The organism is Kitasatospora sp. SolWspMP-SS2h, assembly GCF_003259315.1.
Taxonomy (GTDB): Bacteria; Actinomycetota; Actinomycetes; order Streptomycetales; family Streptomycetaceae; genus Kitasatospora; species Kitasatospora fiedleri.
The window spans coordinates 1-57,671 of sequence record NZ_QLLT01000021.1 but is presented as its reverse complement, the minus strand read 5'-3'; the positions used below and the strand labels follow the sequence as shown (position 1 = coordinate 57,671).

Sequence of the window (57,671 nt, the reverse complement as noted above, 5' to 3'; positions counted from 1 at the left end):
CCGGTGGCCGCCCAGCCGGTGCCGCGCCCGTACACCAGCTACCCGGCGTCCGGGAAGGTCTTCACGACCGCGCCGAACGGCGGCACCGGCCAGTGCTCGGCCACCGTGGTCGCCGACCCGAACCACCCGGGGAGGAGCAACCTGGTCTGGACGGCCGCGCACTGCGTGCACGAGGGCAAGGGCGGCGACTGGTACCGGAACCTGGTGTTCGTCCCGGCGTACAACAGCTCCGGCGCGGCCGGCGACCACCGCCTGGCGGCGCTGGCCGAGGTCGCCCCGCTCGGGCAGTGGTGGGCCGACAAGGTGATCACCTCGCCGCTGTGGACCACCGAGGGCACCAAGGGCGGGGGCGCCGCCAACCAGTACGACTTCGCGGTGATCAAGGTGCGCGGCCCGGAGGGCGAGACCCGCTCGCTGGAGGAGGTCATCGGCACCGCCGTGCCGGTCTGGTTCGACGCCCCGCGCGAGCAGCTCGCGATCCAGGCCTGGGGGTACCCGGCGCTGGCCCCGTTCGACGGGCAGGAGTTGGAGCGCTGCGACTCCGGCCGCCCGGGTTCGCGCGGCTTCGACCCGGCCCGGCCCCCGATGCTGGTGATCGGCTGCACCATGACGGCCGGCGCGTCGGGCGGCGGCTGGTTCGCGGACGGCCCGGACGGCCGCCAGCGGCTGGTCAGCAACACCTCGATCGGCACCCAGGCGCACACCGCGCTCAACGGCCCCTACCTGGAGGACGTGGCCCGCCAGGCGCTCGACTACATCTCCCGGAAGTGACGACCGCCCGTCGCCTCCGCCCGATCCGACCCGACCCGACCCCGGGGGAACACCCAATGACCGACCAGCACCGCACAGCGCGCCGAGTCCGGAACGCGGCCGCGGCCGCCCTGGTGGCGGTACTCGCCGTCACCACCGCCGGCTGCAGCCAGAAGGCGCTCCCCTCGCCGCCGCCCGCCAAGTCCTCCTCCGCGTCGAAGGAGTCCGTCGACATCGGCGCCCTGCAGAACTTCCTGTCCCGGGTGCCGAACTGGAGCTCCGACGACTGGAAGGAGTGGGCCTCCAAGAACGGCTTCAAGCCGGAGGATATCGAGGCGATCAGGAGCTTCTGGGACACCAAGAAGCCCGCCGACCCGAAGAAGACCACCGTGATCACGCCGGACGAGAAGGCCCCCAGCATCCGGGACGTGGTCTTCCCGCCGACCGTACCGGCCAAGGCCCAGCCGCACCCGTACGCCGCGGACACCGCCGTGATCGGCAAGATCTTCTTCGAGACGGACGAGGGCCAGGCGGTCTGCTCGGGCACCGTGGTCTCCGACCCGAACAACCCGGGGAAGAGCAACCTGGTGTGGACGGCCGCGCACTGCGCCCACGGGGGCAAGGGCAAGGGCTACTTCACCAAGGTGATGTTCGCGCCCGGCTACAACCGCACCGGCGTCACCAGCAACGGCAAGGGCCGGGACGCCACCTGGGAGCAGGTCGCCCCGCTGGGCCGCTGGCTGGCCACCGGCATGCTGGTGATGCCGCAGTGGACCCAGGAGGGCAGCATGGTGGGCACCGCGGCCAACCAGTTCGACTTCGCGGTGATCCGGGTGGCCTCGCTGGACGGCTCGGACGTCTCGCTGGAGGAGACCGTCGGCGGGTCGGTGCCGATCCTGTTCAACGCGAAGCCGGAGGACCTCACCGCGCCCAGGGCGTACGGATACCCGGCCGGGAAGCCGTACGACGGCGAGGAGTTGGAGCACTGCGACTCCGCCGCCAAGCCGTCCCCGTTCGTCTTCGACCGCTCGCGCCCGCCGATGCTGGCCATCGGCTGCAGCATGACCGGCGGCTCCTCCGGCGGCGGCTGGCTGACCAGGCAGGGCGGCCGGACGATGCTGTTCTCCAACGTCTCGATCGGCGACAACGCCAACCACTGGCAGGCCGGGCCGACCCTCGGCCCGGACGCCAAGAAGATGTTCGACGCCTTCCTGGTGAAGTAGCCGCGACGACGGACGGGCGGGTGGCGCACCCCGGGGTGCGCCACCCGCCCGTTCCTCCGCCGCCGGGGCGGCCGGTGCCGGTGCCGGGTCGGTCAGGCTCAGGCCGTGACGACCGCGTACCGCTCCAGCTCGGCGGCCAGCGCCGTCGCCACCTTGGCGTGCAGCAGGGTGCCGTCCGCGGTGTGCTCGGTGGAGATCAGCTCGCCCTCCGCGTGCACCCGGGAGACCAGGTCGCCGCGGGTGTAGGGGACCAGGGCCCTGACCTCCACCGCGGGGCGGGGCAGTTCCTGGTCGATCAGGGCGAGCAGTTCCTCGATGCCCTGGCCGCTGCGGGCCGACACCACCAGGGCGTGCGGCTCGCGGCGCAGCAGGCGCTGGAGGACCAGCGGGTCCGCCGCGTCGGCCTTGTTGATCACCACGATCTCCGGCACATTCTGCGCGTCGACCGAGACGATCACCTCGCGGACGGCGGCGAGCTGGGTCTCCGGCTCGGGGTGCGAGCCGTCCACCACGTGCAGGATGAGGTCGGCGTCGGCGACCTCCTCCATGGTGGAGCGGAACGCCTCGACCAGGTGGTGCGGCAGGTGCCGGACGAAGCCGACGGTGTCGGCCAGGGTGTAGAGCCGGCCGCTCGGGGTCTCGGCCCGGCGGACCGTCGGGTCCAGGGTGGCGAACAGGGCGTTCTCCACCAGGACGCCGGCCCCGGTGAGCCGGTTGAGCAGCGAGGACTTGCCCGCGTTGGTGTACCCGGCGATGGCCACCGAGGGGACGTGGTTGCGCCGCCGCTCCTGCCGCTTGGTGTCGCGGCCCTTCTTCATCTCGACGATCTCCTTGCGGAGCTTCGCCATCTTCTCGCGGATCCGCCGCCGGTCGGTCTCGATCTTGGTCTCACCGGGACCGCGGGTGGCCATGCCGCCGCCCGAGGAGCCGGAGCCACCGCCACCCATCTGCCGGGACAGCGACTGGCCCCAGCCGCGCAGCCGCGGCAGCATGTACTGCATCTGGGCGAGCGAGACCTGCGCCTTGCCCTCCCGGGACTTGGCGTGCTGGGCGAAGATATCCAGGATCAGGGCGGTGCGGTCGACCACCTTGACCTTGACCACGTCCTCCAGGTGGATCAGCTGGCCGGGCGTCAGCTCACCGTCGCAGACCACGGTGTCGGCGCCGGTGGAGGCGACGATGTCGCGCAGCTCCTTGGCCTTGCCGGAGCCGATGTAGGTGGCCGCGTCGGGCTTGTCGCGGCGCTGGATCACGCCGTCCAGGACTTCGGAGCCGGCCGTCTCGGCGAGGGCGGCGAGCTCGGCCATCGAGTTCTCCGCCTCCTCCAGCGTGCCGTCCGTCCACACGCCGACGAGCACCACGCGCTCCAGGCGGAGCTGGCGGTACTCGACTTCGGTGACGTCCTGCAGTTCGGTGGAGAGGCCGGCCACGCGCCGGAGCGCGGCGCGCTCGGAGCGGTCGTACTGCTCTCCGTCGTAGTTGCCGAGGCCCTCGTCGATCGCCGCGAGGTCCTCGTCCATCAGGGCTTCCGCCTTGAGGTCGGCGAGCCGGCTGGCGGACTCGCTCGATCGGGTGCGGCTGTCGAACGTGGAGGTCATTTCATCCTTGGGTTGATCGGATCGTGCTCTCGGACAACACGGCGGAGCCGCCGTGAATTCCCCACGATGGTTGCACGTCCGCCGCGCCCGAGTCATCCCTTTTACCAGCCGCCCCGTCCGGGTCGGCACCCGCCCCCGCCGTTCCGTCCGCCGCCGTCCCGTCCGCCGCCGTCTCGGGGCCGCCGGGCCGGTAGACGTCGTACACGCCGGAGACCCGGAGCACCGCGCGCATCACGGCGGGCAGCGCGGCGGCGTCGGGCAGCTCCAGGGTGTAGCTGTGCCGGACCCGCAGCTGGCGGGGCGGCTCGACCTCGGCGGAGAAGATGGAGGCGCCCTCGCCGGAGATCGCCGCGGTCAGGTCGGCGAGCAGCCGGGGGCGGTTGAGCGCCTCGGCGTGCAGGGTGGCCCGGTAGCCCCACTGCGGGGCGCCGCCGGGCAGCCAGCGGACCTCGACCGGGCGGCGGCCGCCGTGCAGCATCCGGCTGCCGGTCGGGCAGCCCGCCCGGTGCACCGCGACGGCCCCGCCGCGCAGCACGATCCCGGTCACCTCGTCGGGCGGGACGGGCGTGCAGCAGCGGGCCAGCCGGACGGCGGCGCCGGGCAGGTCGGGCACCTCGGCCGGGGCGACGGCGGCGGGCGCCTCGGCCGGGGCGACGGCGGCGGGCGGCGGGACCGGGGCCCCGGCGGCGGGGACGGCCGGGGCCCCGCTCTGCTCGGGCACCTCGGCGGCGGGGGCGGCCGGACGGGCGGCCAGCCGGCGTTCGACGGCGAGCCGGGCACCGGGGGTGCGGACGTACTCCAGCCACTGCGGGTCCGGCCCGCTGTCCTCGCCGTCGGGGGCGAGTAGCAGGCCGAGCATGTCGCCGTCGCGCAGTTCGGTGGAGAGCGCGGCGAGCCGGCCGTTGACCCGCGCGCCGATACATCGGTGGCCGGTCTCCTCGCCGAGCAGGTAGGCGGCGTCCAGGCAGCTGGACCCGGCGGGCAGGTGCAGGGTGGCGCCGTCCTCGGTGACGGCGGTGATCTCGCGGTCGTCGCGCAGGTCGTCGGTGAGCGCGGACCAGAAGGCGTCCGGGTCGGGGGTGTCCTGCTGCCAGTCGAGCAGCCGGGCCAGCCAGCCGGGGCGGGCCGGGTCGGTGCGGTCCTCGGGGTCGTCGGCGGCGCCCTGCTGCGCGGTGCGCGGGTCGCCGAGGGCGACCACGCCGGTCTCGGCGACCTCGTGCATCCGCCGGGTGCGGACCAGCACCTCGACCACCTCGCCGCCGGGCAGCGCGACGGCGGTGTGCAGCGACTGGTACAGGTTGAACTTGGGGGCGGCGACGAAGTCCTTGAACTCGCCGGGCAGCGGCGTCCAGCAGGTGTGCAGCTCGCCGAGCACGGCGTAGCAGTCGGCGTTCTCCTCGACCACCACCAGCAGCCGCCCGAAGTCGGCGGGCCGCAGTCCGGCGCCGTCCGGCCCGGCGTCGCGCTTGATCATCACCCGGTGCAGCGAGACCAGGTGCCGGGGGCGGACGGTGACCGCGGCGGGGATGCCGGCCTCGCCGAGCTGGCGGCCGAGCTCGTCGGCGAACGGGGCGAGCACGCCGTCCGCCCAGCCCTCGGCCACCGCGCCGGTGCGCTCGTACTCCTCGGGGTGCAGGGTGGCGAAGACGATGTCCTCCAGCTCCGCCTTGACCACCTGGATGCCGAGCCGTTCGGCCAGCGGGATCAGCACGTCCCGGGTGACCTTGGCGATCCGCACCCGGCTGGCTGGCTTCATGTGCCGGATGGTGCGCATGTTGTGCAGCCGGTCGGCGAGCTTGATCACCATCACCCGGACGTCGTCGCCGGTGGCGACCAGCATCTTGCGGAAGGTCTCCGGCTCGGCGGCGGCCCCGAAGTCGACCTTCTCCAGCTTGGTGACGCCGTCGACCAGGTACGCCACCTCGGGTCCGAAGTCCTCGGCGACCTGGTCGAGCGTCACCTCGGTGTCCTCGACGGTGTCGTGCAGCAGCGAGGCGACCAGCGCGGTGGTGTCCGCGCCGAGCTGGGCGAGGATCATCGTCACCGCGAGCGGGTGGGTGATGTAGGGCTCGCCGCTCTTGCGGGTCTGCCCGCGGTGGCTCTCCTCGGCGACCCGGTACGCCCTGGTCAACAGCGGTACGTCGGCCTGCGGGTGGTGCACCCGGTGGGCCTGGACGATCGGCTCGATGGCGTCGGGGACGGGCGTCCGCCCGGTGGCGAGCAGCGCCGCCCGGCCGGCCCGGCCGAGTGCCGCGCGGCTGAACCGGCCCGCCTGCTGCTTGGACGGCGAACCCGCCAACTCGGAGCGGATGGTCATCTGCACCTCCGGCAGCAACACCGGAGCGACGGCCGACCCGGTGGTCCATGCTACCGAGCAGAGCACGTTCCGCGAGCCCCCGCTTCCCCTCTGTCACTCGGATCACTCGAACGGGCGGATTAGCCGGAGGTCCGGGTGGGAAGCGGGAGCTGACGCTCCGTCGCGCTGACCTGCGGTCAGGCCAGGACGCCCTCGGCGACGATCACCGCGGGGCCGGTCATCTCGATCCGGCCGTCCGGGAACTCCTCGATCACCAGCCGCCCGCCGGGCACGTCCACGGTGTAGCGCACCGCCTCGCCGGTGACCGCCGGGTCGGCGCCGTCCCGCCGGATCGCCGCCACCGCGACGGCGCAGGCGCCGGTGCCGCAGGAGCGGGTCTCGCCGGAGCCGCGCTCGTGCACCCGCATCGCCACGTGCCGCTCGCCGCGGTCCACCACGAACTCCACGTTCACGCCCTGCGGGTACGCGCCCGCGGGGGCGGTGGCCGGGGCGTCCAGCAGGGCGCCCGCGTGCGCCAGGTCCTCGACGAAGGCGACGGCGTGCGGGTTGCCCATGTTGACGTTCAGCGCGGGCCAGCTGCGCCCGTCCACGGTGACGGTGATGCCGTCCGGGCCGGGCAGCACGGCGCGGCCCATGTCCACGGTGACCTCGCCCGGGGTGCCGTCCGCGCCGTCCTCGGCGATCCGCACCCGCTTGACCCCGCCGCGGGTGGCCACCGCCAGCTCGCCCGGCTTGGCGTGCCCGGCGTGCACCAGGTAGCGGGCGAACACCCGCACCCCGTTGCCGCACATCTCGGCGATCGAGCCGTCCGCGTTGCGGTAATCCATGAACCACTCGGCCTGCTCGGCCGCCCCCGCCGCCGCGGGCTCGGCCGCCGAGCGGACCACCCGCAGCACGCCGTCCGCACCGATCCCGGCCCGCCGGTCGCACAGCCCGGCGACGGTGGCCGCCGACAGGTCGATCCGGCCGTCCGGGTCGGGGAGGATCACGAAGTCGTTCTGGGTGCCGTGCCCCTTGAGGAAGGCCGTTCCGCTGATACCGCTGCGCTCGCTCACACCGCCGATGGTAACGAAACCGGGCCGCTCCGACCCCGGGCGGACGGCCCGTGGGACGGGGGCGGTCCCGGCGGGCGGACGGGGCCCGGGCCCGGTCCGGCCGGTCTTGCCGGGCGGGGCCTAGCCGCGCAGGTGGACGACCCGCCAGACGGCGAGGGCCACGGCCACGGCCGCCAGCAGGGTGTACAGCACGATGGCCTTCCACCCGGCCCGCTCGGCGCTGCCGCGGCGCGGCACGCCCGGCCACTTGTACCCGGCCCGGCGGGCGGCCATCGCGCCCCAGCCGACCGAGGCGGCGGTGATCAGCAGGCCGAGCATGCCGATCATCGCGGTCGCGCCCTCGCTGCCGAAGGCCAGCGGGAAGGCGAACATCAGCGAGCCGAACATCACGGTCGCGGCGATCGGCAGGGTCTGCCACCAGCGCAGCCGGCGGCGCGGCCGGATGTCCCGCTCGTGGACCACGCCCGGCGCGGCGGCCAGGTCGTCGATCGCGGGCAGTGCCACCGCGTACGAGGTGGTGGGGACGGCGAGCTCGGGGAGGGTCTCGGACCTGTCGGAGACGTCGCCGAGCAGCTCATCGGTTTCGGGGCCGGTACCCGTTGACACGCGGCCTCCCCTGACGGCTCGACACGAGCTCCGGAGCTCGCGGGCGGTGAGGCCGGCCCGCGTGCCGGGCCTCGGTGGTACCGATGATGGCACGTACCAACACGCCCGCAGGGGGTCGCACGGCTTGATCGGGTGATCCGATGCCAGGACGTGATCCCGCCGTGACCGCCGGTACCTCCTGCACCTGCGTCTGCCGGTGCAGACGCCGCGAGCCTGGCCGAATACCTCCGCCGGGCAGCCGGAAACCGCCGGTCAGCCCACCCGGTGGGACGCTTCCGGACGGTGGATCAGTTCCAGTGCCCGGCCCAGCAGCTCGACCGGATCGGCGCCCTCCGGCCGCTCCAACCAGTGGATCCGCGGGTCCCGGCGGAACCAGGACTCCTGGCGCCGGGCGAACCGCCGGGTGGCCCGCACGGTCTCCGCCCGCGCCTCGTCCTCGGTGCACTCCCCCGCGAAGAACGCCAGCACCTGCTGGTAGCCGAGCGCCCGGCTCGCGGTCAGCCCCTCGCGCAGCCCGGCCTCCTCCAACTCCCGCACCTCGTCCAGCAGCCCGGCCTCCCACATCCGGTCCACCCGCAGCTCGATCCGCCGGTCCAGCTCCGGGCGCGGCACCCGGACGCCGATCTGCACCGCCGGGTACACCGCCCGCTGGGTCGGCAGGCTGGCCGTGAACGGCCGGCCGGTGATCTCGATGACCTCCAGCGCCCGGACGATCCGCCGCCCGTTGCCGGTCAGGATCGCCTCCGCCGCCGCCGGGTCCAGCCCGGCGAGGCGCCGGTGCAGGGCGCCGGGGCCGACCCGCTCCAGCTCCTCCTCCAGCCGGGCCCGGACCGCCGGGTCCGTCCCGGGGAACTCCATCTCGTCGATCGCCGCCCGCACGTACAGGCCCGAGCCGCCGACCAGCACCGGCACCTGCCCGGCCGCCAGCTGCCGGTCCATCTCCGCCCGCGCCAGGCCCTGGTACTCGGCCACCGAGGCGGCCTCGGTCACCTCCCACACGTCCAGCAGGTGGTGCGGGACGCCGCCGCGCTCCGCCGCGGTCAGCTTGGCGGTGCCGATGTCCATGCCCCGGTACAGCTGCATCGAGTCGGTGTTGACCACCTCCCCGCCGAGCTCGCGGGCGATCGCCACCGCCAGGTCGGACTTGCCGGCCGCCGTCGGGCCGACCACCGAGACCACCCGGGGCGGGGTGTCGGGACGCGTGGAAGGGGAAGAAGAGGAACCGCTCACCCCACCAGTCTCGCAAAAGCCGAGCACCTCCCGTGTCACTGCGTCGTTGACCGGGGAGGATCAGCTATGTCTGGTGCGGGAATGACCCGAAATGCGAGGAGCGCACGCCATGGGCCTGATGGACAACCTCAAGGGCAAGGCCGAGGAACTGAAGGACAAGGCCAGCGAGCTGGCCGGCAAGCACGGGGACAAGATCGACAACATGGTGGACAAGGCCGGTGAGACGATCGACAAGGCCACCAAGCACAAGTACTCCGACAAGATCGTGAAGGGCACCTCCGCGACCAAGCACGCCCGGGACGACTTCGCGGCCAAGCCCACGGACGACCTGCCGCCGACCGCGGGCGGCCCGACCCCGCCGACCGGCCCGACTCCGCCGGCCGCGGGCGGCCCGACCCCGCCGGTCCCGCCGGTCCCGCCCGCCAACGGCTGAACCGGGGCGTCAGCGCCAGGAGGCCACCAGGTAGCCGACGCCGTACGGGGCGTCCTCGTAGCGCAGTTCACCGCCGAGCGCGGCGCCCTCCGCGGCGCCCGCCAGCACCTGCCACGGGGCACGCCCCTCGGCCATCAGCTCCGCCGACAGCTCCGCGTCCAGCCCGGCCAGCGCCGCCGCGTCCGCCCCGGCCAGCGCGAGCGCCACCGCCCGGTCGTACCCCTCGGCCCGCCCGTCCAGGTAGCCGGGGGCCTTCACCGAGCGCCGGGCGCTGCCGTCCCCCAGCACCAACAGGCCCATCCGGTCCGCGAGTTCGGCCAGCCCCCGGCCCAGGCCCAGCAGCCGCTCCGGCGCCGTGTCCGGCCGCACCGCGACGGCGTGCGTCGGCACCCGCACGCCCGCCTCCTCCAGCAGCCACGCCCCCACCGTCAGCGCGGGCGACAGCTCCGGACCGTCCACCCCGCCCAGCGGCAGCCGCACCGCCTTCGCCACCCCGTACCGGCGCAGCGACCCCGCGCCGCCCTCCGTCCACACCCCGGCCCGCTCACCGGTCCCGACCACCACCACCAGATCGACCCCGGCCAGCTCCCCCACCGCCGCCAGGCACGCCTCCCGCAGCCCCGCCACCTCACCGGCGGCCCCCGCCGCCACCTCCGGCACGAGCAACGGCGGGCAGGGGCACACGGCGGCGGCAGCAAGCATGTCGATCACTCTACGCGCCACCGACCGGACGGAACCGGGGACGCGGAGCGGACCGCTGCGCCGGGCGCTGCGCACGGGGGCGCGGGGAACCGCGCGGCCGGCCGAGCACGCACCGCCGGACCGCGACGCGGGACCGTGCCTCGCACCGTCCCGCGACCCCGCCGACGTACGGCTCCCGCCGCGCGCCGACGTACGACTCCCGCCGCGCGGTTCCCCGCGCCCCCTGATGCGCGTCCGCTAGCAGCCGCAGCCGTCGCCGCTCGGCGCGGTCGCCGGCTGCTTGGGCGCGCCGATCGTCGGCAGCCCCAGCATCACGCCGGCCGGCTTCGCGGTCGGCGGGGCCGCCTGCCGCTTCTCCCAGGCGTCGCCCGCCCGGGTGCGGCGGACGGCGAGCGCGGGGCCCTCCGCGAGGAGGTGGTGCGGGGCGGCGTAGGTGATCTCGACGGTGACCATGTCGCCGGGCCGCACGCCGCCCTCGGGCCGCGTGCCGTGCTCTTCGTTCTCCCCTCGCAAGCTCCGGGAGAAGTGGACCAGCCGGTTGTCGGGGGCGCGGCCGGAGAGCCGGTCGGTGCGGTCGTCCTTCTTGCCCTCGCCCTCGGCGACCAGGATCTCCAGCGTGCGGCCGACCTGCTTCTTGTTCTCCTCCCAGGAGATCTCCTCCTGGAGGGCGATCAGCCGGTCGTAGCGCTCCTGCACCACGGCCTTGGGCACCTGGTCCGCCATGTCGGCGGCCGGCGTCCCCGGGCGCTTGGAGTACTGGAAGGTGAAGGCGTTGGCGAACCGGGCCTCGCGCACCACGTGCAGGGTCTGCTCGAAGTCCTCGTCGGTCTCGCCGGGGAAGCCGACGATGATGTCGGTGGAGATCGCCGCGTCCGGCATCGCGGCCCGGACCTTCTCGATGATGCCGAGGAAGCGTTCCTGCCGGTAGGAGCGCCGCATCGCCTTGAGGACGGTGTCGGAGCCGGACTGCAGCGGCATGTGCAGCTGGTGCATCACGTTGGGCGTCTCGGCCATCGCGGCGATGACGTCGTCGGTGAAGTCGCGCGGGTGCGGGGAGGTGAACCGGACCCGCTCCAGGCCCTCGACCTGCCCGCAGGCGCGCAGCAGCTTGCCGAACGCCTCCCGGTCGCCGAGGTCGGAGCCGTACGCGTTGACGTTCTGCCCGAGCAGGGTGACCTCGACGACGCCCTCGGCGACCAGCGCCTCGACCTCGGCGAGGACGTCGCCGGGCCGGCGGTCCTCCTCCTTGCCGCGCAGGGCGGGGACGATGCAGAAGGTGCAGGTGTTGTTGCAGCCGACCGAGATCGCGACCCAGGCGGCGTACGCGGACTCGCGCCGGGTCGGCAGGGTGGAGGGGAAGGTCTCCAGCGATTCGAGGATCTCGACCTGGGCCTTGCGCTCGACGGCGGCGCGCTCCAGCAGGGCGGGCAGGTGCCCGATGTTGTGGGTGCCGAAGACCACGTCGACCCAGGGGGCCTTGCGGACGATGGTCTCGCGGTCCTTCTGCGCCAGGCAGCCGCCGACGGCGATCTGCATGCCGCGGTTGGCCTGCTTGGCGGGGGCGAGCCGGCCGAGGTTGCCGTACAGCTTGTTGTCGGCGTTCTCGCGGACCGCGCAGGTGTTGAAGACCACCAGGTCGGGGTCGCCGTCGCCGGCCGCCTTGGCGTAGCCGGCCTCCTCCAGCAGCCCGGACAGGCGCTCGGAGTCGTGGACGTTCATCTGGCAGCCGTACGTGACGACCTTGTAAGTTCGCAAGCTCTCCTCCATACCCACAGAGCCAAGGGTAAGGGCAGCGGCGCGGGCCTCCCGCCGGGGTGCGGGCGGCGGGGAGGGGGCTGCCGCCGGGCGGTGGGGGCTGGCAGTATCCACGGCATGGCTGCTGCTGCGAACCCGCTCCTCCGCCCCGGCGCCGCGCTGCGGTCCGCGGCGCGTTCCGTGCTGCGCGGCCGGCTGCTGCGGGCCGCCGCGGTGCTGCTGCTGGTGGCGGGGGGCGCGGGCGGCTGGTGGGTGTCCTCGGCGCGCTCCTCGTCCGGCCCGCACGGGCGGGTGGCGTTCGCCACCGGGGTGGACGGCGGGGTGTACGACCGCTACGGGGTGCTGCTGCAGCAGTACCTGGGCGGCCACATGCCGGGGCTGAAGGTCCAGCTGGACAACTCCGAGGGCTCGCTGGACAACCTGGAGCGGCTGGTGTCGCACCAGGACGACTTCGCGGTGGCCACGGCGGACGCGGTGGCCAGCTTCGGCAGCCCGGACAAACCGGGGCTGCGGGCCATCGCCCGGCTGTACGACGACTACATGCAGCTGGTGGTGCCGGCCGACTCGCCGGTGCACTCGGTGGCGGACCTGCGCGGGCTGCGGGTCGGGGTGGGGCAGGCGAAGTCGGGCGTGAACCTGGTGACCCGGCGGCTGCTGGAGGCGGCGGGCCTGAACCCGGACCGGGACGTGCGGCCGTCGCCGGTCAGCGTCGTCCAGGCCGCGGACGAGCTACAGCGCGACCGGCTGGACGCGTTCTTCTGGTCGGGCGGCCTGCCGACCGCGGCGCTGTCCGACCTGTCGGAGCGCACCCCGATCCGGATCGTCCCGATGGGCGACCTGTCCGACCCGCTGCACCAGCTGGCGGGCCCCGGCATGGACGCGTACCGGGCGGCGACCATCCCGGCGGACGCCTACCCGGACGTGGAGCCGGAGCGGACCGCGGTGCCGACGGTCGCGGTGCCGAACCTGCTGGTGACCCGGGCGGACGTGGACCCGGCGCTGGTGGAGGCGCTGACCCGGGCGGTGATCGACAGCCGGGACGACATCGGCCGCCAGGTGCACGCCGCCCAACTGGTGGACCTGCGCACCGCGGTGTACACCGACCCGCTGCCGCTGCACGAGGGCGCCCGGCGCTACTACCAGTCCGTCAAGCCCTGAGCCGCCGCCCCGGTCCCTGCCCCGGCCGCCGCCGAGGGGCCCGGCGCGGGTCGGTCAGCGCCGCCGCCGGGGCACGCTGAGCCGCACGGTCAGGCCGTGCGGCTCGGCGGGCTCGAAGCCGAGGCCGCCGCCGCCGGCCAGCAGCAGGGTGCGGGCGATGGACAGGCCGAGGCCGGAGCCGTCGATGTTCTGGTGCCGGGAGGAGCGCCAGAACCGGTCGCCGACCCGGTCCAGCTCCTCCTCGGTGAGGCCCGGTCCGGCGTCGGTGACGGTGGCGGTGACCTCGTCCTTGCCGATCAGCAGGCCGACCCGGACGGTGCTGCCGGCCGGGGTGAACTTCAGCGCGTTGTCCAGCACGGCGTCCAGCGCGCTGCCGAAGCCGATCGGGTCGGCCCAGGCGTGCGCCATCGGCGGGCCCTCCCAGTGCAGGGCGACGCCGCGCTGCTCGGCGAGCGGGCGCCAGGCGTCGGCCCGGGTGCGGACCAGGTCGACCAGGTCGACCGGCTCGGGTTCGGGCCGGGAGCCCTCGGCGGTGGCCAGGCCGAGCAGGTCGTCCAGGACCCGGGCCAGCCGGGCGCCCTCCTCGCGGACCGCGACGAGTTCCTCCTCGTGGCCCTCGGGCAGGTCCAGGCCGATCAGCTCGACCCGCAGCAGCAGCGCGGCGAGCGGGTTGCGCAGCTGGTGGGAGGCGTCGGCGACGAAGGCCCGCTGCTGGTCGATGGCGAGCACCACGTGGTCGGCCATGTCGTTGAAGGAGCGGGCCAGCCGGCGCAGTTCGGGCGGTCCGCCGCTGGGGGCGACCCGGGCGCCGAGCCGTCCGGTGGCGATGTCGTGGGTGGCCCGGTCCAGGGTGCGGACGGGGCGCAGCACCCAGCCGGTGAGCCGGACGGCGAGCAGGATGGCGACGATCATGGCGAGCGCCTCGCCGCCGGCCAGCACCATCCAGCGGTGCAGGACGCGCGAGCGCAGCCCGTCGGTGGGCGACTCGGTGAGCACCACGGCGATCACGTCGCCGTCCCGGACCACCGGCAGGGCGACGGCCAGGGTGCGGTCGGGGGTCCAGGGCCAGACCTGCGGCGGGTTGTGGCTGCGGCGGCCGGCCAGGGCCTCCTGGTACGCCTGCCGGCCGGGCCCGGCGGCGGGGGGCCGCCAGCCGCCCGGGGAGACCGCGATGGCGCTGCCGTCGCGCTGGAAGAGGCCGATCCGGGCGCCGTACAGCTCCTGGTAGCGGTCGGCCTCGGTGGCCAGGGCGTGCAGTCGGCCGTTGTCGCCGGGGCCGGGCTGCGGGTCGCCCTTGACGGCGGTGGTGAGGCGGCCCTGGGTGGGCAGGTCCTGGGCGAAGCGGGCGGCGTCGTCGATCCGGTCGACGACCACCTTGGACTGCTCGGAGGCGGCGATCAGGTAGGCCAGGGGCACCCCGAGCGCGGCCAGCACGCAGGCCATCAGGGCGATCAGGATGCCGAGCAGGCGGTTGCGCACGTGCGGTCAGCGCCCCGCCGCGCCGTCGCGGGAGCCGGTGCCGTCCTGGGCGCCGGAGCCGGAGCCGTGCCCGGGGCCGGTGGTGTCGTGCCCGGGGCCGCTGTCGGGCTGCTCGATACGGCTGTCGGTCTGGTCGGGACCGCTGTCGGGCTGGTCGGGACCGCTGTCGGGCTGGTCGGGGATCAGCCGGTAGCCGACCCCGCGGACGGCCTCGACCAGGCCGGGCAGGCCGAGCTTGGTGCGCAGCGAGCCGATGTGCACCTCCAGGGTGCGGCCGTTGCCCTCCCAGCCCGAGCGCCAGACCTCGCTGAAGATCTGCTCGCGGCGGTAGACCACGCCGGGGCTCTGGGCGAGCAGCGCCAGCAGGTCGAACTCCTTGCGGGTGAGCGGGACGTCGCGGCCCTCGACGGAGACCCGGCGGCGCTCGCGGTCGATCTCGACGCCCCGGGAGGCCAGCGGCCCGGACGGCTCGGGGCCGTTCTCCTCGGTGCTGCGGGGGGTGCCTCGGCGGGCCACGGCGTGGATGCGGGCCAGCAGCTCGCCCATGTCGTAGGGCTTGACCACGTAGTCGTCGGCGCCGAGGTTGAGGCCGTGGATCCGGGAGCGGATGTCGGCCCGCGCGGTCACCATGATCACCGGGACTCCGCTGCCGGCCCGGATCCGGCTGCACACCTCGAAGCCGTCGCGGTCGGGCAGGCCGAGGTCGAGCAGCACCACCCGGTAGGGGTCGCTGCCGTCCGGGACGAGCGCGTCCAGTGCCTCGTGGCCGCTGCGGGCGTGCCGGACCTGGAAGCCGTGCCGGCCGAGCACCGCCACCAGGGCGGAAGCCACGCGGTCGTCGTCCTCGACCAGGAGCAGGCGCATCGGGTTTCCTTTCCGTGGGGTTCGTCCGGGCTGGTTCGGACACGTGCGGGCGTTCGGTGCCGGGGCCCGCGCCCGGGTCGGGGCGCGGGCCGCGGCGGCGCGTTGTCATGGCTGGGCCCGCGGCGGGACCGGGCCATCCTGGCATCCATGCCCATCCGGCGTCACCCGGTCAACCGGGTTGCCCGGTCCGTTACCCAGCCGGTATCCGCTATCCGTCGACTACCCGGCGTAGCCGAACCGTGATCCTCAAGTTCAGCTCAGATCGGCTGACGAGGGGTCGTGTACCTGCCTAAAGTCACCCCGTCCGGGGGCCGTGGGCTCCGCCGGCTCCGGCCCCCGGACATCAGACGGACCATCACCGGCTCTGCGGCCCTTGCGAGTTGGCCCGGGTTCGGAGGACGAGGGAGCGAGCCGCGATGACCGAGAACAGTGCCGGGCTGCCCGAGCCGGAAGGCCGCGGGGCCGCCCCGCTGGTGGCGCTGCGCGGGGTGAACAAGCACTTCGGCGCGCTGCACGTGCTGCAGGACATCGACCTGGAGATCGCCCAGGGCGAGGTCGTGGTGCTGATCGGCCCGTCCGGTTCCGGCAAGTCGACGCTGTGCCGCACCATCAACCGGCTGGAGACCATCGACTCCGGCACGATCGAGGTGGACGGCCGCCCGCTGCCCGCCGAGGGCCGCGAGCTGGCCCGGCTGCGCGCCCAGGTCGGCATGGTGTTCCAGTCCTTCAACCTGTTCGCGCACAAGACGGTGCTGCAGAACGTGGTGCTCGCCCAGGTGAAGGTCGGCCGGGTGCCGAAGGCGCAGGCCGAGCGGACCGCCCGCGAGCTGCTGGAGCGGGTCGGCGTCGGCGCGCAGGCCGACAAGTACCCCGCCCAGCTGTCCGGCGGCCAGCAGCAGCGGGTGGCGATCGCCCGCGCGCTGGCGATGGACCCGAAGGTGATGCTGTTCGACGAGCCGACCTCGGCCCTCGACCCGGAGATGGTCAACGAGGTGCTGGAGGTGATGCGTTCGCTCGCCGCCAAGGGCATGACCATGGTGGTGGTGACCCACGAGATGGGCTTCGCGCGCTCGGCCGCCAACCGCGTCCTGTTCATGGCGGACGGCCGGATCGTCGAGCAGAACACCCCCGAGGCGTTCTTCACCGCGCCGCGCAGCGACCGCGCCAAGGACTTCCTTTCGAAGATCCTGCACCACTGAGCCAGCCATTGATCCAGCGTCAGTTCGCAATTTGCCCGGAGCCAGCGATGGCCCCTACCGAGGAGAAGAACGACCGCATGAAGGCCCGTCGTACCGTAGCCGCCGCCCTGTCCGTGCTCGCCCTGACCGCGGTCGCGGCCTGCGGCAAGGACGGAACCCCGAACTCGGACGCCGGCGGCAAGGGCGGCTCGGCCGCCCCGCAGCTGCCGACCTACCAGGTGAACGCCGACGCCAAGCTGGACGGCTCGCCGGTGTGGACCAAGGCCAAGGCCGCCGGCAAGCTCCGCATCGGCGCCAAGTCGGACCAGCCGTTCCTCGGCTTCGAGGACGTGCAGACCGGCAAGCGCAACGGCTTCGACATCGAGATCGCCAAGATGATCGCCGCCGACCTCGGCTTCTCCGCGGACCAGGTCGAGTTCACCACGATCAACTCCAGCGCCCGCGAGACCTCGATCTCCGGCGACCAGATCGACTACTACGTCGGCACCTACTCGATCAACGACAACCGCAAGAAGCAGATCGACTTCGCCGGCCCGTACTACATCGCCGGCCAGTCGCTGCTGGTGAACAAGGACGACACCTCGATCACCGACGCCAAGTCGACCAGCGGCAAGGCGGTCTGCACCGTCACCGGTTCGACCTCGGTCGACAACATCAACAAGTACGGCGCCAAGGTCACCACCTTCGAGAGCTACTCGCTCTGCGTGGAGAAGCTGCTCACCAAGGAGGTCGACGCGGTCACCACCGACGACGCGATCCTCAAGGGCTACGCCGCGAAGAACCAGGGCAAGCTCAAGGTCGTCGGCGAGCCGTTCTCCACCGAGCGCTACGGCGTCGGCCTGAAGAAGGGCGACGCGGTGCTGCAGAAGGCGATCAACGACGCCCTCAAGAAGCACGAGGACAACGGCGACTGGAAGAAGGCGTACGACGCCACCCTGGGCCTGTCCGGCTCGGCCGCGCCGTCCGTCCCCGCGCTGGACCCGACCGCCTGACGCCCGACCCGACCGATACCGAGAAAGGAGGGCCGCCGGCATGGGCATACCGTTCGAGGACGGCAACTTCTCGCTGTTCGTCCGCGGGTTCCTGGGAACGCTCGAACTGAGCGCGCTCAGTGCCCTGTTCGCCCTGCTGCTGGGCTTCATGCTGGCGGCCTTCCGCGTCTCGCCGGTCCCGGTGCTGCGGGCCTTCGGCGGCACCTGGGTGACGATCTTCCGCAACACCCCGCTGACCCTGCTGTTCTTCGCGGTGACCTTCGTGCTGCCGCGGCTGGACGTGCACATCAGCAGCTTCACCGCCGCCGTGGCCGCGCTCAGCGTCTACACCGGCAGCTTCGTCTGCGAGGTGCTGCGCGCGGGCATCAACACGGTGCCGCTGGGCCAGGCCGAGGCCGCCCGCTCGCTGGGCATGGGCTTCGGCCAGACCCTCGGCCTGGTGGTGCTGCCGCAGGCGGCCCGGGCGGTGATCGCGCCGATGGGCTCGGTGTTCATCGCGCTGCCCCGCAACTCGGCCATCGCCGGCGCCTTCAACGTGTTCGAGCTGTTCAGCGTGCAGAAGACCCTGACCGAGAAGGGGTACGCCATCTTCGCCATCTTCTTCTGGGTGGCCCTGGCCTACCTGGTGATCAGCTTCGCGGTCGGCACGGTCGTCTCCGCCCTGGAGCGGCGCACGGCGGTGGCCCGATGAGCGCCCGCACCTCCTCCGTCCTGTACGACGTCCCCGGCCCGCGGGCCCGGCGGCGCTACCTGCTGCTCGGCGCGCTCGGCGCGCTCGGCATCGCCGCCCTGCTCTGGTGGGTCGTCTCCACCCTGGCCGACCAGGGCCAGTTCGACGGCTCGCTGTGGGACTCCTTCCAGTACACCGCCGTCCAGCAGCGCATCATCGACGGCGTCCTGGCCACCCTGAAGGCCTTCGGCCTGGCCGCGGCCGGCTCGCTGGTGCTCGGCTCCCTGCTCGCGGTCGGGCGGCTGTCCGACCACCGCCCGGTGCGGGCGGTGTGCACGGCGGTGGTCCAGTTCTTCCGGGCCATGCCGCTGGTGATCATGATCTTCGCGCTCTACCAGGCGGTGTTCACCGCCCAGCCGATGTGGGGCCTGGTCATCGGCCTGGTCCTCTACAACGGCGCCGTGCAGGCCGAGATCATCCGCTCCGGCATCAACGCCGTCCCGCGCGGCCAGTCCGAGGCGGCCCACGCTCTGGGCCTGCGCAAGACCCAGGTGATGAGCCTGGTGCTCGTCCCGCAGGCGGTCCGGACCATGCTGCCCGCGATCATCGGCCAGCTGGTCGTCACCCTCAAGGACACCTCGCTCGGCTACATCATCACGTACCCCGAGCTGCTGTACGTGGGCAAGCTGATCGCCTCCAACTCCGACGGCTACCCGTACATCCCGGTCGTCCTGGTGATCACCCCGATCTACATCGCCATGTGCCTCGCCCTCGGCGGCCTGGCCCGCTGGATCGAGTCCCGCGGCCGTCGCGGCGCGAAGCCCCGCGGCACGTCCGCTGCTTGACGGACACCCAGGTGATCTGTTGCATTGCTCTTCGTGACACCACCTGGGACCTCTCACCCGGCATATGACGCACCGGCGGCCGCGGCCGCCCGCCCGAAGGCCCCGGCATGGACGCGGTGATCATCGTCGGGGCCGGGCCGGTCGGTCTCGCCCTGGCCCTCGCCCTGGCCCGCAACGACGTGCCCAGCACCGTCCTGGACGAGGGTGCCGGCGTGAGCCCGGAGAGCCCCCGCACCGTCGTGCTCGGCGGTGACACCACCGCCTTCCTGGCCCGGATCGGCTACACCCGGGTGGTCTCCGACGCCGCCCGCTGGGACGCCTTCACCGTCTGGCGCCGCCGCGCCGAGGTGCTGCGCCTGCCGCTGGACGCCGAACCCGTCCTGCACCTCGCCCAGCACCGCCTCCAGCGCGGCCTGCGCGACGCCGTCGCCGCCACCCCGCTGATCCACCTGCTGCCGCGCCACCGGGTGGTCGAACTCGCCCAGGACCGCGACGGGGTGGCGGTCCGCACCGCCTCCGCCGGGGAGGACGCCTGGTGGCGCGGCAGCCACCTGGTCGGCTGCGACGGCGCCCGCTCCACCGTCCGCAAGCTGCTCAAGGTCCGCTTCCCCGGCCGGCCCGCCGTCGACCGGCACGCCGTCGCCACCGTCCGGGTCGACCTGCCCTTCCCCGGCGAGGCCCGACTGCACCGCGAACCCCCGTGGCGCGGCGACCGCGAGGCCTCCGCCCGCCCGCTGCCCGACGGCCTGTGGCGGCTCGACTGGCGGCTGCCCCCCGGCCGCCCCCAGCCCACCGAGCCGGTCGACCCGCACGCCACCTGGCCCGGCATCGTCACCGGCGACACCCTGCTCACCCGGGTCACCGCCGCGCTCACCGGCTGGTGCGGCGAACTCCCGCCCCACCAGCTGCTGGCCGCCGCCGACCACACCTACCAGCAGCGGCTGGCCGGCCGGTTCCGCACCGGCCGCTGCTTCCTCGCCGGCGACGCCGCCCACCTGCACGGCGCCCTCGGCATGCAGAACCTCGTCGACGGCCTGCGCGACGCCGACAACCTCGCCTGGCGGCTCGCCCTCGCCCGGCACCTGCCCCCCGGCACCGAGCGCGCCGACCGCGCCCTGCTGGACGGCTACGAGGCCGAGCGCCGCGGCGCGGTCGGCGCCCGGCTGCGCGCCGTCGACCAGAGCATGCCGCTGCTGCGGCCGCTGCGCGGCTGGGCCGAGACCCGGCGGGCGCTAGTCTCCGGCTCCTTCCGCAAGCACGCCCCGCTGCTCGCCGACGGCCAGCTCGGCACCGGCCGCTTCGGCGGCGCCCCCGCCTACCCGGCCGCGCCCTCCGGCGTCGCCCCCCGCGTCCCCGAGCAGCGCGGCGCCGGCCGCGGCACCGCGCTCACCGAGCAGCTCCCGGCCACCGCCCCCGGCGTCCTGGTCCCCGACCTCCCGGTGGTCACCGCCGACGGCGCCGCGGACACCCTCCGGGCCCGCCTCGGCGGCCCGTTCCTGCTGGTCCTGGTCGCCCCCGGCACCACCGTCTGGTCCGCCGAGCACTGGCTCGGCGCCGGCCTGATGCCCCGCCTGGCCGAACTCGCCGCCGCCCTCCCCGTCCCCACCGAGGTCCTGGTCACCGACGGCTACCCCGGCGCCGCCCCGCACACCGTCCTGCTGATCCGCCCCGACGGCCACCTGCTGGGCACCACCCCCGGCCTCCAGCCCGAGACCCTGCACGCCCTGGCCGCCCCGCTCACCCCCAAGCCGGGCCTGGAGCAGCAGGAAGCGAAGGGTTAGCCCCGCCCCGGGGAAGCCCGCCGGCACGGGGACGGCACCACCTGCGGGCATGCCGTGCGCCACCCGAATCAGGTGGACCGCAAGGACGTTCGAGTGGGAAGCTTGGCCGCTTTTGACGTTGTGTTCCCCTTCCCGGAGTCAATTCGTGCGTCTGCGCCAGTCCGCTGCCCTCCTCGTCGCCGCGGCGACGTCCGTCCTCGCCTTCCCGGCGGTCCAGTCCTCGGCCGCGACCACCGGGGACGTCCTCTACGTGAACCACGTGTCCGGCTGCTCGCAGACCGACGGCGGCACCGAGGCCCACCCGTTCTGCACCATCTCGGCCGCCGCAGCGGTGGTGGTACCCGGTCAGACCGTCAAGGTCGGCCCGGGGTCGGGCCCGTACGTCGAGTCGGTGAAGCTCACCCGCTCCGGGACGCCCGAGCAGCCGATCACGTTCCTGGGGCTGACGTACGAGCCCGTCACGGGCATCCGGCCCGCCGTGGCGATGCCGTCGCCGACCGAGGGCGCGTTCGTGCTGGCCGGCGTGCACGACGTGGCGATCCGGGGGTTCGGTGTCCAGGGCGGGTTCCGGGGAACCGTCCCGCTCCCGGCGGTGGTGGTCTCCGACTCCTCCCGGATCACCCTCGACCAGAACCGGTTCTCGGTGGGCGGGCTGTCCGTCCGGACCGCCGGCGACACCAGGCAGGTGACGGTGAGCCGGAACACGATCGGTTCCGGCGGGATCGACCTCGGGGCGGGCACCCACGACACCCTGATCACCGGGAACGACATCAGCTACACCAGCACCGTGGGCGTCACCGCCACCGACGCGCCGAACACGGCGGTCACCTACAACACCATCGTGGCCTCCTGCGGGGAGAGCGTCCACCTCGACGGCGCGTCGCCCGGCGCGCTGATCGAGAACAACGTGATCAGCGACGGCACCCTCCCCTCGGCCTGCCCGACCGACCCGGCCGCCCAGAGCGGGGTGGAGGTCTCCGTCTCGGCCGGTTCGGTGAGCGGTTCGAAGGTCGACTACAACCTGCTCCACCGACGGCCGAACGGCTCCGGGTACGCCTGGGGCGGCCAGACGTACCCGAGCGCAGCGGCCTTCACCGCCGCCACCGGTCAGGCCGGGCACGACGTCGCCCTGGACAGCTCGCTCGTCCCCTACATCTTCTCCTCGAAAGGCCAGCTGTCGGAGTCGGCCGCCGCGGCGATCGACTCGGCCGACCCCGACGCACCCGGCGTCGAACCCGACCTGCTCGGGGTGGGGCCCGGTGACGACCCGGACATCGCCAACACCGCGCCGAAGGGCGGGATACGGGACCGGGGCGCGTACGAAGTCAGCGGTCAGCGGGGGTTGACCCTGGACGTGACCGCCGACGTGCCGACACTGCAGGGTCCGGCCCCGTTCACCGTCAAGGCCACCGCCGCGCCGTACAACGCCTGGGGCGTCAAGCAGGCCGACTACTACTACGACTTCGGCGACGGCACGACCCAGCACGCGACCGCTCCGGCCGCCACGCACACCTACACCGCTCCCGGCACCTACTGGGTCCGCGTCATCGTGACCGACGCCCAGGGCGGGCGACTGTACTCGGAGCAGAAGTCCGTGGTGGTCAACGCCCCGGCGGAGCTGCAGGCGGGCTTCTCCTACCAGCTCGACCAGAGCACCCTCTCCATCAAGGTGACGCCCTTCGCGACGTCGCCCTACGTCGTCTCCGCGGTGTCGGTCGACTTCGGTGACGGCTCGCTGCCCGCGTCGCTGCCGCCGAACAACGGGGTGGCCCTCACCCACCAGTACAGCGCCCCGGGCCGGTACCAGGTCCGAGTGACCGCCTTCGACCAGGGCAAACGGACGGTGACCACCCAGGATTCCGGCATCCAGGTCGACAACGACGCGTACGCGAAGTCGATTGCCCCGGGCGAGCGGGTGCAACTGCTCACCCAGCGCGCCGACGGCAGCCTGATCAACGCGGGTGCCAACTACACCACGGGCCGCTGGTCGCCGTTCCTGCCCCTGCCGTCCAGCGCGGGACTGCCCGGGACGGTCGCGGCAGCCGCGTCGGTGCTGCAGGAGGACGACAACCTGCACGCCTACGCGGTGGTGGACGGCAAGGTGTACGGCAACATGCGCTTTCTCAACCAGGCATGGGGCCCCACGGCGCTGGGGACGTGGGACCAGTGGCGTGAGCAGATCGGCACGGGCCCGCTGCCGGGCATCAGCCGGCTGACCGCGACGGCGATCGGCAACGAGACCCACCTGCTGGCGGTCGCGAACGGCCGGGTGTACGAGACGTACCCCAGGAACGGGCGCTGGCAGCCGTGGGCCGACGTGACCGGGGCGCTCGGGTTCCCCGCCGACGCGACCGACGTGGCGGCCTCCTCTATCGGCAGGGTGCTGCACGTCGCGGTGCTGGGCTCGGACGGCCGGATCCGGATCGCCGACGGCGACTACAACGCGGGCCGGTGGACCGGAGGCGACCTGACGGCGGCGATCGGTTCGCCGGGCACCGTGGCGCAGGTGGCCGCGGCCACCACCCCGGGCTCCAAGTTCCACGTGGTCGCGCGGACCTCGGACGGCCGGGTCTTCGAAGCGACCGGTGACTACGCCGCCGGCCGGTGGAGCCGCTGGGGCGACGTCTCGGCGGTGAGCGGGCTGCCCGGCGTCCGGCAAGTGGCCGTCGCCTCCACCGGCAACAGCCTGCGGGTGTTCGGCGTGACGAGCCAGAACTCCGTCCTGACCGTCAACGGCGACTACACCGCCGGCCGGTGGAGCGCCGCCGCCCGGATCGACACCGCCGACGCCGCCGGACCGCTCTCCCCGTTCGTCACGAACGTGGGCATCGGTCCGCTCGTCGTGGCCGGCCGCTGACCGCGCGCCACGGCATCGCTCCTCCGGCGCTGTCCAGGACGGGGAGCAGCCCTCCCCACGTGCCGGTGCCGGCCCGCCGCGCGCTCCTCGCGCGGCGGGCCGGTCGGTCGACCACGGGGCGGCGGGCCGGCCCCAGCCTTCGACCGCGGGACGCACAGGCGGTGGCGCAGCACCGCCGGGCGCGCCCAGGCACACGGGGAACCACACGCCCGACCGGGCCCCTCCCGCGCCGACAGGATCGCGGCCCCGGAGCCGGTAGCGCGCCCTCCCACCGGGTGCGCTACCGGGCGACCTCGGTCGCCCGCGACTCCCGCACCACCGTGATCCGGATCTGCCCCGGGTAGGTCAGCTCCTCCCGGACCTGCCGGGCGACCTCCTTGGCGATCTCCTGCGCCCGCAGGTCGTCCACCGCCTCCGGCTGCACCATGACCCGGACCTCCCGGCCGGCCTGCATCGCGTAGACCTTGGTGACGCCCTCGTGCGCCCGGGCGATCTCCTCCAGCCGCTCCAGCCGGCGGACGTACGCCTCCACCGACTCCTTGCGCGCGCCCGGCCGCCCGGCCGAGCAGGCGTCGGCGGCCTGGGTGAGCACCGCCTCGACGGTCTTCGCCTCGATCTCGCCGTGGTGCGCCGCTATCGCGTGCACGACCTCCTCCGCCTCACCGTGCCGCCGGGCGAACTCCGCGCCGATCGCGGCGTGGCTGCCCGGCACCCGGTGGCTGAGCGCCTTGCCGATGTCGTGCAGCAGCGCGGCCCGGCGCACCTGCTCGGGGTCGACGCCGAGCTCCGCGGCCATCATCCCGGCCAGGTGCGCGGACTCCACCAGGTGCCCGAGCACGTTCTGCCCGTACGAGGTGCGGTAGCGCAACGTGCCCAGGGTGCGGACCAGTTCGGGCGACATCTCGCCGCTCGCGCCGATCCCGACGGTGAGCAGCGCGTCCTCCCCGGCCCGGACGCAGAGCCGCTCGACCTCGGCCCGGCTGCGCTCGTGCGCCTCCTCGATCCGCGCCGGGTGGATCCGCCCGTCGACCAGCAGCGCCTCCAGGGTGAGCCGGGCGCTCTCCCGGCGGACCGGGTCGAAGCAGGAGAGCTGGACCAGGCCGGGGGTGTCGTCGACGATCAGGTTGACGCCGGTGACGGCCTCGAAGGCGCGGATGTTGCGGCCCTCGCGCCCGATCACCCGGCCCTTCATGTCCTCGCTGGGCAGCCGCAGGGTGGTGACCACGGTGTCGGCGGTGTGCTCGGCGGCCAGCCGCTGGACGGACGAGGCGATGATCTCCCGGGCCCGGCCCTCGCCCTCGGTGACCGCCCGCCGCTCGATCTCCCGGACGCTCAGCGCGGCTTCCCGGCGGGCCTCCGACTCGGCGGCCCGGACGATCTCCTCGCGGGCCTGGGCGGCGGTCAGCCCGGCGGTGCGCTCCAGCAGCAGGCGGTTCTCCACGGCCTGGCCGGCGAGTTCGTCGCGCACCCGCTCGGCGTCGGCGGCGCGGGCGGCGAGTTCGTCCTCGTGCGCGTGCAGGCGGTGCAGTTCGGAGGTCAACCGCTCCTCGCGGCGGTCGAGTTCGGCCCGGCGCTGCCGGAGCATCAGGAACCCGGCGGCCAGCACCAGCACCAGGGCGCCGATCAGCACTCCGGCCGCCAGCAGCAGGGAGGAACCCGTTTCGGTGCCCTGAGCGATGCCCATCCGGCCACTCCCCGTCCTGCTCACGCTACCGCCGAGGCGACCTCCGCGATCGTCCTGCCACTGAGTGTGAGGCTAGGCGGAGGTTACGAAACGGTCAAGATGCGATCGAGAATTGGCTCCGGCGATCTGATCACCAGTCATCACATCGCACCGCACCACCTCTCGCTCCGCGTCCCGGGCCCGTGGTCAGTCGTCCGTGGTCAGTCGTCCGCGTCCGCCCAGTCCTCCGCCCCCTCCTCCGCGCCGTCGGCGCCTTCCGCGTCCAGCGCCTCCCGGACCACCCGGAACGCCAGGCCCTCGGCGTAGCCTCGCCGGGCCAGCACCCCGACCAGCCGCCGGATCCGGACGTCCCGCTCCAGCCCGGCGGTGGAGCGCAACTTCCGGGCCACCAGCGCCCGGGCGGCCTCCGACTCGTCCTCGGCGTCCACCTGGAGCAGGGCCCGCTCGGCGGCCTCCCCGGCGACGCCCTTGGTCCGCAACTCCTGGGCCAGCGCCCGCCGGGACAGCCCGCGCACCGCGTGCCGGGACTCCACCCAGGCTTCGGCGAAGGCGGCGTCGTCGATCAGCCCGACCTCCTCCAGCCGGGACAGCACCTGCTCGGCCACCTCGTCCGGGATCTCCTTGCGGCGCAGCGCGTCGGCCAGCTGCTTGCGGGACTTGGCGGCCCCGGTGAGCAGCCGCAGGCAGATGTCCCGGGCCCGGTCCGCCGGATCGCCGACCGGCTCGACGGCCCGCGCCCGCCCGCGCCGTCCCGACCGCGACTCCCCGTCGCCGCCGGTCCGTCCGCCTTCCGTGCCCCCGGTCTCCGCGCGTTCGCTCTCGCCGCGCCCGCTCTCGCCGCGTTCGGCCTTGGTGCGCCGCCGGGCCCGCGGCCGCTCCGCCGCCACCGGCTCCGCGGCCGGCAGCTCCCCCAGCGCGCTGCGCCGTCGCCGCCTGCCCCCGGGCAGCTCGGACGCCCGCACCAGCCCGGGCAACTCCCCCACCGGGGCGGCCGGTTCCCCGGCCGCCGCCGCGAACCAGTCCGGCGGGCCGTCCGACCCCTGCGCCGGCTCCTCCTCTTCCCCCGCGACGGCCGCGAACCAGTCCGGCGGGCCGTCGCCGCTCCCGTGGTCGCCGGCGCCCCCGGGAACGCCCGCACCGGGCCCGTCCTCGGACGGACCCGGTGCCGGGTGGTCGTGCTGCTGGTGGCGTGTCAACGGATCAGCTCTTGGCAGCGGCCGCCGTCTTCTTGGCCGCGGCCTTCGCGGGGGCCGCCGCGGCCGGGACCACGGCCGGGACCTCCGCCGCGGGGGCCTCGCCCTCGACGACGGGCGGCTTCGGGCCGATGCCCAGCTTGCCCTTGATCTTGGCCTCGATCTCGTCGGCCAGCTGCGGGTTGTCGCGCAGGAAGTTGCGGGCGTTCTCCTTACCCTGGCCGAGCTGGTCGCCCTCGTAGGTGTACCAGGCGCCGGACTTCCGGATGAAGCCGTGCTCCACGCCCATGTCGATCAGGCCGCCCTCGCGGCTGATGCCGACGCCGTAGAGGATGTCGAACTCGGCCTGCTTGAACGGCGCGGCGACCTTGTTCTTGACCACCTTGACGCGGGTGCGGTTGCCGACCGCCTCGGTGCCGTCCTTCAGGGTCTCGATCCGCCGGATGTCGAGGCGGACCGAGGCGTAGAACTTGAGCGCGCGCCCACCGGTGGTGGTCTCCGGCGAGCCGAACATCACGCCGATCTTCTCGCGCAGCTGGTTGATGAAGATCGCGGTGGTGTTCGACTGGTTCAGCGCACCGGCGATCTTGCGCAGCGCCTGGCTCATCAGCCGGGCCTGGAGGCCGACGTGCGAGTCGCCCATCTCGCCCTCGATCTCGGCGCGCGGCACCAGCGCGGCCACCGAGTCGATGATCACCAGGTCGATCGCGCCGGAGCGGATCAGCATGTCGGTGATCTCCAGCGCCTGCTCGCCGGTGTCCGGCTGGCTGACCAGCAGGGCGTCGGTGTCCACGCCGAGCTTCTTGGCGTACTCGGGGTCGAGCGCGTGCTCGGCGTCGACGAAGGCGACGGTGCCGCCGGCCCGCTGCGCGTTGGCGGCGAGGTGGAGGGTCAGGGTGGTCTTGCCGGAGGACTCGGGGCCGTAGATCTCGACCACCCGGCCGCGCGGGATGCCGCCCACGCCGAGCGCCACGTCGAGGGCGGTGGATCCGGTGGAGATCACCTCGACCGGCTCGTTCGCCTTCTCGCCGAGGCGCATCACCGAGCCCTTGCCGAACTGTCGCTCGATTTGGGCGAGTGCGGCCTCAAGGGCCTTCTCGCGGTCCGTTCCTGCCATGGCTTCCACCCTCGGGTTCTGTCCTGTGCGCTTCATCGTCACCGACGCTAGCGCGTCCCACCGACAATCGGCCCCGGACGGGCTCGGCCTGTGGAAAACTCCGCGCCGAAGAGTACAAAGAACATCTGTTCGATTCCAGTGTCGCACCCTACCCACCCGTTCCGGGGTCGCGCCGCGCCGCGCCGCCCAGTGCGGCGCGGCCCCGCACCGACTCAGCGGGCGCTGCCCATGCCCCGGTCGGCCTCGGCCCCCTCCAGCAGCAGGGTGGTCTCCTCGATCCGGCGGAACCGGCCGTCCGCCGCCAGGTCGGCGAACACGTAGACCTCCATGCTCACGGTGGAGCCGTCGGTCTTGACCAGGTGCGCGGTGTGCCGGTCCGCGTAGCGGTCGCCGTCGCGCAGCTCCTCGTGGACCTCGAACCGGCCCCCGGCGACGACGCCGCGCAGGTGCGAGATGTGGTCGACGAACTGCGCGCGGTCGGCCCACTCGCCGTCGGTGCGCTGGCGGTAGTCGGGGGTGAAGTGGCGGTCGGCGGCCTCGGCGACGGTGAGGTCGCGGTTGAGCAGGAGGTCGGTGAGCGCGGCCTCGATGCCGGTGCGGGTCATGGCGGTGTCCTTCCGTCGATGCGGATCGAAATGCGTGCGCGGCGCACGCTTCTTCCAGGACTCTAGCCCAGATACGTGCGCCGCGCACGCATCTGGGCCGAAAAAGCGTGCGTCGCGCACGCTAATCTGGCGACCATGGAGAACGACACGGGCACCGCCATCGCCGAAGCACTCGGCGTCCTGCTCCGCCGCACCACCCGGGTCCGGCTGCACCGGCAGCTGACCGAGGGCCTGGGGCCGGCCCTGGACGAGCTGACCTACCCGGTCCTCAGCGCACTGGCCCGCACCGGTCCGCACAGCGCCGCCGACCTGGCGCCCGAGATCGGGCTGGACCGCTCCGGCACCACCCGCCGGGCCTCCCGCCTGGAGGAGGCGGGCCTGATCCGCCGCGAGCCGGACCCGGCCGACCGCCGCGCCCACCTGCTGGTACTGACCCCGCAGGGCGAACGGGCCGTCGCGGAGCTCCGCCGCCGCCTGACCGAACGCATCACCGAGGGCCTCGCCGACTGGCCGCCGGGCGAGGCCGAGGACTTCGCCCGCCACCTGCGCCGCTTCACCACCGGGGGCCCCTTCGCCTGACCCGCCCGGCACCCCGCCCGGCCGCGGGCCCCACCCCACGGCCCGACCCCTGGCCCCCCTTCAGCACCCGCCGGACCGCCCCGCACCCGCCGGAGCCCGGCCCCGCCTCGACGCCCACCGAGGCGCGGCCCCCACCCGGGCCCGAGCCCCACCACCGCCACCCGCCGGGCCGCCGACCCCTCTCCGCGCCCACCGCCCCCGCTCAGCTCCCCCCGGTCCGCAGGTCGACGCCGCGCCGGTGGGCGTCCGCCGCGACGACCCGGGCGGCCAGTCCGGCCAGCAGGCGCCGCTCGTCCCCGGTCAGCCCCGCCGCGAAGGCGTCGATCCGCTCGGCGAACTCCGCCGCGACCCGCTCCGCGAGCTCCCGCCCAGCAGGGGTGGCGGAGACCCGGTAGGAGCGGCGGTCGGTGGCGCTGGCCTCGCGGACCACCAGGCCGCGGCGCTGCGCCCGGTCGACCAGGCCGGTGACCGAGGACTTGTCCAGACCCAGCAGCCGGCCCAGCTCCCGCATGGCGGGCTCGCGGTCGCGGAGCACGCCGAGCAGCCGGACCTGGATCATCGACAGGTCCTGCCGGGCCGCGATCTCGGCCAGGGCGCCGTGGACGAGGAAGGTGAGCTGGGCCAGCCCGTCGACCAGGCCGAGGTCCGCCACGGAGACGGAAGCGGAGACGGAAGCGGGGGCGGAGGCAGGCGCGGAAGCAGGGACGGCGGGAGAGGCGGACCGGGCGCGGGCGCCCTCGGAGGAGGTCATGGGCCCGATCATAGTTGAAAAGGTTTGCGCCACGTACTACTTTTGGTACGTGGCACAAACCAAACCCTGGAGGAACCCCGTGGAGATCCGCGCCGCCGTCGTCGACTCGTTCGACCGCCCGCCCCGCTACCGCCCCTTCGACCTCCCGGCACCCACCGACGAGGACCACGCGCTGGTCGACGTCCTCGCCGTCGGCCTGCACCCCCGGGTACGCACCGGCGCGTCCGGGCGGCACTACACCAGCACCGGGCGGCTCCCGATGGTCCCCGGCGTCGACGGCGTCGGCCGCCGCGCGGACGGCACCGCGGTGTACTTCGTCGCCGACGACGACCTGGTCGGTCCGATGGCCACCCGCACCGTCATCGACACCCGCCGCAGCATCCCGCTGCCCGAGGGCACGGACCCGGTGCGGATCGCGGCCGCAATGAACCCCGCGATGTCGTCCTGGGTGGCGCTGCGCCGCCGCGTCCCGCTCCGACCGGGGCAGTCGGTCCTGGTGCTGGGCGCGACCGGCAACGCCGGACGGATGGCGGTCCAGGTCGCCGGGCGCCTCGGGGCCGGCCGGGTGGTGGGCGCCGGCCGCGATCCGGAGCGGCTGGCGGCCCTGCCCGGCCTGGGGGCGGACGCGACCGTGGCGCTCACCGCCGACGCCGACGCCACCGCGGCGGCCCTGGCGGAGGCCGCCGCCGAGGTGGACGTGGTGCTCGACTACCTGTGGGGCGAGCCGGCCGCCGCCGCGATGTCGGCCCTGCTGCGGGCCAGGTCGGACCGGAGCCGGACGCTGGACTGGGTGCAGATCGGTTCGGTGGCGGGCCCCTCGCTCGACCTGCCCTCGGTCCTGCTGCGCTCGGCCGACCTGCGCCTGCGGGGCAACGGCCAGGGCGCCGTCTCCACCCGCGCCTACCTGGCCGAACTGCCCTCCCTGATCGAGGAGATCGACCACGGCCGACTCGCCGTCCCCGCCCGGACCGCGCCGCTCGCCGACGTGGAGACGGTGTGGACCGCCCCCGAGGCCCCGGGCGTGCGCACCGTCCTGCTGCCCTGACCGCCCGCGCGGTCACTCCCCCGGCGGTTCCTCCCGCCGCTCCCCGCCCGACCGTCCCCCACCGGCACCGTCCGCGCCCGAACTGCCCGCGCCGCCCGCGCCGCCGGAGCCGTCCGAACCGTCCGAGCGCCCCGAACCGCCCGACACCATCCGCCGCAGCCGCCGCACGGTGTGCCGCCGCCGTTCGCGCCGCTCCTCGCCGTGGTCGATCCGCGGGTCGTCCTCGACCTCGTAGCGGCGCACGTACGTCCCGACGAAGCCCTGCAGGGTGGCCGCGACCGGGATGGCGATCAGCGCGCCGACCGCGCCGAGCAGCGCGGCCCCGGCGATCACCGCGCCGAACGCGACGGCGGGGTGCACGTCGACCGTCTTCGCGGTGATCCGCGGGTGCAGCAGGTAGTTCTCGATCTGCTGGTAGACGGTCACGAAGGCCAGCACCCAGAGCGCTTCCACCGGCCGCACGGTCAGCCCGACCAGGACCGGCAGCGCGCCGGCCAGGTAGGTGCCGATGGTCGGCACGAACTGCGACATGACGCCGACCCAGACGGCCAGCGCGGCGGCATAAGGCAGCCCGATGATCGCGAAGAACGCCCAGTGCGCGAGCGCGGAGATCAGCGCGAGCAGCGCCCGGGAGTAGAGGTAGCCGCCGGTCTTGGCGAGCGCGATCTCCCAGGCCCGCAGCACCTCGCCCTGCTTGGAGGGCGGCAGCAGCGAGCAGACGGTGCGCCGCACCCGGGGGCCCTCGGCGGTGAAGTAGAAGGTGAACAGGCCGACGGTGAACGCCTGGAACAGTCCGCCGATGACGGTGCCGGTGACGCCCCAGACGTTGTCGGCGGCCTGCTGGGCGTACTTCTCGATGGTCCCGGAGTCCTTGAGCACCTGGTGCTGGAGCTGGTCGAGCGACAGGTCGGTGTGGAAGGTGTGGTTGATCCAGGTGATCAGGTCCTGGAGCAGCTGCGGGAGCTTCCCGGCGATCTGGGTGATCTGGTCGACCAGCAGGGTGCCGAGCGAGGCCAGGAAGCCGGCGGCGGCGACGAACAGGCCGATGAACACCAGGAAGGTGCCCAGGCCCCGGCGCACCCCCCGGGCGGCCATCCGGTCGACGGCGGGCTCCATCGCCAGCGACAGGAAGAACGCCACCAGCAGCATCACGAACAGGTCGATCAGCTGGTGGAAGGCCCAGTCGGCGAGCTGGAACAGCCCGACCCCGAGCAGCGCCAGCAGCAGCGCCCTGGGCAGCCAGCGGGGCATCGCGCCGCCGCCGAGCTCGGCCCGGCGCAGCAGCCGGGCGGCCACCGTGTCCGCCCCCTCGGCGCCCGGGCCCCCGGTGCCCGCCCTCGCGGCGTCGGCGGCCTCCACCGCGTCGGCCGCCCGGGCCGTGGTGCCGGGCGCAGTGTCGGGCGCAGTGTCGGGCGCGGTGTCGGGGGCCGGGTCGCCGGTCGGGTCGGGGTTCTCTGCGCTGCTCGCCACCGGGACAGTCTCACCCACTCCGGCGCGAATAATCTCACCTCAGTCGCGGCGACACCCCCTGCGTGGCGCAGACCACCCGCCACACGTCCTTGGCCTCCCACCCGGCGTCCAGCGCCTGCCGGACGGTGCGGCCGCCGAGCTCGCCCATCACGTGGTCCTGGGCGAAGGACTCCGCGTACGCCTCGCCGAAGTGCTCGTGCATCCGTCGCCAGAACTCGGTCAGCCTCATGCGCCCCAGTATCGGGCACCGGCCGGCCGCTCCGGGACGGCGGTCAGCCCGTCGGCAGGGTGAGCAGGCCGGCGCCGTAGAAGCCGCGGTCCTGGCAGCCGAGCGGCAGGGTCGTGGTGCAGCCCTGGTCGGCGGCCAGGGCCAGCGCGGCGGCGATCCGGTCGGGGCTCCAGTCGGGGTGCCGGGCGGCGACCACGGCGACCGCGCCGGTGACGTGCGCGGCGGACATCGAGGTGCCGGCCAGCGCGGCGTACCGGCCGCCGGGCCAGTCGGAGACGATCGCGCCCTGGGTGCCGCCGTCGGGGTCGCCGCCGGGGGCGGCGATGGAGACCCTGCCGCGCCCGTAGTTGCTGTACCCGGCGGGCAGGCCGTTGCGGTCGACGGCGGTGACGGTGACCACGCCGGGCAGTTCGCCGGGCAGCCGGATGCACTCGGTGCCGAGCTGCCGGTCGTCCGGGGGGCCGGTGGTGCGGTCGTTGGGGCTGCGCTGGTCGGTGCGTCCGGCGTTCAGGTCCTGGCTGTCGTTGCCGGCCGAGGCGACCACCACGGCGCCCTTGCGCTGGGCGTAGGCGACGGCCCGGCCGACGGCGGCGGCCAGCGCGGCCTGGTCGGCGTCCTCGGGGCAGTTGTACTTCCACGGGTCGGCGAAGTAGCTGTCGTTGATCGCGCGGGCGCCGTGGTCGGCGGCCCAGAGCATGCCGCAGACGATGTTCTCGGTGTAGTACTGCCCGAGCGGTCCGAGCAGTCGGACGGCGGCGATCCGCACGCCGGGGGCGACGCCGGTGACGCCGTGGCCGTCGCGGGCGGCGCCGACGATCCCGGCGACGTGGGTGCCGTGGCCGCTCTCGTTGATCGCGTCGTCGGGCCGCCAGGCGCCGCTGCGGGAGTCGGGGCGGCCGTCGGCGCAGGACGCGGAGGCGGCCGGGTCGACGGCGGCCCGCAGGTCGGGGTGGGTGTCGTCGACGCCGGAGTCCAGGACGGCGACGGTGACCTTGGCGAGTTGCTGGGCGGTGGGCAGCGCGCCGGCCCGGTCGGCGGAGGCCGGGCCGGGCCGGTCGGCGACCGGCGGGCGCAGCAGGGCGGCGCCCCGCCCGGCGGGGCGGTCGAGGGCGCCGATCATGGCGAGGTTCCAGTCGGACTGCTCGTCGGGGTCGGGCACGGTGGCGGTGGAGTCGTCGGCCCCCTCGACGGTCTCGCCGGCCGCCCCCGCGCCCGTCGTGCCGCGCGCGGCGGCCGGCTCCGCGTCCCCGAGCGGCAGCGCGCCGGGCCGGGCGCCGGCGGCGGTGCCGGTGCCGGCGTCGAAGGCGGCGCCGGCCAGCGGCCGGGGCGGGGAGGGCACCGGGACGGTGCGGGTGGCGCCGACGGCGGCTATCCCGGGCCGTCCGCGCAGCTTCTCGGCGAACCGGGGCCCGGCGTAGGCGAGCACCGCGCCGATCTGCGGGTAGTCCTGGACGACCTTGCCGCCGACCGCCCGGGCCTGGTCGCCGGCGTGCTCGGCGCCCCGGGCGTCGGTGCGCTCGTCCAGCACCAGGTAGCTGAGGTAGGTGTCGCCGGTGCCGGTGACGTAGGGGACGGCGCCGCCGAGCAGCAGTCCGGTGAGCAGCGTCGCGCCGAGCACCCGGACGCTGCGGCGCCGGTGGGGGGCGGGGGTGCTGCCGGGGGCCTGGCTCACCTGCTCCATCGCACGCTCTCCGCTCGTCAGGCAGGGCCGGACACCGGGATCGGGTCCGGTTCATCACCATATGAGCGATTTGTACGATTTGCTTCACGGGGTTGGGTCAGACGGTGACCGTTCCGTGACCTGTCAGCGTGTCGGGGCACCATGGGGTCATGGCCTCCTCCGACGCTGACCCGCTGCACGGCTTCGCCCCGGCCACCCGGGCCTGGTTCACGGGAGCGTTCGCCGCGCCCACCGAGGCGCAGTCCCGGGCCTGGTCGGCGATCGGGCTCGGGACGGACGTGCTGGTGGTCGCCCCGACCGGCTCCGGCAAGACGCTGGCGGCCTTCCTCTCCGCGCTGGACCGGCTGGCCGCCACCCCGCCCCCGGCCGACCCGAAGCACCGCTGCCGGGTGCTCTACGTCTCCCCGCTGAAGGCCCTCGCGGTCGACGTCGAGCGCAACCTGCGGTCCCCGCTGGCCGGCCTGCGGCAGGCGTCCGTCCGGCTCGGCCTGCCGGAGCCCGAGGTCCGGGTCGGCATCCGCTCCGGCGACACCCCGGCCGCCGACCGCCGCCGCTTCGCCACCCAGCCGCCGGACATCCTGATCACCACCCCCGAGTCGCTGTTCCTGCTGCTCACCTCCGCCGCCCGGGAGGCCCTGCGCGGCGTCGACACGGTGATCCTGGACGAGGTGCACGCGGTGGCCGGCACCAAGCGCGGCGCGCACCTGGCGCTCAGCCTGGAGCGCCTGGACGAGCTGCTGGAGCGCCCGGCCCGCCGGATCGGCCTGTCCGCCACCGTCCGCCCGGTGGAGGAGGTCGCCCGCTACCTCAGCCCGCGGCGCGGCGCGGCGATCGTCCAGCCCGGCGGCGACAAGCGCTTCGACCTGTCCGTCGTGGTCCCCGTCCCGGACCTGGCCGACCTGCCCGCCGCGCCCGCCGAGGAGGGCGACGAGCAGCGGCAGGGCTCGATCTGGCCGCACGTCGAGGAGCGGATCGTCGACCTGGTGCAGGCGCACCGCTCGACCATCGTGTTCGCCAACTCCCGCCGCCTGGCCGAGCGGCTGTGCAACCGGCTGAACGAGATCGCCTACGAGCGGGCCACCGGCGCCCCGCTGCCCGAGGCGCACTCCCCCGCCGAGCTGATGGGCGGCTCGGGGGCGGCCGCGGGCGCACCGCCGCTGCTGGCCCGGGCCCACCACGGCTCGGTGTCCAAGGAGCAGCGCTCGCTGGTGGAGGAGGAGCTGAAGGCCGGCCGGCTGCCCGCCGTGGTGGCCACCTCCAGCCTGGAGCTGGGCATCGACATGGGCGCCGTCGACCTGGTCGTGCAGGTCGAGTCCCCGCCCTCGGTGGCCTCCGGCCTGCAGCGGGTCGGCCGGGCCGGGCACCAGGTCGGCGCGGTCTCCAGCGGCGTGTTCTTCCCCAAGTACCGGGGCGACCTGGTGCAGTCCGCCGTGGTCACCGAGCGGATGCGGGCGGGCGCCATCGAGGCCCTGCGCGTCCCGCGCAACCCGCTGGACGTGCTGGCCCAGCAGCTGGTCGCGATCACCGCGCTGGACGTCTGGGACGTCGACGAGCTGCTCGCGCTCTGCCGCCGGGCCGCCCCGTTCGCCACCCTCCCGCGGTCCGCGTTCGACGGCGTGCTGGACATGCTGGCCGGCCGCTACCCGTCCGACGCCTTCGCCGAGCTGCGCCCCCGCCTGGTCTGGGACCGCGTCGCGGGCACCGTCACCGGCCGCCCCGGCGCCCAGCGGCTGGCCGTCACCTCCGGCGGCACCATCCCCGACCGCGGCCTGTTCGGCGTCTTCATCGCCGGGGCCGACCCGAAGAAGGGCGGCGGTCGGGTCGGGGAGCTGGACGAGGAGATGGTCTACGAGTCCCGGGCGGGGGACGTCTTCACCCTGGGCACCACCTCCTGGCGGATCCAGGAGATCACCCACGACAGGGTGCTGGTCACCCCCGCCCCCGGCGTCCCCGGCCGGCTCCCGTTCTGGAAGGGCGACACCCTCGGCCGCCCGCTCGAACTCGGCCGCGCCCTGGGCGCGTTCGTCCGCGAGCTCGGCGCCCTGGAGCCGGCGGCGGCCACCGCCCGGCTGCGCGCGGCCGGCCTGGACGACTGGGCTTCCGCCAACCTGCTCGCCTACCTCGCCGAGCAGCGCGAAGCCTGCGGCCACCTGCCCGACGACCGCACCATCGTGGTCGAGCGCTTCCGCGACGAGCTCGGCGACTGGCGGATCGTCGTGCACTCCCCGTTCGGCGCCCAGGTGCACGCCCCGTGGGCGCTGGCCATCGGCGCCCGGCTACGCGAGAAGCACGGCCTGGACCCGCAGGTGATGCACGCCGACGACGGCATCGTGCTGCGGCTGCCGGACGGCGACCTGCTGGGCGACTTCCCCCCGGCCGTCCCGCCCGCCGACGGGGCCCCGCCCGCCGACGAGGCCCCGGTCGGCGCCGACGCCGCGGTCTTCGACGCCGCCGAGATCGAGCAGCTGGTCACCGACCAGGTCGGCGGCTCCGCCCTGTTCGCCGCCCGCTTCCGCGAGTGCGCCGGCCGCGCCCTGCTGCTGCCCCGCCGCAGCCCCGGCAAGCGCACCCCGCTGTGGCAGCAGCGCCAGCGCGCCTCCCAACTCCTGGAGGTGGCCGCCGAGTACGGCTCCTTCCCGATCGTCCTGGAGGCCGTCCGCGAGTGCCTGCAGGACGTGTTCGACGTGCCCGGCCTGGTCGAGCTGATGGGAGACCTGGAGTCCCGCGCGGTGCGGCTGGTCGAGGTCACCACCCCCGAGCCGTCCCCGTTCGCCCGCTCCCTGCTGTTCGGCTACGTCGCCCAGTTCCTGTACGAGGGCGACTCCCCGATCGCCGAGCGCCGCGCCGCCGCCCTCGCGCTGGACTCCCGGCTGCTGTCCGAGCTGCTCGGCCAGGCCGAACTGCGCGAACTGCTCGACCCGCAGGTCCTCGCCGACCTGGAGGCCGAGCTCCAGCGGCTCACCCCCGAGCGCCGGATCAAGGACGCCGAGGGCGTCGCCGACGCGCTGCGCCTGCTCGGCCCGCTCTCCGAGGCCGAACTGGGCCTGCGCGGCGCCGACCCGCTGTGGGCGCTGGAGCTGGAGGCCGCCCGCCGGGCGATCCAGGTCCGGATCGGCGGCGCGCTGCGCTGGGCCGCGATCGAGGACGCCGGGCGGCTGCGCGACGCCCTCGGCACCCCGCTGCCGGTCGGCGTCCCCGAGGCGTTCACCGAGCCGGTCAAGGACCCGCTGGGCGACCTGCTGGCCCGGCACGCCCGCACCCACGGCCCGTTCACCGCGCAGGACGCCGCCGAGCGCTTCGGCCTCGGCACCGCCGTGGTCACCGGCACCCTGCACCGCCTCACCGCCGCCGGCCGCCTGGTCCAGGGCGAGTTCCGGCCGGACGGCTCGGCCGCCGCCCCCGAGTGGTGCGACACCGAGGTGCTGCGCCGCCTGCGCCGCCGCTCGCTGGCCGCCCTGCGCCACGAGGTGGAGGCCGTCCCGGCCGGGGCGCTGGCCGCGTTCCTCCCGCAGTGGCAGCACCTGGCCGGCCACCGGCTGCGCGGCGCCGACGGCCTCTACCGGGTGGTCGAGCAGCTCCAGGGCGCCGCGCTGCCCGCCTCCGCCCTGGAGAAGCTCGTGCTGCCCGCCCGGCTCGCCGACTACTCCCCCGCCCTGCTGGACGAGCTGACGGCGGCCGGCGAGATCGGCTGGTCCGGCGCGGGCGCGCTGCCCGGCAAGGACGGCTGGATCAGCCTGCACCTGCCGGAGAACGCCCACCTGCTGCGCCCCGAGCCGCTGCCGCTCACCCCGGGCCCGGTGCACACCGCCCTGCTGGAGGCGCTCACCGGCGGCTACGGCGCGTTCTTCCGCCAGCTCGCCGAGCGCGTCCCGGACACCCCGGACGCCGAGATCGCCGACGCCCTGTGGGACTTGGTCTGGGCCGGGTACGTCACCAACGACACCCTGGCCCCGCTGCGCGGCCTGCTCGGCTCCGGCCGCACCGCCGGGGCCACCGCGCACCGCGCGCCGCGCACCACCCCGCGCGGCCGCTACGGCGGCGCGGGGCGCGGCCTGGCCCGCCCCGCGGCCCGCACCGGCCCGCCGACCACCGTGGGCCGCTGGTCGCTGCTGCCCGCCCTCGACGGGGATCCGACGGTGCGGGCCGCCGCCCGGGCGCAGGCCCTGCTCGACCGGCACGGCGTGCTGACCCGCGGCACCGTGGCCGCCGAGCGGGTGCCCGGCGGCTTCGCGGGCGTCTACCGGGTGCTGTCCGCGTTCGAGGAGCGCGGCAGGGCCCGCCGCGGCTACTTCGTCGAGGGCCTGGGCGGCGCCCAGTTCGCCATGGCCGGCGCCGCCGACCGGCTGCGCTCCGTCAGCTCCCGGCTGGAGCGGGCGGCGGCCACCGAGTGGACGGCCGCCGCCCCCGACCAGGCCCCGCAGGCCGTGGTGCTGGCCGCCGCCGACCCGGCCAACGCGTACGGCGCGGCCCTGCCCTGGCCCGAGCCGCCCGCGGACACCGCCGCCGCGCACCGCCCCGGCCGCAAGGCGGGCTCGCTGGTCGCCCTGGTCGACGGCGAGCTGGTGCTCTACCTGGAGCGCGGCGGCAAGTCCCTGCTCGCCTGGTCCACCGACGGCCCCACGCTGGCCGTGGCACTGGCCGGGCTGGTCGGGCCGCTCACCATCGAGCGCGTCAACGGCCACCCGGCCCTCACCAGCCCCCTGGGCGGGCACCTGGAAACGGCCGGTTTCCACCCCACCCCGAAGGGCTACCGGCTCAGGTAGCGGGGGCGGGGCGCGGGCGGTTCACCCGTCCGAGGGAGGGCTCCCCGCCCCGGGCGGCCCCGGCGGCGGGGGGTTCCCGGCGTCCGGGGTCTCCCCGCGTTTCCCGGGTTCCGGCACCAGTCGGGTGTGCACCGGGATCAGCCCCGCCCCCCACCAGCCGGCCGCGAGCATGCCGAGGGCGGCACCGCCGTGTATCGCGGTGCCGCCCTTCAGCAGCAGTATCAGGCCCAGACCGACCAGTGCCGTCGCACCGAGCAGCAGCGCACTGCGCGCACTCCGCATCGTGGCCCTCCTTCACCCGGCGCCCCGCGGTGGCGGGGCGGACGAGGTCCGGTCAGGCCGCCACCACGTCCATCGCCGCCTTGGGCGAGATGGACCCGGACCGGTCGACGCCGGGTGCCGGCAGCGGAACCGGTTCGAGCACCGGCCTCAGCAGATCACCCTCCGAGAGTGTCGCCATCGCCGCAAGTTCGGCGAGCGACAGTTCGTCGCTGACCTCCCGCATGACCTCCGACATCCGCACGTCCAGTGCGTCGCAGATGGCGGAGAGCAGTTCGGAGGACGCCTCCTTCTGACCCCGTTCGACCTCGGAGAGGTACCCGAGCGAAACCCTGGCGGCTGCCGACACCTCGCGGAGTGTGCGGCCCTGGCGCTGGCGCTGCCGACGCAGCACATCGCCCAGCAGGCGACGGAGCAGAATCATCGGTGCCTCCCTCCTCGGACTGCGGATCGAGATGTCACGACCCCACCGTACCGCCTTGCCAGCATCCCGTGCCGGGACCGGGGTCGTGTTCACTCTGGGCTGCAAGGCGCCCCCTCCCTGTTTCTTCCCCGCCCGGGCCGTCGAACCACCCGTGGCGGGCAGATGTCCGGCTCCGGACGCGCGGTCGACGCCGGGTCGACGGATGTGCCTCCCGGCGGGGCCCCGCCCGGCCGGAGCATCCGGTGTAACACGTTCCCCCGGCGGGTGCGGCGGGTTCCCGGGTTTTCGGCCCGCCGCACCGGGTCCTTCGGCGAAGCTCAGCCCGGGCGGGACGCCAGGCGCCGCAGCAGCAGCTCCAGCGCGGCGTCCACCGACCCCTGCCGGATCGTGTCACGCCCACCCGACAACCGGAGCGGGAGCGCTTCTGTTCCCGCCGGTCCGGCCAGGGCCACGTACACGGTGCCGACCGGCTGCCCGTCCTGCGGCTCGGGCCCGGCCACGCCGGTGGTGGCCAGCGCCCAGTCGGCGCCGAGCAGCCGGCGGACGCCCTCGGCCATCTGCCGGGCCACCACGGGGTGGACCGGGCCGTACACGTCCAGCAGGCCCTCGTCGACGCCGAGCAGGGCGGACTTGAGCTCGGTGGCGTACGCGGTGACCGAGCCCCGGAAGACTGCGGAGGCCCCGGGGACGCCGACCAGGGCGGCGGCCAGCAGCCCGCCGGTGAGGGACTCGGCGACGGCCAGGGTGGCGCCGTCGGCCCGCAGCGCGGCCAGCGCCCGGGCCGCCGCGGTGCCGGGCTCACCCACCGCGGCGCTCCCGGGCGATGCCCTCGCGGCGCAGCCGGACGGCCTGGAGCAGGTAGTCGAGGCCGGTGGCCAGGGTGAGGAGGACCGCGACGCCCATCACCACGGCCCGGGCGGTGGCCAGCGGCCCGGTGAGCACCAGGACGTACATGCCGACCGCGGTGCCCTGGGCGAGGGTCTTGACCTTGCCGCCGCGGCTGGCCGGGATGACGGCGTAGCGGATCACCCAGAACCGCATCAGGGTGATGCCGATCTCCCGGGCCAGGATGACCACGGTGATCCACCAGGGCAGGTCGCCGAGCAGAGACAGGCCGATCAGGCCGGTGCCCATGATCGCCTTGTCGGCGATCGGGTCGGCGATCCGGCCGAAGTCGGTGACCAGGCCCTTGCTGCGGGCCAGCGCGCCGTCGAAGACGTCGGTGATCATCGCGATGGCGAAGGCCGCCCAGGCGAGGGCCCGCCACTTGGGGTCGTGGCCGCCGTCGGCGAACAGCAGCGCGGCGAAGACCGGGACGAGCACCAGCCGGAACATGGTCAGCACGTTGGCGATGTTCCACACGCCGGGCTGCGGCGGGACGGCCGCCGGGGTCGGCCGGGTGGCGGCCGGGGCGCCCGGCCCCTTCGTCATACGTCGGCTCCGGCGAGCTGCTGGACCTCGACGGCCCCGGTGGCCCCGACGGCCTCGGCGACCAGGTCGACGCCCTCGGTGCCGGTCACCGTGGCCCGGTAGAACCGGCCGACCACCGCGTCCCGGACGCCGAGCAGGGTGGTCAGGCCGTCGGTCTCCGGGGCCTGGTGGGCGGCCCGGCCCTCGACCACCCCGTCCTCGACCGACTCGACCAGCACGGTCACCTCGCTGCCGACCCGCTGTTCGGCGCGCTGCGCGGTGAGCTCCTCGGCGAGCTTGGAGAGCCGGGCGACGCGGTCGTCGACGACGTCCTGGTCGAGCTTGCCGTCGTAGCCGGCCGCCTCGGTGCCGTCCTCGTCGGAGTAGCCGAAGACGCCGATGGCGTCGAGGCCGGCGTGGGTGATGAACCGTTCCAGCTCCGCGAAGTCCGCCTCGGTCTCGCCGGGGAAGCCCACGATGAAGTTGGAGCGGGCGCCGGCCGCGGGGGCCTTGGCCCGGATCGTCTCCAGCAGGCCGAGGAACTGCTCGGTGGAGCCGAAGCGGCGCATCCGGCGCAGCACGGCGGGCGCGGAGTGCTGGAAGGAGAGGTCGAAGTAGGGCACGACCTTGTCGGTCCCGGTCATCACGTCGATCAGGCCGGGGCGCATCTCGGCGGGCTGGAGGTAGCTGACCCGGACCCGCTCGATGCCCTCGACGGCGGCGATCTCGCTCAGCAGGGTCTCCAGCAGGCGGATGTCGCCGAGGTCCTTGCCGTAGGAGGTGTTGTTCTCGGAGACCAGGACCACCTCGCGCACGCCCTGCCCGGCCAGCCAGACGGCCTCGCCCAGCACGTCGGCGGGGCGGCGGGAGATGAAGGAGCCGCGGAAGGCCGGGATGGCGCAGAACGAGCAGCGGCGGTCGCACCCGGAGGCGAGCTTGATCGAGGCGACCGGGGCGTCGTCCAGCCGCTTGCGCAGGGTGCGCGGGCCGGAGGCGGGGGCCAGGCCGTCGGGGAGGTCGGCGGGGGCGCCGTGGCCGGGCAGCGCGACCTCGGCGGCGGCGGCCTGCCGCTCGACCGGGGTGAGCGGCAGCAGCTTGCGGCGGTCGCGCGGGGTGTGGGCCTCGACGTGGCCGCCGGAGAGGATGGTGTTCAGGCGGGTGGAGATGTCAGCGTAGTCGTCGAAGCCGAGCACGCCGTCGGCTTCGGGGAGGGCGTCGGCGAGTTCCCTGCCGTAGCGCTCGGCCATGCAGCCGACGGCGACCACGGCCTGGGTGCGGCCGTGCCCCTTGAGGTCGTTGGCCTCCAGCAGGGCGTCGACGGAGTCCTTCTTGGCGGCCTCGACGAACCCGCAGGTGTTGACGACGGCGACGTCGGCCTCGCTGGCGTCGTCCACCAGCCGCCAGCCGTCGGCCTCCAGTCGCCCGGCGAGTTCCTCGGAGTCGACCTCGTTGCGGGCGCATCCGAGCGTGACCAGGGCGACAGTGCGGGTTTCAGGCATGACGCCAAGATTAACGCGCGCCCCCGGGTGGAGTTCCCTCCGGAGGGCGCGCGGTTCGCTTCGGCGGGCGGATCGTCCCGGTTCAGCCCGCCTGCGGGTCGCCCGGGGTGTAGGTGAGGTGCACGACCTGGCCGTCCTGGCCGGCCGGGCCGAGGTCCTTGCCGTTGACGAACAGGTGGACGGCCCCGGCGTTGCCGATCACCAGGGTGATCTTCTTGGCGTCGGTGAAGGTCTGGTCCTGGCCGGCTTCCAGGTTGTTGGAGTAGAGCGACTTGCCGTTGCCGTCCTTGGCGGTGACCCAGCTCTTGTCCGACCCGGCGACCAGCTTGACGGTGACCTTGTCGGCGGGCGCGGCGGCGATCGCGGCGACGCTGCTCTCGGGGGCCGGCGGCTGCGCGGACGGGGAGGCGGTGACCGGGGCGGAGACGCCGGAGGGCAGCGGGGCGCTGGCCGCGCCGGGCTGGTCGCCGCCGGAGGACGAGGAGCCGACCAGGTTGTAGCCGATCAGCGCGACCACGGCGAGGATCGCCACCACCATCGCGGCGGTCCAGTTCGGCCGGTTGTGGTCCTTGACCTTGATCGGGCCGGAGTCGATCAGCTGGCCGGCGGTCGGCGCGGGCGCCCCGCCGTGCTCGGCGTCGTAGCGGGCGACCAGCGCCTCGCCGTCCAGGCCGACCTCGCGGGCCAGCAGCCGCAGGTGGCCGCGGGCGTAGAAGGCGCCGCCGCAGCGGTCGAAGTCGTCGGACTCGATGGCGTGCACGATCGGCACCCGGATCCTGGTCCGGGTGCTGACCTGGTCGACCGTCAGGCCCGCGTCGATCCGGGCCCTGGCGAGCAGCCGCCCGATGCTCGGCCCGCCGGCGGCACGGCTCGGCTCCTCGGCGGCGGCGGGCGCGGAGGCGTCGGGGGCGGAGCTGCGGGGGGACTTGCCGATGGTCACTGGGCACGCCTTTCGAGCGGAGGCCACCTGCTGAAGCACCAGTCTAGGGGTGGGGGCGGAACGTTTCTCAACCGGAGGGGGCCCGAACGTGCCACGGTCTCGCAACAGAACTTGACGGGCGGTCACCGCGGTCCCCGGTCGTGCGGCCGTCCGCCGCCTACCCCCGGATGGTCACCAGTACACCGTCCAGTTCGTCCGGCTTGACCAGCACGTCGCGGGCCTTGGAGCCCTCGCTGGGGCCGACGATGCCGCGGGACTCCATCAGGTCCATCAGCCGGCCCGCCTTGGCGAAGCCGACCCGCAGCTTGCGCTGGAGCATCGAGGTCGAGCCGAACTGGGTGGTGACGACCAGCTCGGCGGCCTGGACGAGCAGGTCGAGGTCGTCGCCGATCTCCTCGTCGATCTCCTTCTTGGGGCCGCCGCCGACCACCACGTCGTCGCGGTAGCGAGCGGCCAGCTGGTCCTTGCAGTGCTGGACGATCTTGGCGATCTCCGCCTCGGTGACGAAGGCGCCCTGCATCCGGACCGGCTTGGAGGCGCCCATCGGCAGGAACAGCGCGTCGCCCTTGCCGATCAGCTTCTCCGCGCCGGGCTGGTCGAGGATGACCCGGGAGTCGGCCATCGCCGAGGTGGCGAAGGCCAGCCGGGACGGCACGTTGGCCTTGATCAGGCCGGTGACCACGTCGACCGAGGGGCGCTGGGTGGCCAGCACCAGGTGGATGCCGGCGGCGCGGGCGAGCTGGGTGATCCGGACCACCGAGTCCTCGACGTCGCGCGGGGCGACCATCATCAGGTCGGCCAGCTCGTCGACGATCACCAGCAGGTACGGGTAGGGCGACAGCTCGCGCTCGCTGCCGAGCGGCGGCTGCACGGTGCCGGCCCGGACGGCGGCGTTGAAGTCGTCGACGTGCCGGAAGCCGTAGGCCGCCAGGTCGTCGTAGCGCATGTCCATCTCGCGCACCACCCACTGGAGCGCCTCGGCGGCCTTCTTCGGGTTGGTGATGATCGGCGTGATCAGGTGCGGGATGCCCTCGTACGCGGTCAGCTCGACCCGCTTGGGGTCGACCAGCACCATCCGGACCTCGTCGGGGGTGGCGCGCACCAGCACCGAGGTGATCAGGCAGTTGATGCAGGAGGACTTGCCCGCGCCGGTGGCGCCGGCCACCAGGACGTGCGGCATCTTCGCCAGGTTGGCCATCACGGTGTGGCCCTCGACGTCCTTGCCCATGCCGACCACCATCGGGTGGGTGTCCTCGGCGGCGGTGCGCGAGCGCAGCAGGTCGCCGAGGGTGACCATCTCCCGGTCCCGGTTCGGGATCTCCACGCCGACCGCGGACTTGCCGGGGATCGGCGAGATGATCCGCACGTCGGGGGTGGCCACCGCGTAGGCGATGTTCTTCGCCAGCGCGGTGATCCGCTCGACCTTCACGGCGGGGCCGAGCTCGACCTCGTAGCGGGTCACCGTCGGGCCGCGGGTGAAGCCGGTGACCCGCGCGTCGACCTTGAACTCGGCGAACACGCCGCTGAGTTGAGCCACCACGTCGTCGTTGGCCTGGGACCGGGCCTTGGCCGGGGCGCCGCGCTCCAGCAGGTCCAGCGGGGGCAGCGCGTAGGTGACGTCGCCGGAGAGCCGGAGCTGCTCCATCCGGGCCGGGGCGGCGCCGTGGCCCTCGGGGGCGGCCGGGGCTCCGGGGGCGGCCGGGGCGTCCGAGGCCCGGGCGGCGGGCACCTCGGGCGTCCAGGGCTCCTCCGGGGGCGCGGTGTTGTCCTTGACCTGGCCGATCATGCTGGCCACCGCGGGCGAGCCGGGCACCCCGTACAGCAGCGCGCCGTCCAGGTCGGCGGCGACCCCGGCCGCGATGTCCCGGGTCTGGTACGGGTCCTTCTCCAGCGGGATCGGCTCGGTGGGCTCCAGGCCCCCGTCGCCCTCGTCCTTGCGGCGGCGGCGCCGGCGGCGGGCGGAGAGCTCGTCGCTGTCGACGGTGATCGGCAGCGCGTCCGGGTCGGCGTCCTCGGGCGGGGCGGTGGAGTAGGCCCGCTCGGCGTCGGACGCCCCGGCCTCCTCCGGGTCGCCGGGCAGCGGCTCGACCACGCCCAGGCGCACGCCGAGCAGCCGCAGCCGCTCGGGGATCCGGTTGACGGGCGTGGCGGTGACCACCAGCAGGCCGAAGAAGGCGACCAGCAGCAGCAGCGGGACGGCCAGCGGCGGACCGGCCGCGGCCATCATCGGGGTGGACGCGGCCCAGCCGATCAGCCCGCCGGCCTGCCGGATCCTGGTGGCGCCGGCGCCCATCGCGGGCGCGCCGCAGCCGATGTGCACCAGGCCCAGGACGCCGACCACCAGGGTGCTCAGGCCGATCGCGATCCGGCCGTTGGCCTCCGGGAGCTCGGGGTGGCGCATCAGCCGGACGGCGAGCGCGCCGAACAGGAACGGCACCAGCACGTCGAGCCGGCCGAACAAGCCGGAGACCACGTTGGTGGCGGCCTCCCCGAGCCAGCCCTGCGGGCTGAACCACGTCCCGGCGGCGGTCACCAGGGCCAGCGCCAGCAGCAGCAGCGCCACGCCGTCCTTGCGGTGCTCGGGGTGCAGGTTGCGGGCGCCGTGGCCGAAGCCGCGGAACAGCGCGCCCACCGGGTGCGCCAGGCCCAGCCAGAGGGCGCGGAGGGCGCGGAAGAGTATCGGCCGCCTCGGCGGGGGCGGCGGCGCGGCCGGGGCCCGCCGGGCCGGGGCGGCCTTCTTCGCCGGGGCCTTCCTGGCGGGCGCCTTGGCCGCGGCGGCCTTGGCGGGCGCCTTCTTGGCCGGCGCGCCCTTGGCCGGCCCGGGCTTGCTGGTGCGTGCGGCGCTTCCGGGCGTTCGTGTGGCCATGGGGGGCAGCCTACCGGCGCGCCCGGGCCGGGGACATGCGCGGGCGCACTTCGGCGGGTTGTGTCGCCGACGCGCCGTCAGCCGTCCGGGAACCACCCGGACGGGCGACGCCGACGTCCCGTCAGGGGGAGCCGGGGCGCAGCGCGTCGAGCGCCCCGCGCAGGCCGGCGATCTTCCGCTCCAGGTGCGCGGCGGTGGCGGCGGCGCCGCCGTCCGGACCCGCGTCGAGCTGCTTGGTGAGCGCCTCGGCCTGCTCCTCGACGGCGGCCAGCCGGGCCGACAGCTCGCCGAGCAGCGCCCCGCCGATGGCCGGCTCCTCGCCCGCCTCCAGCTGCAGGCGCAGCAGCGCGGCCTGCTCCTTGAGCTGGGTGTTCTTCTGGTAGAGGTCGACGAAGACGGAGACCTTGGCCCGCAGCACCCACGGGTCGAAGGGCTTGGAGATGTAGTCGACCGCTCCGGCCGCGTAGCCCCGGAAGGTGTGGTGCGGTCCGTGGTTGATCGCGGTCAGGAAGATGATCGGGATGTCCCTGGTCCGCTCGCGGCGCTTGATGTGCGCCGCGGTCTCGAACCCGTCCATGCCGGGCATCTGGACGTCCAGCAGGATCACCGCGAAGTCGTCGGTGAGCAGAGCTTTGAGCGCTTCCTCGCCGGAGGCGGCGCGCACCAGGGTCTGGTCGAGCGCGGAGAGGATCGCCTCCAGGGCGAGCAGGTTCTCCGGACGGTCGTCGACCAGGAGGATCTTCGCCTTCTGCACCAGGACCCGCCCTCCTGCCGGTTGTTTCCCGTGGGCCGGCACCTTCGCGCCGCCCATCACTGCCCCGGTCATGCTAGCCGTACCCCCTCGCCTGCCACAGGCCCGGTGCCGGGCGTCACCGTACGGTCACTGTTGGCAACGACGGGTGACCCTACCGGGTTCCCGCCCGCGGGGGCCAGCCGGAGCGGCCCCCCGCGGGCGGCGGTCACCTGACAGGCAGGTGCTGGCGCATCACCGCCAGCAGGTGGTCGGTCTCCACCGGCTTGGTGATGTGGTCGGTGGCGCCCGCCTGGAGGCTCTTCTCGCGGTCGCCCTTCATCGCCTTGGCGGTCAGCGCGATGATCGGCAGGCCGGAGAACCGGGGCATCCGGCGGATCTGCTCGGTGGTCGCGTAGCCGTCCAGCTCGGGCATCATGATGTCCATCAGCACCAGGGCGACGTCCTCGTGCTGCTCCAGCATCTCGATGCCCTCGCGGCCGTTCTCGGCGTACAGCACGGTCAGGCCGTACTGCTCCAGCACGCTGGTGAGGGCGAACACGTTGCGGATGTCGTCGTCGACGATCAGCACCCGCTCGCCGTCGAAGCGCGGCGGGGCGGCGGCGGGGCGGGACGGCTCGCCCTGGCGCGGGACGGTCTCCTCGGCGGGGCGGGGGGCGTCGGTGGGGCGGCGGCGCTCGACGGTGGAGCGGCGGCGCTCCTCGACCAGGCCGCGGGCCTCCTGGGTCCACTGCTCGGCGGGGGTGCGGGGGGCTTCGAGGGCGCGCGGGGCGCCGCCGCGCTCCAGGGTGACCGGCTCGGGGCCCTCGCTGCGCAGCGGCAGGTAGAGAGTGAAGGCGGAGCCGCGGCCCAGCTCGCTCTCGACGTGGATCTCGCCGCCGAGCAGCCGGGCGATCTCCCGGCTGATCGACAGGCCCAGGCCGGTGCCGCCGTACTTGCGGCTGGTGCCGCCGTCGGCCTGCTTGAACGCCTCGAAGATCTCCCGGAGCTTGTTGCCGGGGATGCCGATGCCGGTGTCGGAGACCGAGAAGGCGATCAGCGGCTCGTCCGGGTCGGCCATGGTGCCGGACTCCAGCAGCTGCTCGCGCACGTGCTGCGGGATCTCCTGGCCGGCCACCGGGCGGATCATCAGCTCGACCGCGCCGGCGTCGGTGAACTTCACCGCGTTGGACAGCAGGTTGCGCAGCACCTGCTGGAGGCGCTGCTCGTCGGTGTGCAGGGTGACCGGCAGGTCCGGGGAGACCCGGACCGCGAAGTCCAGGTTCTTCTCGGCGGCCAGCGGCCGGAACGCGGCCTCCACGTAGTCGACCAGCTGGACGAGGGCGATCCGGGCCGGGCGGACGTCCATCTTGCCCGCCTCGACCTTGGACAGGTCGAGGATGTCGTTGATCAGCTGGAGCAGGTCGCTGCCCGCGCCGTGGATGGTCTCGGCGAACTCGACCTGCTTGGCCGACAGGTTGCCCTCGTTGTTGTCGGAGAGCAGCTTGGCCAGGATCAGCAGCGAGTTGAGCGGGGTGCGCAGCTCGTGCGACATGTTGGCGAGGAACTCGCTCTTGTAGCGGGAGGCCAGGGCGAGCTGCTCGGCGCGCTCCTCCAGGATCTGTCGGGCCTCCTCGATCTCGCTGTTCTTGATCTCGATGTCGCGGTTCTGCTGGGCGAGTTGCTCGGCCTTCTCCTGCAACTCCTCGTTGGTGCGCTCCAGTTCCTCCTGGCGGGCCTCCAACTCGGCGGAACGCATCGAGAGTTCGGCGGTCAGCCGCTGGGACTCCAGCAGCAGGCCCTCGGTCTTGGTGTTGACCGAGATGGTGTTGACGGTGACGCCGATCTGGTCGGCGATCTGGTTCAGGAAGTCCAGCGCGACGGTGGTGAAGCTGGAGAAGGTGGCCAGTTCGATCACGCCGAGCAGCCGGCCCTCGAACAGCACCGGCATCACCACCACGTGCGCCGGAGAGGACTCGCCGAGGCCGGAGGAGATCTTCAGGTAGCCGGGCGGGGTCTCCTTGAGCACGATCGGCCGCTTCTCCACGGCGGCCTGCCCGATCAGGCCCTCGCCGAGCCGGAAGGTGGTGGGCATGGTGCGCCGGTGGTAGCCGTAGGAGCCGATCAGGCGCAGCACGATGTCGTTCTCGTCGTCGTCCTCGGTGACGAGTTCGGCGGTGCGCCCGGCGGGCTGGGCGAGGAAGAAGGCGCCGTGCTGGGCGGAGACCACCGGGGTCAGCTCGCTCATGATCAGCGAGGCGACGGCGGACAGGTCGCGGCGCCCCTGGAGCAGGCCGGACATCCGGGCCAGGTTGGACTTGAGCCAGTCCTGCTCCTTGTTGGTCCGGGTGGTCTCCCGCAGGTTGGCGATCATCTGGTTGATGTTGTCCTTGAGCTCGTCGAGCTCGCCGGACGCGTCCACGTTGATCCGGGGCGACAGGTCGCCCCGGGTGACGGCGGTGGCGACCTGGGCGATCGCGCGCACCTGCCGGGTCAGGTTGTTGGCCAGCTCGTTCACCGACTCGGTGAGGTCCTGCCAGGTGCCGGCCACGCCGGGGACGCGGGCCTGGCCGCCGAGCCGGCCGTCGGTGCCCACCTCGCGGGCGACCCGGGTGACCTCGTCGGCGAACGCGCCGAGCTGGTCGACCATGGTGTTGATGCTGGTCTTGAGCTCCAGGATCTCGCCGCGGGCGTCGACGTCGATCTTCTGCGAGAGGTCGCCGCGGGCCACCGCGGTGATCACCAGGGCGATGTTGCGGACCTGGCCGGTGAGGTTGTTGGCCATCAGGTTGACGTTCTCGGTCAGGTCCTTCCAGATCCCGGCCACGCCCGGGACGCCGGCCTGGCCGCCCAGGATGCCGTCGGTGCCGACCTCGCGGGCGACCCGGGTGACTTCGACGGCGAAGGCCGACAGCTGGTCGACCATGGTGTTCAGGGTGCCGGCCAGCGCGGCGACCTCGCCGGCCGCGTCGATGGCGATCTTCTTGGACAGGTCGCCGCGGGCCACCGCGGAGGCGACCTCGGCGATGTTGCGGACCTGGCTGGTCAGGTTGGACGCCATCAGGTTGACGTTGTCGGTCAGGTCGCGCCAGATGCCGGAGACGCCGGAGACCCGGGCCTGGCCGCCCAGGATGCCGTCGGTGCCGACCTCGCGGGCGACCCGGGTGACCTCGTCGGCGAACGCGGACAGCTGCTCGACCATGGTGTTGACGGTGGTGACGAGCTCGCGGATCTCGCCCTTCGCGTCGACGGTGATCTTCTTGGAGACGTCGCCGCGGGCCACCGCGGTGGTCACCTCGGCGATCGAACGCACCTGGCTGGTCAGGTTGTTGGCCATCAGGTTCACCGAGTTGGTGAGGTCCTTCCAGGTGCCGGAGACCCCGGGCACGCTGGCCTGGCCGCCCAGGATGCCCTCGGTGCCGACGTCCCGGGCGACCCGGGTCACCTCGTCGGCGAACGAGGAGAGCTGGTCGACCATGGTGTTGATGGTGTTGGTCAGCTCCAGGATCTCGCCCCGGGCGTCCACCTGGATCTTCTGGGACAGGTCGCCCCGGGCGACCGCGGTGGTGACCTGCGCGATGTTGCGGACCTGGCTGGTCAGGTTGTTCGCCATCGAGTTGACGTTCTCGGTCAGGTCCTTCCAGACGCCGGCCACCCCCGGCACCTGGGCCTGCCCGCCGAGGATGCCCTCGGTGCCCACCGCGCGCGCCACCCGGGTCACCTGCTCGGCGAACCCGGACAGCTGGTCGACCATCGTGTTGATGGTGTTCTTCAGCTCCAGGATCTCGCCCCGGGCGTCGACCTCGATCTTGCGCGACAGGTCGCCCTTGGCGACCGCGGTGGTCACCTCGGCGATGTTGCGGACCTGCGCGGTCAGGTTGGCGGCCATGAAGTTCACCGAGTCGGTGAGGTCGCGCCACACGCCGGCCACGCCCGACACCTGCGCCTGGCCGCCGAGCCGGCCCTCGGTGCCCACGTCGCGGGCCACCGTGGTGACCTGCGCGGCGAACGAGTTGAGCTGGTCCACCATGGTGTTGACGGTGTTCTTCAGCTCCAGCATCTCGCCGTCGACGTCGACGGTGACCTTGCGCGAGAGGTCGCCGCGGGCCACCGCGGTGGTCACCTCGGCGATGTTGCGCACCTGCGCGGTCAGCCGGCCCGCCATGGTGTTGACCGAGTCCGACAGGTCCTTCCAGGAGCCGGAGACGCTGCGCACCCGGGCCTGGCCGCCGAGCTTGCCCTCGGTGCCGACCTCGATCGCCACCCGGGTCACCTCGTCGGTGAACTCCGACAGCTGGTCGACCAGCCCGTTGACCGTCCGGCCGACCTTCAGGAACTCGCCGCGCAGCGGGTAGCTGGCGCCGGTGGTGTGCAGCGAGCGCAGCTCCATGGTCTGGGTCAGGTCGCCCTCGGCGATCGAGGACAGCACCCGGCCGACCTCGGCCATCGGCCGGGCCAGGTCGTCGATCAGCGCGTTGCAGTTGTCCACGGCCGCCATCCAGGCGCCCTCGCCGACCCCGGTCTCCAGCCGCTCGGAGAGCCGGCCCTCGCGGCCCACCGCCCGCCGCACCCGGGCCAGTTCCCCGGTGAGGTGCTGGTTGCGCTCGGCGACCTCGTTGAACACCGCGGCGATCTCGGCCAGCAGGCCGTCGCCCGGGAAGGTCAGCCGGCGCCGGAAGTTGCCGTCGCGCATCGCGGTCAGCGCGGTCAGCAGCTTGCGCAGCTCCGCGGGCTCCGCGCCGCGCCCCGGCCCCGGGCGCCGCCCGCCGCCGGCCCGCGACGGCGGCACCGGGCGGGCGCCGCGCGCAGCGGCGGTCGTCGTACCGGACACGTCCTTGGTCGCCGAACTCAACGGGGGCCCTCCCAGGTCCTGACTCGGTTCACCGCCGCGGGAGGATCGGCGTCCGGCCGGTCGGCTCCCGCGCCGTCCCTGTCGACCGTACTGCGGCGGTGACGGCACGCGGACCCCCCAGTGTGGCAGCACCGGCAGTCGGTGTCGGACCGGTTGCGCGGGGTTTTCCCGGCGAGCAGGGAAAGTGGTGAACGAAATCACCCCCAGGTGCCTGTTTCGACGCCCCGGCCCCGCTGGGTACCAACCGGAAAGTAGGGTGGAGGGCCGCACCGGGCCGGGGCGACGCCGCCCCGCGCCCGCCGCACCGCCCGAACCGTCCGCCCGGACCGTCCGCCGGACCAGCAGCAGAGGAGCCGTGGCCGTGGTCACCGCGCGCGCAGCCGCCACCTTCGAACCGGTCGACCGGTCGGCCGCCGCGGCCCGCGGCTTCGTCCGGGACGCCCTGCTCGGCTGGGGCGTGCCCGAGGTGGTGGACGACGCCGTGGTGCTGGTCAGCGAGCTGGTCACGAACGCCGTGGTGCACGCCGGGACGGCCGCCGAGGTGGCCTGCCTGCGCGAGGAGGAGACCGTCCGGATCGAGGTCAGCGACCGGCACCCGGAGCGCGGCCTGCCGTCCTTCGCCAATGTGACGATGAACTCGCAGCGCTACGCCGACCCGGACGGCGAGGGCGGCCGGGGCCTGCTGATGTGCTCGGCGCTGTCCAGCAGCTGGGGCGTGGAGTACGCGGCCGGCCGCAAGACCGTCTGGTTCCGGCTCGCCCTGCCCGAGCAGCGGCCCGGCACCCGGTACGCGCTGCCCAGCCTGCCCGGCGGCGAGCTGCCGACCACCGACGGCCCGGTCCGGGTCGCCGTGGTGCAGCTCGACGACCACGGGCGGGTCCGGCACTGGAACGCCGACGCCGAGACGCTCTTCCACCGGCCGGCGGACGCCGTGTTCGGCCGCCCCTGGGCCGAACTGGCCGTCTGGCCGCAGACCCCCGGCCTCGGCCTCGGCGACACCCTGCGGCTGGCCCGCTGGGAGGGCTCGTACGCGGTGCGCGGCGGCGACGGCGCGGTCCAGGAGGTGTACGGCACCCACGTGCGGCTGCGCGACAGCCAGGGCACCCCGACCGTGCTGTGCGTGCTGGTCCGGGAGGCCGACCGCGCGGTGCTGCGCAGCCCCGGCGCCCCCGGCACCGCCGTGGAGGGCGCCACCACCGCCGTCGAGCCGCTGGACCTGCTGGTCGGCCCGGTCTCCCCCGACGACCTGTCCAGCCTGCTGCAGCGGATCGTCGAGCGGGCCCGCGACCTACTCGACGCCGACGCCTCCTACCTGCTGCTCACCAGCGAGGACGAGACCGAGTTCGAACTGCGCGCCGCCACCGGCCTGGCCGGCCCGGCCCGCCGCTTCTCCCGGCTGCCGATCGACGCCGGGGCCGGCCGCTTCGACTCGGCCCGGCTGCCCGCCGTCCACGAGGACCTCGCGGTCCGCCCCACCGGCGCCGCCCCGCTGCTCGACGGCACCGACCTGCGCTCGCTGATCACCGTCCCGCTCAAGGTCGAGGGCCGGCTGACCGGCTCGCTCGGGGTGGCCGCGGCCGCCCCCGGCCGCTACGACAACGAGGACGCGCTGCGCCTGCAGTTCGCCGCCGACCGGATCGCGCTGGCCCTGGAGAGCGCCCGGCTCGGCGAGCTGGAGCGGCTGCGGCGCGGCTCGCTGTCCTTCCTGGTGGAGGCCTCCGACCTGCTCGCGGGCACCCTGGAGCACGAGCAGACGCTCGCCCTGATGGCACAGATGGCCGTCCCCACCCTCTCCTCCTGGTGCGCCGTCTACACCACCGGCACGGACGCCGCGGCCGGCGCCGAACTCGCCTTCGTGCTGCACGAGGACGAGGACCGGATCGACGCGCTGCGCGCCCTGCTCGACAAGTCCCCCGCCCCGGAGGCGGTGCCCAGCCCGGGCGCCCGCCCGTGGTCCGCGCCCGCCGAGACCGCCCGGGCCCTCGGCCACCCGGTCGGGCCGGAGCTGGGCGAGACGGTGGTGATGCCGCTGTCCGCTCGCAACCGCGTGATCGGCCTGCTGGTGCTCGGCACCCGGCACGGCGTCCGGTTCCGCCAGGAGATCCTGGAGCTCGGCGAGGACCTCTCCCGCCGGGCCGCCCTGGCGCTGGACAACTCGCGCCTGTACTCGGAGCGCACCGCGATCAGCCAGGCGTTCCAGCGCGCCCTGCTGCCGCCGGAGCTGCCGAAGATCCCCGGCGTCGAGGTGGAGGTCTTCTACCAGGCCGCGGGCGAGGGCAACGAGGTCGGCGGCGACTTCTACGACCTGTTCCCGATCCGCGAGGGCACCTACGGCTTCGCCATCGGCGACGTCTGCGGCACCGGCCCCGAGGCCGCCTCGGTCACCGGCCTGGCCCGCAACTCGCTGCGCCTGCTGGCCCGCGAGGGCCTCGACGCCCCGCAGGTGCTCACCCGGCTGAACGCCGCGATCCTGGACGAGGGCAGCCGGGCCCGCTTCCTCACCCTGCTCTACGGCGAGCTGACGCCCCGCGAGGACGGCTCGACCGTCCTGTCGCTGGTCTGCGCCGGCCACCCGCTGCCGCTGCGGCTGCGCACCGACGGGCAGGTCGACCAGGCCGCCTCGCCGCAGCCGCTGCTCGGCGTGATGGACGAACTCGACCTCGTCGCCGAGGAGTTGGTCCTCGCCCCGGGCGAGGTGCTGCTGTGTGTGACGGACGGCGTGACCGAACGCCGGGAGGGCCGCCGGATGCTCGGCGACGACGGCCTGGCCGAGGTGCTGACCGGCTGCGCGGGCCTGACCGCGGGCGCCGTCGCGGCCCGGGTGCACCGGGCGGTGGAGCGGTTCGCACCGGAGCCGCCGTCCGACGACATGGCCATCCTGACCCTGCGCATCCCGACCCAGCGGCAGAGCTGACCGGCCACCGGTTCTCGAACCGGTGACGGGCCGGTGCCGGAACCGGTCACGTTTTGCTCACACTTGCTCATCCTGCGTGAGGCCCGCGGGTACGGAACCCGGCGGCCGGGTACACCGTGAGCACCGGGGGCTTCCACCCCGGAGGGCACGACCAGCGGCTCGGCCGCCGGTTCTCTCACTCGCCGCAGCCGCCGCACCCTCTCCCCGGTGCGCCCACGACCCGGCACCCGGCACCACCTCGCACCCCACTTTTCACCGTGATCCCGCCATGCCCTGGCGCAGAGTGAAAGGAGCCTCCGGTGAGCAACGAAGCCCCCGGGGCGAACGTCCGATCCGCTGACGCGGGTCCGCTCGGCTACCTGGCCCTCGGTCTGACCCTGCTGGCGTACGGCCTGCTCGGCACGGGTGTCCTCAACGGCACCTCGGCCGGCGGCGCCGCCACGCTGGCCAACCTGGTCGGCGGCGTGACGCTGTTCGTCGCCGGCCTCTGGCAGTTCCGCGGCGGCGACCGCTTCAGCGGCACCGCGTTCACCGCCCTGGGCGCCTTCTGGGCGACCTGGGCCGCCGCCGGCCCGGCCGGCAAGAACACCGCGGGCCTGTTCCTGCTGCTGTGGGCGCTGCTGGCGCTCACCCTGACCGCCGCCTCCTGGGGCGCCGGCCTGCTCACCCGCGCGGTGTACGGGCTGCTGACGGTCTCCCTGGTGCTCAGCGCCATCGGAGCCTTCAGCGACGCCTCCGGCTGGGCCAAGGTCGGCGGCTGGGTCGCCGCCGTCGCCGGCCTCGCCGCCTGGTACTCGGCCACCGCCGCCCTGACCGACGGCCGCTGGGGCCGGGTCGCCTTCCCGGTCAGGTAACCACCGCACCGCCGCACCGCGCACCACCGTTCACCCCGGAGCCCGGACGCCACCCCCACGGCGCCCGGGCTCCGGCATGTCCGAACGCGAGCCGCTGCGCATGCCGTTCGACCTGCGCGGCTTCGTCCCGCGCCGCACCCTCGACGCGGCGGCCGCCATCCCGGCCGTCCTCACCGCCGTCCAGGTCCCGGTGCCGCCGCTCCCGTCCATCCCGCACCTCCCGCAATCGCCTGACCCGTTCACCTCGGGTTGCTACTGTCTGCGTGCGGAGGGGAACGGATGGGTCATTGGCTGGTGGGCACGGAGTCCCTCGCCGCATGCCGTTTCGTGCTCTCACCCCTGGTCGAGACGGTCGCCGCGGTCGGCATCCTCGCCGAGATCCGCCCCGAACCGTGGCGCCGCAGCTGGCTCGCCACCCACCAACCCGCCTTCCGGGCCCACCTCGCGGCCACCCGGCAGCCCGCCCCCCAGCCCAGCGCCCGCCGAGCCTCCGACTGGCCCGCCGAACTGCGGCTGCCCGTCCCCGACCCGGACGCCGACCCCCGGCTGCTCGACCTCACCGGCACCGACCTGCCACCGGACCTCACCGAACTCCTCGACTGGACGTGGCAGCACGTCGTCCGCCCCGAATGGCCCGCCCGCCTGCGCGCCCTCCGCGCCGACCTCACCGCCCGCCGCGAACGCGCCGAACGCCACGGCTGGCCCGCCGCCCTCCCCCACCCCGGCCCGCACCACCGCTGGCTCCCCGACGGCCGCCTGCGCCTCACCGCCCCCGACCTCCCGCCGCCCCCGCGCCCCTCCCCCGAACTGCTGCTCGTCCCCACCAGCGCCCGCCACGGCTGGCTCTGCCCGGACGGGTCACGCAACCGGCTCGCCCTCGTCTACCCGACCTCGGCCGCCCCCGTCCCCGGCCCGCACACCCCGCCCGCTAGCCTGGGCCGCCTGCTCGGCAGCGCCCGCGCCGAACTCCTGGCCGGCCTCGACCGCCCGCGCGACACCACCCAGCTGGCCGCCCTCACCGGCCTCGGCCCGGCCGCCGTCGACGACCACCTCACCGTCCTGCTCGACGCCCGCCTGATCGCCGGCACCACCACCGGCCGCTACTACCGCACCGCCCTCGCCGAGGCCCTGCTCTCCGCCCAGCCCGGCTGACCTCCGGTCCTACCGGGCCGCGCTGGGCTCTCGCTCCCCCGGCCCCGCCGCCGCGGCCTGCGGCTCGTCCTCCTCCTCCTTCTGGCGCCACCCCGAGACCGCCGCCTGCACCAGGTACACGGTCAGCAGGATCACCACCGCCACCAGGCCGTCCGCCCAGAAGTGGTTCGCCGTCACCACGACCACCCACACCGTCACCACCGGGTGCAGCACCATCAGCCACCGCCACGGCCCGCGCGCCACCGAGACCACCGCCACCGCCGCGATCACGCACCACGCCACGTGCACCGAGGGCATCGCCGACAGCTGGTCCGCCACCACCCCCGCGACCGCGCTGCCGTACACCGACTGCCCGTACTGCTCCGCCAGGTCGACGAACCCGCTGCCCGGCAGCATCCGCGGCGGCGCCACCGGGATGAACTGGATCAGCAGGCACACCGCCGTGGTCGCCACCACCGTGGTCCGCACCCACGCGTACCGCGCCCGGTGCCGCAGGAACAGCCAGAGCAGCACCACCAGCATCACGCCGAAGTGCATCGTCGCGTAGTAGTAGTTCGCCCCCTGCACCAGCCACGGATGCCCCACCACCGCCCGCTGCCACGACGCCTCGTCCGGCAGCCCGAACTCCCCCTCCGTCCGGTGGATCCACTCCGCCCGCTCCACCGCGTGGCCGGTGCCCACCAACGACAGGTGCCCCACCACCTGCCACAGCGCGAACAACGCCAGCAGCGTCCCCGCCTCCCGCAGCGCGTCCGCCACCACCCCCGCCCGACGCCGCCGCACCTCCCCGCCGGCCCGCCGAGCCACCCCTCGCCTGACCGCGAACGCCGCAGCGTACAGCGCCGCGGAGGCACCGGCCGAGGTTTGCCACGTCAACGTCAGGTTCTGCATTGGCGAAGGCTACCCGCCCGCTCCCGGGAACGCGAGAAAGCCCCCTGACATCCCGTCAGGGGGCTTTCCCACAAAGATTGTTCGGCGGCGTCCTACTCTCCCACAGGGTCCCCCCTGCAGTACCATCGGCGCTGTGAGGCTTAGCTTCCGGGTTCGGAATGTAACCGGGCGTTTCCCTCACGCTATGACCACCGAAACACGGTGAAACTGTGCACCGCCCACCCGTGGC

General features: G+C 74.4%; 43 protein-coding genes and 1 rRNA gene (1 of these 44 running past the window's edge). 16 read left to right on the top strand and 28 right to left on the bottom strand.

Going from position 1 to position 57,671, the window contains the following annotated elements; genetic code table 11:
- Together K353_RS24735 and K353_RS24730 are read left to right on the top strand one after the other, a co-directional pair.
- On the top strand, nucleotides 1-771 hold the 3' portion of the coding sequence (locus K353_RS24735; RefSeq protein WP_146616561.1) for a serine protease. It extends 399 nt beyond the left edge of the window; 771 of the gene's 1,170 nt are visible here — the last part of the coding sequence; its start codon lies beyond the left edge, outside the window; its stop codon occupies nucleotides 769-771.
- Nucleotides 772-827: 56 nt separating this feature from the next.
- Nucleotides 828-1,973: a serine protease gene (locus tag K353_RS24730; protein WP_111555750.1), complete on the top strand. Its 1,146-nt coding sequence runs from the start codon at nucleotides 828-830 to the stop codon at nucleotides 1,971-1,973.
- Nucleotides 1,974-2,071: 98 nt separating this feature from the next.
- On the opposite strand, the gene hflX is transcribed toward K353_RS24730, so the two are convergent.
- The 5 genes from hflX to miaA all read right to left on the bottom strand — a co-directional run bounded on the left by hflX (nucleotide 2,072) and on the right by miaA (nucleotide 8,779).
- On the bottom strand, nucleotides 2,072-3,571 hold the full coding sequence (gene hflX / locus K353_RS24720) for a GTPase HflX (RefSeq protein WP_100840403.1): 1,500 nt from the start codon (nucleotides 3,569-3,571) through the stop codon (nucleotides 2,072-2,074).
- Nucleotide 3,572: 1 nt separating this feature from the next.
- Nucleotides 3,573-5,888 (bottom strand): bifunctional (p)ppGpp synthetase/guanosine-3',5'-bis(diphosphate) 3'-pyrophosphohydrolase, encoded by a 2,316-nt coding sequence (locus K353_RS24715; protein WP_111555806.1) that lies wholly within the window; start codon nucleotides 5,886-5,888, stop codon nucleotides 3,573-3,575.
- Between the two features lie 176 nt (nucleotides 5,889-6,064).
- A complete protein-coding gene (dapF, locus tag K353_RS24710) occupies nucleotides 6,065-6,943 on the bottom strand; it encodes a diaminopimelate epimerase (protein ID WP_199528232.1) in 879 nt (292 codons plus the stop codon).
- A gap of 120 nt (nucleotides 6,944-7,063) precedes the next feature.
- Nucleotides 7,064-7,549, bottom strand: a complete 486-nt coding sequence (locus K353_RS24705) for a hypothetical protein (protein ID WP_111555749.1) — start codon at nucleotides 7,547-7,549, stop codon at nucleotides 7,064-7,066.
- A 252-nt stretch (nucleotides 7,550-7,801) separates the two neighbouring features.
- Nucleotides 7,802-8,779: a tRNA (adenosine(37)-N6)-dimethylallyltransferase MiaA gene (gene miaA / locus K353_RS24700; RefSeq protein ID WP_111555748.1), complete on the bottom strand. Its 978-nt coding sequence runs from the start codon at nucleotides 8,777-8,779 to the stop codon at nucleotides 7,802-7,804.
- 91 nt (nucleotides 8,780-8,870) lie between these two features.
- On the opposite strand from miaA, the gene K353_RS24695 reads away from it, so the two are divergent.
- Nucleotides 8,871-9,212, top strand: coding sequence for an antitoxin (locus K353_RS24695; protein WP_233533811.1), 342 nt, complete (start codon nucleotides 8,871-8,873; stop codon nucleotides 9,210-9,212).
- A 9-nt stretch (nucleotides 9,213-9,221) separates the two neighbouring features.
- Here the strand turns inward: K353_RS24695 and K353_RS24690 are convergent, their stop codons facing one another.
- Nucleotides 9,222-9,914: a hypothetical protein gene (locus K353_RS24690; RefSeq protein WP_158585483.1), complete on the bottom strand. Its 693-nt coding sequence runs from the start codon at nucleotides 9,912-9,914 to the stop codon at nucleotides 9,222-9,224.
- A gap of 237 nt (nucleotides 9,915-10,151) precedes the next feature.
- Nucleotides 10,152-11,681, bottom strand: coding sequence for a tRNA (N6-isopentenyl adenosine(37)-C2)-methylthiotransferase MiaB (gene miaB, locus K353_RS24680; RefSeq protein WP_111555745.1), 1,530 nt, complete (start codon nucleotides 11,679-11,681; stop codon nucleotides 10,152-10,154).
- A gap of 105 nt (nucleotides 11,682-11,786) precedes the next feature.
- Between miaB and K353_RS24675 the strand changes: the two genes are divergently transcribed.
- Nucleotides 11,787-12,827: a TAXI family TRAP transporter solute-binding subunit gene (locus K353_RS24675; RefSeq protein WP_111555744.1), complete on the top strand. Its 1,041-nt coding sequence runs from the start codon at nucleotides 11,787-11,789 to the stop codon at nucleotides 12,825-12,827.
- A 54-nt stretch (nucleotides 12,828-12,881) separates the two neighbouring features.
- Here the strand turns inward: K353_RS24675 and K353_RS24670 are convergent, their stop codons facing one another.
- Together K353_RS24670 and K353_RS24665 are read right to left on the bottom strand one after the other, a co-directional pair.
- Nucleotides 12,882-14,306 (bottom strand): HAMP domain-containing sensor histidine kinase, encoded by a 1,425-nt coding sequence (locus K353_RS24670; protein ID WP_111555743.1) that lies wholly within the window; start codon nucleotides 14,304-14,306, stop codon nucleotides 12,882-12,884.
- A 6-nt stretch (nucleotides 14,307-14,312) separates the two neighbouring features.
- Entirely contained in the window at nucleotides 14,313-15,170 is an 858-nt protein-coding gene (locus tag K353_RS24665) for a response regulator transcription factor (RefSeq protein ID WP_370447648.1), read from the bottom strand.
- A gap of 416 nt (nucleotides 15,171-15,586) precedes the next feature.
- Here K353_RS24665 and K353_RS24660 point away from each other — a divergent pair, with 416 nt between their 5' ends.
- From K353_RS24660 to K353_RS24635, 6 genes are all read left to right on the top strand, one after another.
- Nucleotides 15,587-16,369: an amino acid ABC transporter ATP-binding protein gene (locus tag K353_RS24660; protein ID WP_111555742.1), complete on the top strand. Its 783-nt coding sequence runs from the start codon at nucleotides 15,587-15,589 to the stop codon at nucleotides 16,367-16,369.
- A 77-nt stretch (nucleotides 16,370-16,446) separates the two neighbouring features.
- Nucleotides 16,447-17,361, top strand: coding sequence for a glutamate ABC transporter substrate-binding protein (locus K353_RS24655; protein WP_111555804.1), 915 nt, complete (start codon nucleotides 16,447-16,449; stop codon nucleotides 17,359-17,361).
- Between the two features lie 40 nt (nucleotides 17,362-17,401).
- Nucleotides 17,402-18,052: an amino acid ABC transporter permease gene (locus K353_RS24650; protein WP_111555741.1), complete on the top strand. Its 651-nt coding sequence runs from the start codon at nucleotides 17,402-17,404 to the stop codon at nucleotides 18,050-18,052.
- Nucleotides 18,049-18,876: an amino acid ABC transporter permease gene (locus K353_RS24645; RefSeq protein WP_111555740.1), complete on the top strand. Its 828-nt coding sequence runs from the start codon at nucleotides 18,049-18,051 to the stop codon at nucleotides 18,874-18,876. The genes K353_RS24650 and K353_RS24645 overlap by 4 nt, the downstream gene beginning before the upstream one ends.
- Before the next feature lie 107 nt (nucleotides 18,877-18,983).
- On the top strand, nucleotides 18,984-20,657 hold the full coding sequence (locus K353_RS24640; protein WP_111555739.1) for an FAD-dependent monooxygenase: 1,674 nt from the start codon (nucleotides 18,984-18,986) through the stop codon (nucleotides 20,655-20,657).
- Between the two features lie 145 nt (nucleotides 20,658-20,802).
- Nucleotides 20,803-23,514, top strand: a complete 2,712-nt coding sequence (locus tag K353_RS24635) for a PKD domain-containing protein (protein WP_158585482.1) — start codon at nucleotides 20,803-20,805, stop codon at nucleotides 23,512-23,514.
- Nucleotides 23,515-23,794: 280 nt separating this feature from the next.
- On the opposite strand, the gene rny is transcribed toward K353_RS24635, so the two are convergent.
- The 4 genes from rny to K353_RS24615 form a co-directional block, all read right to left on the bottom strand.
- Complete coding sequence (gene rny / locus K353_RS24630; protein ID WP_233533810.1) at nucleotides 23,795-25,198, bottom strand: ribonuclease Y; 1,404 nt, start codon at nucleotides 25,196-25,198, stop codon at nucleotides 23,795-23,797.
- Nucleotides 25,199-25,398: 200 nt separating this feature from the next.
- Complete coding sequence (locus tag K353_RS24625) at nucleotides 25,399-26,394, bottom strand: regulatory protein RecX (protein WP_233533809.1); 996 nt, start codon at nucleotides 26,392-26,394, stop codon at nucleotides 25,399-25,401.
- A gap of 4 nt (nucleotides 26,395-26,398) precedes the next feature.
- Complete coding sequence (gene recA, locus K353_RS24620; protein WP_100840417.1) at nucleotides 26,399-27,508, bottom strand: recombinase RecA; 1,110 nt, start codon at nucleotides 27,506-27,508, stop codon at nucleotides 26,399-26,401.
- Nucleotides 27,509-27,720: 212 nt separating this feature from the next.
- The gene (locus tag K353_RS24615) at nucleotides 27,721-28,113 is read right to left on the bottom strand and encodes a nuclear transport factor 2 family protein (protein WP_111555736.1); all 393 of its coding nucleotides are present in this window, start codon (nucleotides 28,111-28,113) and stop codon (nucleotides 27,721-27,723) included.
- Nucleotides 28,114-28,248: 135 nt separating this feature from the next.
- Here K353_RS24615 and K353_RS24610 point away from each other — a divergent pair, with 135 nt between their 5' ends.
- A complete protein-coding gene (locus K353_RS24610) occupies nucleotides 28,249-28,692 on the top strand; it encodes a MarR family winged helix-turn-helix transcriptional regulator (RefSeq protein WP_111555735.1) in 444 nt (147 codons plus the stop codon).
- Between the two features lie 202 nt (nucleotides 28,693-28,894).
- On the opposite strand, the gene K353_RS24605 is transcribed toward K353_RS24610, so the two are convergent.
- The gene (locus K353_RS24605) at nucleotides 28,895-29,443 is read right to left on the bottom strand and encodes a MarR family winged helix-turn-helix transcriptional regulator (RefSeq protein WP_111555734.1); all 549 of its coding nucleotides are present in this window, start codon (nucleotides 29,441-29,443) and stop codon (nucleotides 28,895-28,897) included.
- A 79-nt stretch (nucleotides 29,444-29,522) separates the two neighbouring features.
- On the opposite strand from K353_RS24605, the gene K353_RS24600 reads away from it, so the two are divergent.
- Complete coding sequence (locus K353_RS24600; protein WP_111555733.1) at nucleotides 29,523-30,488, top strand: zinc-binding alcohol dehydrogenase family protein; 966 nt, start codon at nucleotides 29,523-29,525, stop codon at nucleotides 30,486-30,488.
- Nucleotides 30,489-30,500: 12 nt separating this feature from the next.
- On the opposite strand, the gene K353_RS24595 is transcribed toward K353_RS24600, so the two are convergent.
- Genes K353_RS24595 through K353_RS24585 form a run of 3 tightly spaced genes read right to left on the bottom strand, consistent with a single transcriptional unit; the run spans nucleotide 30,501 to nucleotide 33,868 of the window.
- On the bottom strand, nucleotides 30,501-31,958 hold the full coding sequence (locus tag K353_RS24595) for an AI-2E family transporter (RefSeq protein WP_370447647.1): 1,458 nt from the start codon (nucleotides 31,956-31,958) through the stop codon (nucleotides 30,501-30,503).
- Between the two features lie 34 nt (nucleotides 31,959-31,992).
- Nucleotides 31,993-32,187, bottom strand: coding sequence for a DUF3046 domain-containing protein (locus K353_RS24590; RefSeq protein ID WP_111555732.1), 195 nt, complete (start codon nucleotides 32,185-32,187; stop codon nucleotides 31,993-31,995).
- A 43-nt stretch (nucleotides 32,188-32,230) separates the two neighbouring features.
- The gene (locus K353_RS24585) at nucleotides 32,231-33,868 is read right to left on the bottom strand and encodes a S8 family serine peptidase (protein WP_111555731.1); all 1,638 of its coding nucleotides are present in this window, start codon (nucleotides 33,866-33,868) and stop codon (nucleotides 32,231-32,233) included.
- Nucleotides 33,869-34,017: 149 nt separating this feature from the next.
- Here K353_RS24585 and K353_RS24580 point away from each other — a divergent pair, with 149 nt between their 5' ends.
- Nucleotides 34,018-38,631 (top strand): ATP-dependent helicase, encoded by a 4,614-nt coding sequence (locus K353_RS24580; RefSeq protein ID WP_111555730.1) that lies wholly within the window; start codon nucleotides 34,018-34,020, stop codon nucleotides 38,629-38,631.
- 21 nt (nucleotides 38,632-38,652) lie between these two features.
- Here K353_RS24580 and K353_RS24575 read toward each other — a convergent pair whose 3' ends face one another.
- The 9 genes from K353_RS24575 to K353_RS24535 form a co-directional block, all read right to left on the bottom strand.
- The gene (locus tag K353_RS24575; RefSeq protein ID WP_111555729.1) at nucleotides 38,653-38,913 is read right to left on the bottom strand and encodes a hypothetical protein; all 261 of its coding nucleotides are present in this window, start codon (nucleotides 38,911-38,913) and stop codon (nucleotides 38,653-38,655) included.
- A gap of 52 nt (nucleotides 38,914-38,965) precedes the next feature.
- Complete coding sequence (locus tag K353_RS24570; protein ID WP_030457965.1) at nucleotides 38,966-39,334, bottom strand: helix-turn-helix domain-containing protein; 369 nt, start codon at nucleotides 39,332-39,334, stop codon at nucleotides 38,966-38,968.
- Nucleotides 39,335-39,651: 317 nt separating this feature from the next.
- Nucleotides 39,652-40,140 carry a CinA family protein gene (locus K353_RS24565; RefSeq protein WP_111555728.1) on the bottom strand — a complete coding sequence of 163 codons (489 nt, stop codon included), beginning with the start codon at nucleotides 40,138-40,140 and terminating at the stop codon, nucleotides 39,652-39,654.
- Nucleotides 40,133-40,765, bottom strand: coding sequence for a CDP-diacylglycerol--glycerol-3-phosphate 3-phosphatidyltransferase (gene pgsA, locus K353_RS24560; protein WP_111555727.1), 633 nt, complete (start codon nucleotides 40,763-40,765; stop codon nucleotides 40,133-40,135). Before pgsA ends, K353_RS24565 begins: the two co-directional genes overlap by 8 nt.
- Nucleotides 40,762-42,243 (bottom strand): 30S ribosomal protein S12 methylthiotransferase RimO, encoded by a 1,482-nt coding sequence (gene rimO, locus K353_RS24555; RefSeq protein ID WP_111555726.1) that lies wholly within the window; start codon nucleotides 42,241-42,243, stop codon nucleotides 40,762-40,764. The genes pgsA and rimO overlap by 4 nt, the downstream gene beginning before the upstream one ends.
- An 82-nt stretch (nucleotides 42,244-42,325) precedes the next feature.
- Nucleotides 42,326-43,183: a RodZ domain-containing protein gene (locus K353_RS24550; protein ID WP_233533808.1), complete on the bottom strand. Its 858-nt coding sequence runs from the start codon at nucleotides 43,181-43,183 to the stop codon at nucleotides 42,326-42,328.
- Between the two features lie 157 nt (nucleotides 43,184-43,340).
- Nucleotides 43,341-46,049: a DNA translocase FtsK gene (locus tag K353_RS24545; RefSeq protein ID WP_111555725.1), complete on the bottom strand. Its 2,709-nt coding sequence runs from the start codon at nucleotides 46,047-46,049 to the stop codon at nucleotides 43,341-43,343.
- Between the two features lie 121 nt (nucleotides 46,050-46,170).
- A complete protein-coding gene (locus K353_RS24540) occupies nucleotides 46,171-46,806 on the bottom strand; it encodes a response regulator (protein WP_100840723.1) in 636 nt (211 codons plus the stop codon).
- Nucleotides 46,807-47,008: 202 nt separating this feature from the next.
- On the bottom strand, nucleotides 47,009-51,472 hold the full coding sequence (locus K353_RS24535) for a HAMP domain-containing protein (RefSeq protein ID WP_111555801.1): 4,464 nt from the start codon (nucleotides 51,470-51,472) through the stop codon (nucleotides 47,009-47,011).
- Nucleotides 51,473-51,887: 415 nt separating this feature from the next.
- On the opposite strand from K353_RS24535, the gene K353_RS24530 reads away from it, so the two are divergent.
- The 3 genes from K353_RS24530 to K353_RS24515 all read left to right on the top strand — a co-directional run bounded on the left by K353_RS24530 (nucleotide 51,888) and on the right by K353_RS24515 (nucleotide 56,551).
- Complete coding sequence (locus K353_RS24530) at nucleotides 51,888-54,545, top strand: SpoIIE family protein phosphatase (protein WP_370447646.1); 2,658 nt, start codon at nucleotides 51,888-51,890, stop codon at nucleotides 54,543-54,545.
- A gap of 299 nt (nucleotides 54,546-54,844) precedes the next feature.
- The gene (locus tag K353_RS24525) at nucleotides 54,845-55,399 is read left to right on the top strand and encodes a GPR1/FUN34/YaaH family transporter (protein WP_111555724.1); all 555 of its coding nucleotides are present in this window, start codon (nucleotides 54,845-54,847) and stop codon (nucleotides 55,397-55,399) included.
- 327 nt (nucleotides 55,400-55,726) lie between these two features.
- Nucleotides 55,727-56,551, top strand: a complete 825-nt coding sequence (locus K353_RS24515; protein WP_146616559.1) for an ArsR family transcriptional regulator — start codon at nucleotides 55,727-55,729, stop codon at nucleotides 56,549-56,551.
- 9 nt (nucleotides 56,552-56,560) lie between these two features.
- Here the strand turns inward: K353_RS24515 and K353_RS24510 are convergent, their stop codons facing one another.
- On the bottom strand, nucleotides 56,561-57,442 hold the full coding sequence (locus K353_RS24510) for a phosphatase PAP2 family protein (protein WP_111555721.1): 882 nt from the start codon (nucleotides 57,440-57,442) through the stop codon (nucleotides 56,561-56,563).
- A 79-nt stretch (nucleotides 57,443-57,521) separates the two neighbouring features.
- Nucleotides 57,522-57,638 (bottom strand): 5S ribosomal RNA (rrf, locus tag K353_RS24505).
- Nucleotides 57,639-57,671 lie beyond the last annotated feature (33 nt).

What these genes read in the sequence shown, in the direction of transcription:
- K353_RS24510 (WP_111555721.1), bottom strand. Translation starts at nt 57,442, where the DNA reads ATGCAGAACCTGACGTTGACGTGGCAAACCTCGGCCGGTGCCTCCGCG.
- K353_RS24655 (WP_111555804.1), top strand. Translation starts at nt 16,447, where the DNA reads ATGAAGGCCCGTCGTACCGTAGCCGCCGCCCTGTCCGTGCTCGCCCTG.
- K353_RS24585 (WP_111555731.1), bottom strand. Translation starts at nt 33,868, where the DNA reads ATGGAGCAGGTGAGCCAGGCCCCCGGCAGCACCCCCGCCCCCCACCGG.
- K353_RS24575 (WP_111555729.1), bottom strand. Translation starts at nt 38,913, where the DNA reads ATGCGGAGTGCGCGCAGTGCGCTGCTGCTCGGTGCGACGGCACTGGTC.
- K353_RS24695 (WP_233533811.1), top strand. Translation starts at nt 8,871, where the DNA reads ATGCGAGGAGCGCACGCCATGGGCCTGATGGACAACCTCAAGGGCAAG.
- pgsA (WP_111555727.1), bottom strand. Translation starts at nt 40,765, where the DNA reads ATGACGAAGGGGCCGGGCGCCCCGGCCGCCACCCGGCCGACCCCGGCG.
- recA (WP_100840417.1), bottom strand. Translation starts at nt 27,508, where the DNA reads ATGGCAGGAACGGACCGCGAGAAGGCCCTTGAGGCCGCACTCGCCCAA.
- K353_RS24645 (WP_111555740.1), top strand. Translation starts at nt 18,049, where the DNA reads ATGAGCGCCCGCACCTCCTCCGTCCTGTACGACGTCCCCGGCCCGCGG.
- K353_RS24570 (WP_030457965.1), bottom strand. Translation starts at nt 39,334, where the DNA reads ATGATTCTGCTCCGTCGCCTGCTGGGCGATGTGCTGCGTCGGCAGCGC.
- K353_RS24690 (WP_158585483.1), bottom strand. Translation starts at nt 9,914, where the DNA reads ATGCTTGCTGCCGCCGCCGTGTGCCCCTGCCCGCCGTTGCTCGTGCCG.
- K353_RS24640 (WP_111555739.1), top strand. Translation starts at nt 18,984, where the DNA reads ATGGACGCGGTGATCATCGTCGGGGCCGGGCCGGTCGGTCTCGCCCTG.
- miaB (WP_111555745.1), bottom strand. Translation starts at nt 11,681, where the DNA reads ATGGAGGAGAGCTTGCGAACTTACAAGGTCGTCACGTACGGCTGCCAG.
- K353_RS24545 (WP_111555725.1), bottom strand. Translation starts at nt 46,049, where the DNA reads ATGGCCACACGAACGCCCGGAAGCGCCGCACGCACCAGCAAGCCCGGG.
- K353_RS24730 (WP_111555750.1), top strand. Translation starts at nt 828, where the DNA reads ATGACCGACCAGCACCGCACAGCGCGCCGAGTCCGGAACGCGGCCGCG.
- rny (WP_233533810.1), bottom strand. Translation starts at nt 25,198, where the DNA reads ATGGGCATCGCTCAGGGCACCGAAACGGGTTCCTCCCTGCTGCTGGCG.
- K353_RS24675 (WP_111555744.1), top strand. Translation starts at nt 11,787, where the DNA reads ATGGCTGCTGCTGCGAACCCGCTCCTCCGCCCCGGCGCCGCGCTGCGG.
- K353_RS24590 (WP_111555732.1), bottom strand. Translation starts at nt 32,187, where the DNA reads ATGAGGCTGACCGAGTTCTGGCGACGGATGCACGAGCACTTCGGCGAG.
- K353_RS24615 (WP_111555736.1), bottom strand. Translation starts at nt 28,113, where the DNA reads ATGACCCGCACCGGCATCGAGGCCGCGCTCACCGACCTCCTGCTCAAC.
- K353_RS24660 (WP_111555742.1), top strand. Translation starts at nt 15,587, where the DNA reads ATGACCGAGAACAGTGCCGGGCTGCCCGAGCCGGAAGGCCGCGGGGCC.
- K353_RS24605 (WP_111555734.1), bottom strand. Translation starts at nt 29,443, where the DNA reads ATGACCTCCTCCGAGGGCGCCCGCGCCCGGTCCGCCTCTCCCGCCGTC.
- K353_RS24665 (WP_370447648.1), bottom strand. Translation starts at nt 15,170, where the DNA reads ATGCGCCTGCTCCTGGTCGAGGACGACGACCGCGTGGCTTCCGCCCTG.
- K353_RS24650 (WP_111555741.1), top strand. Translation starts at nt 17,402, where the DNA reads ATGGGCATACCGTTCGAGGACGGCAACTTCTCGCTGTTCGTCCGCGGG.
- K353_RS24535 (WP_111555801.1), bottom strand. Translation starts at nt 51,472, where the DNA reads ATGCGCGACGGCAACTTCCGGCGCCGGCTGACCTTCCCGGGCGACGGC.
- K353_RS24610 (WP_111555735.1), top strand. Translation starts at nt 28,249, where the DNA reads ATGGAGAACGACACGGGCACCGCCATCGCCGAAGCACTCGGCGTCCTG.
- hflX (WP_100840403.1), bottom strand. Translation starts at nt 3,571, where the DNA reads ATGACCTCCACGTTCGACAGCCGCACCCGATCGAGCGAGTCCGCCAGC.
- K353_RS24715 (WP_111555806.1), bottom strand. Translation starts at nt 5,888, where the DNA reads ATGACCATCCGCTCCGAGTTGGCGGGTTCGCCGTCCAAGCAGCAGGCG.
- rimO (WP_111555726.1), bottom strand. Translation starts at nt 42,243, where the DNA reads ATGCCTGAAACCCGCACTGTCGCCCTGGTCACGCTCGGATGCGCCCGC.
- K353_RS24580 (WP_111555730.1), top strand. Translation starts at nt 34,018, where the DNA reads ATGGCCTCCTCCGACGCTGACCCGCTGCACGGCTTCGCCCCGGCCACC.